The 57,671-nt window shown below is 73.8% G+C and carries 46 protein-coding genes, 2 tRNA genes and 1 pseudogene (1 of these 49 running past the window's edge); 28 read left to right on the forward strand and 21 right to left on the reverse strand.

Annotation, left to right across the window (positions count from 1 at the left end):
* A pseudogene (locus U5M74_RS13910) lies at window positions 1–488 on the reverse strand (glycosyltransferase); the annotation flags it as partial.
* A gap of 159 nt (window positions 489–647) precedes the next feature.
* Between U5M74_RS13910 and U5M74_RS13915 the strand changes: the two are divergent.
* Complete coding sequence (locus U5M74_RS13915) at window positions 648–2,261, forward strand: carbohydrate-binding protein (RefSeq protein WP_410909529.1); 1,614 nt, start codon at window positions 648–650, stop codon at window positions 2,259–2,261.
* A gap of 97 nt (window positions 2,262–2,358) precedes the next feature.
* Here the strand turns inward: U5M74_RS13915 and rplI are convergent, their stop codons facing one another.
* The 5 genes from rplI to U5M74_RS13940 all read right to left on the reverse strand — a co-directional run bounded on the left by rplI (window position 2,359) and on the right by U5M74_RS13940 (window position 6,753).
* Window positions 2,359–2,808 carry a 50S ribosomal protein L9 gene (rplI, locus tag U5M74_RS13920; RefSeq protein WP_069983048.1) on the reverse strand — a complete coding sequence of 150 codons (450 nt, stop codon included), beginning with the start codon at window positions 2,806–2,808 and terminating at the stop codon, window positions 2,359–2,361.
* Window positions 2,809–2,828: 20 nt separating this feature from the next.
* On the reverse strand, window positions 2,829–3,065 hold the full coding sequence (gene rpsR, locus U5M74_RS13925; RefSeq protein ID WP_100422261.1) for a 30S ribosomal protein S18: 237 nt from the start codon (window positions 3,063–3,065) through the stop codon (window positions 2,829–2,831).
* Between the two features lie 101 nt (window positions 3,066–3,166).
* A complete protein-coding gene (locus tag U5M74_RS13930) occupies window positions 3,167–3,745 on the reverse strand; it encodes a single-stranded DNA-binding protein (protein ID WP_410909530.1) in 579 nt (192 codons plus the stop codon).
* A 97-nt stretch (window positions 3,746–3,842) separates the two neighbouring features.
* Complete coding sequence (gene rpsF, locus U5M74_RS13935) at window positions 3,843–4,133, reverse strand: 30S ribosomal protein S6 (protein ID WP_069983046.1); 291 nt, start codon at window positions 4,131–4,133, stop codon at window positions 3,843–3,845.
* Between the two features lie 202 nt (window positions 4,134–4,335).
* Window positions 4,336–6,753 (reverse strand): transglycosylase domain-containing protein, encoded by a 2,418-nt coding sequence (locus tag U5M74_RS13940; protein ID WP_410909531.1) that lies wholly within the window; start codon window positions 6,751–6,753, stop codon window positions 4,336–4,338.
* 365 nt (window positions 6,754–7,118) lie between these two features.
* Between U5M74_RS13940 and U5M74_RS13945 the strand changes: the two genes are divergently transcribed.
* The 4 genes from U5M74_RS13945 (at window position 7,119) to U5M74_RS13960 (ending at window position 12,039) form a co-directional block, all read left to right on the forward strand.
* Window positions 7,119–7,778, forward strand: a complete 660-nt coding sequence (locus U5M74_RS13945; protein WP_410909532.1) for a PadR family transcriptional regulator — start codon at window positions 7,119–7,121, stop codon at window positions 7,776–7,778.
* Window positions 7,775–8,866, forward strand: a complete 1,092-nt coding sequence (locus tag U5M74_RS13950) for an inositol-3-phosphate synthase (RefSeq protein ID WP_410909533.1) — start codon at window positions 7,775–7,777, stop codon at window positions 8,864–8,866. The genes U5M74_RS13945 and U5M74_RS13950 overlap by 4 nt, the downstream gene beginning before the upstream one ends.
* Before the next feature lie 99 nt (window positions 8,867–8,965).
* Complete coding sequence (locus U5M74_RS13955) at window positions 8,966–10,279, forward strand: MFS transporter (protein WP_410909534.1); 1,314 nt, start codon at window positions 8,966–8,968, stop codon at window positions 10,277–10,279.
* 215 nt (window positions 10,280–10,494) lie between these two features.
* On the forward strand, window positions 10,495–12,039 hold the full coding sequence (locus U5M74_RS13960) for an MDR family MFS transporter (RefSeq protein WP_410909535.1): 1,545 nt from the start codon (window positions 10,495–10,497) through the stop codon (window positions 12,037–12,039).
* Between the two features lie 125 nt (window positions 12,040–12,164).
* On the opposite strand, the gene U5M74_RS13965 is transcribed toward U5M74_RS13960, so the two are convergent.
* The gene (locus tag U5M74_RS13965) at window positions 12,165–13,202 is read right to left on the reverse strand and encodes a type IV toxin-antitoxin system AbiEi family antitoxin domain-containing protein (RefSeq protein ID WP_410909536.1); all 1,038 of its coding nucleotides are present in this window, start codon (window positions 13,200–13,202) and stop codon (window positions 12,165–12,167) included.
* Window positions 13,203–13,414: 212 nt separating this feature from the next.
* Window positions 13,415–14,833 (reverse strand): CCA tRNA nucleotidyltransferase, encoded by a 1,419-nt coding sequence (locus U5M74_RS13970; RefSeq protein ID WP_410909572.1) that lies wholly within the window; start codon window positions 14,831–14,833, stop codon window positions 13,415–13,417.
* A gap of 485 nt (window positions 14,834–15,318) precedes the next feature.
* On the opposite strand from U5M74_RS13970, the gene U5M74_RS13975 reads away from it, so the two are divergent.
* From U5M74_RS13975 to U5M74_RS14010, 8 genes are all read left to right on the forward strand, one after another.
* The gene (locus tag U5M74_RS13975) at window positions 15,319–16,005 is read left to right on the forward strand and encodes an NUDIX hydrolase (RefSeq protein WP_410909537.1); all 687 of its coding nucleotides are present in this window, start codon (window positions 15,319–15,321) and stop codon (window positions 16,003–16,005) included.
* Between the two features lie 4 nt (window positions 16,006–16,009).
* The gene (locus U5M74_RS13980) at window positions 16,010–18,304 is read left to right on the forward strand and encodes a DUF6049 family protein (protein ID WP_410909538.1); all 2,295 of its coding nucleotides are present in this window, start codon (window positions 16,010–16,012) and stop codon (window positions 18,302–18,304) included.
* A 22-nt stretch (window positions 18,305–18,326) separates the two neighbouring features.
* Complete coding sequence (gene murJ / locus U5M74_RS13985; RefSeq protein ID WP_410909539.1) at window positions 18,327–20,204, forward strand: murein biosynthesis integral membrane protein MurJ; 1,878 nt, start codon at window positions 18,327–18,329, stop codon at window positions 20,202–20,204.
* A 154-nt stretch (window positions 20,205–20,358) separates the two neighbouring features.
* Complete coding sequence (locus U5M74_RS13990; protein WP_410909540.1) at window positions 20,359–22,335, forward strand: hypothetical protein; 1,977 nt, start codon at window positions 20,359–20,361, stop codon at window positions 22,333–22,335.
* Window positions 22,336–22,483: 148 nt separating this feature from the next.
* Complete coding sequence (trxB, locus tag U5M74_RS13995; protein WP_410909541.1) at window positions 22,484–23,518, forward strand: thioredoxin-disulfide reductase; 1,035 nt, start codon at window positions 22,484–22,486, stop codon at window positions 23,516–23,518.
* 31 nt (window positions 23,519–23,549) lie between these two features.
* Window positions 23,550–23,897, forward strand: coding sequence for a thioredoxin (gene trxA, locus U5M74_RS14000; RefSeq protein ID WP_410909542.1), 348 nt, complete (start codon window positions 23,550–23,552; stop codon window positions 23,895–23,897).
* A gap of 739 nt (window positions 23,898–24,636) precedes the next feature.
* On the forward strand, window positions 24,637–25,959 hold the full coding sequence (locus U5M74_RS14005; protein WP_410909573.1) for a PLP-dependent aminotransferase family protein: 1,323 nt from the start codon (window positions 24,637–24,639) through the stop codon (window positions 25,957–25,959).
* Between the two features lie 241 nt (window positions 25,960–26,200).
* Window positions 26,201–27,211 carry a D-alanine--D-alanine ligase gene (locus tag U5M74_RS14010; protein WP_410909543.1) on the forward strand — a complete coding sequence of 337 codons (1,011 nt, stop codon included), beginning with the start codon at window positions 26,201–26,203 and terminating at the stop codon, window positions 27,209–27,211.
* Between the two features lie 125 nt (window positions 27,212–27,336).
* Here the strand turns inward: U5M74_RS14010 and U5M74_RS14015 are convergent, their stop codons facing one another.
* The 8 genes from U5M74_RS14015 to rpmH all read right to left on the reverse strand — a co-directional run bounded on the left by U5M74_RS14015 (window position 27,337) and on the right by rpmH (window position 34,766).
* The gene (locus tag U5M74_RS14015) at window positions 27,337–28,725 is read right to left on the reverse strand and encodes a ParB/RepB/Spo0J family partition protein (RefSeq protein ID WP_410909544.1); all 1,389 of its coding nucleotides are present in this window, start codon (window positions 28,723–28,725) and stop codon (window positions 27,337–27,339) included.
* Window positions 28,726–28,843: 118 nt separating this feature from the next.
* The gene (locus U5M74_RS14020) at window positions 28,844–29,896 is read right to left on the reverse strand and encodes a ParA family protein (protein ID WP_410909574.1); all 1,053 of its coding nucleotides are present in this window, start codon (window positions 29,894–29,896) and stop codon (window positions 28,844–28,846) included.
* Between the two features lie 1,407 nt (window positions 29,897–31,303).
* A complete protein-coding gene (rsmG, locus tag U5M74_RS14025) occupies window positions 31,304–31,921 on the reverse strand; it encodes a 16S rRNA (guanine(527)-N(7))-methyltransferase RsmG (RefSeq protein WP_410909575.1) in 618 nt (205 codons plus the stop codon).
* A gap of 366 nt (window positions 31,922–32,287) precedes the next feature.
* A complete protein-coding gene (locus tag U5M74_RS14030; RefSeq protein WP_410909545.1) occupies window positions 32,288–32,860 on the reverse strand; it encodes a protein jag in 573 nt (190 codons plus the stop codon).
* Window positions 32,861–32,864: 4 nt separating this feature from the next.
* Complete coding sequence (yidC, locus tag U5M74_RS14035) at window positions 32,865–33,815, reverse strand: membrane protein insertase YidC (protein WP_410909546.1); 951 nt, start codon at window positions 33,813–33,815, stop codon at window positions 32,865–32,867.
* A gap of 55 nt (window positions 33,816–33,870) precedes the next feature.
* Entirely contained in the window at window positions 33,871–34,248 is a 378-nt protein-coding gene (yidD, locus tag U5M74_RS14040; RefSeq protein WP_410909547.1) for a membrane protein insertion efficiency factor YidD, read from the reverse strand.
* On the reverse strand, window positions 34,245–34,625 hold the full coding sequence (gene rnpA, locus U5M74_RS14045; protein WP_410909548.1) for a ribonuclease P protein component: 381 nt from the start codon (window positions 34,623–34,625) through the stop codon (window positions 34,245–34,247). The genes yidD and rnpA overlap by 4 nt, the downstream gene beginning before the upstream one ends.
* Window positions 34,626–34,628: 3 nt before the next feature.
* The gene (gene rpmH, locus U5M74_RS14050; RefSeq protein ID WP_010849920.1) at window positions 34,629–34,766 is read right to left on the reverse strand and encodes a 50S ribosomal protein L34; all 138 of its coding nucleotides are present in this window, start codon (window positions 34,764–34,766) and stop codon (window positions 34,629–34,631) included.
* A 487-nt stretch (window positions 34,767–35,253) separates the two neighbouring features.
* Here rpmH and dnaA point away from each other — a divergent pair, with 487 nt between their 5' ends.
* The 11 genes from dnaA (at window position 35,254) to U5M74_RS14105 (ending at window position 48,635) form a co-directional block, all read left to right on the forward strand.
* Window positions 35,254–36,651, forward strand: a complete 1,398-nt coding sequence (gene dnaA / locus U5M74_RS14055) for a chromosomal replication initiator protein DnaA (RefSeq protein WP_069983019.1) — start codon at window positions 35,254–35,256, stop codon at window positions 36,649–36,651.
* Between the two features lie 1,022 nt (window positions 36,652–37,673).
* Window positions 37,674–38,807 carry a DNA polymerase III subunit beta gene (dnaN, locus tag U5M74_RS14060; protein WP_410909549.1) on the forward strand — a complete coding sequence of 378 codons (1,134 nt, stop codon included), beginning with the start codon at window positions 37,674–37,676 and terminating at the stop codon, window positions 38,805–38,807.
* Between the two features lie 108 nt (window positions 38,808–38,915).
* Window positions 38,916–39,812: a phosphogluconate dehydrogenase (NAD(+)-dependent, decarboxylating) gene (gnd, locus tag U5M74_RS14065; RefSeq protein ID WP_410909550.1), complete on the forward strand. Its 897-nt coding sequence runs from the start codon at window positions 38,916–38,918 to the stop codon at window positions 39,810–39,812.
* Between the two features lie 134 nt (window positions 39,813–39,946).
* Window positions 39,947–41,203 carry a DNA replication/repair protein RecF gene (gene recF / locus U5M74_RS14070; RefSeq protein WP_410909551.1) on the forward strand — a complete coding sequence of 419 codons (1,257 nt, stop codon included), beginning with the start codon at window positions 39,947–39,949 and terminating at the stop codon, window positions 41,201–41,203.
* A 151-nt stretch (window positions 41,204–41,354) separates the two neighbouring features.
* A complete protein-coding gene (locus tag U5M74_RS14075; RefSeq protein ID WP_410909576.1) occupies window positions 41,355–41,876 on the forward strand; it encodes a DUF721 domain-containing protein in 522 nt (173 codons plus the stop codon).
* A gap of 439 nt (window positions 41,877–42,315) precedes the next feature.
* Entirely contained in the window at window positions 42,316–44,379 is a 2,064-nt protein-coding gene (gyrB, locus tag U5M74_RS14080; protein WP_410909552.1) for a DNA topoisomerase (ATP-hydrolyzing) subunit B, read from the forward strand.
* 101 nt (window positions 44,380–44,480) lie between these two features.
* Window positions 44,481–47,153 carry a DNA gyrase subunit A gene (gene gyrA, locus U5M74_RS14085; protein WP_410909553.1) on the forward strand — a complete coding sequence of 891 codons (2,673 nt, stop codon included), beginning with the start codon at window positions 44,481–44,483 and terminating at the stop codon, window positions 47,151–47,153.
* A gap of 20 nt (window positions 47,154–47,173) precedes the next feature.
* Window positions 47,174–48,163: a DUF3566 domain-containing protein gene (locus U5M74_RS14090; protein WP_410909554.1), complete on the forward strand. Its 990-nt coding sequence runs from the start codon at window positions 47,174–47,176 to the stop codon at window positions 48,161–48,163.
* A 102-nt stretch (window positions 48,164–48,265) separates the two neighbouring features.
* Window positions 48,266–48,339: transfer RNA gene (locus U5M74_RS14095), tRNA-Ile, on the forward strand.
* A 67-nt stretch (window positions 48,340–48,406) separates the two neighbouring features.
* Window positions 48,407–48,526, forward strand: coding sequence for a DLW-39 family protein (locus U5M74_RS14100; RefSeq protein ID WP_410909555.1), 120 nt, complete (start codon window positions 48,407–48,409; stop codon window positions 48,524–48,526).
* Window positions 48,527–48,559: 33 nt separating this feature from the next.
* Window positions 48,560–48,635, forward strand: a tRNA-Ala gene (locus U5M74_RS14105).
* Between the two features lie 71 nt (window positions 48,636–48,706).
* On the opposite strand, the gene U5M74_RS14110 is transcribed toward U5M74_RS14105, so the two are convergent.
* A complete protein-coding gene (locus U5M74_RS14110; RefSeq protein WP_410909556.1) occupies window positions 48,707–49,732 on the reverse strand; it encodes a hypothetical protein in 1,026 nt (341 codons plus the stop codon).
* Window positions 49,733–49,818: 86 nt separating this feature from the next.
* On the opposite strand from U5M74_RS14110, the gene U5M74_RS14115 reads away from it, so the two are divergent.
* Both U5M74_RS14115 and U5M74_RS14120 read left to right on the forward strand, forming a co-directional pair.
* Window positions 49,819–50,361 carry a peptidylprolyl isomerase gene (locus U5M74_RS14115; protein ID WP_069984076.1) on the forward strand — a complete coding sequence of 181 codons (543 nt, stop codon included), beginning with the start codon at window positions 49,819–49,821 and terminating at the stop codon, window positions 50,359–50,361.
* Window positions 50,362–50,506: 145 nt separating this feature from the next.
* The gene (locus tag U5M74_RS14120) at window positions 50,507–51,400 is read left to right on the forward strand and encodes a rhomboid family intramembrane serine protease (RefSeq protein ID WP_410909557.1); all 894 of its coding nucleotides are present in this window, start codon (window positions 50,507–50,509) and stop codon (window positions 51,398–51,400) included.
* Between the two features lie 207 nt (window positions 51,401–51,607).
* Here U5M74_RS14120 and U5M74_RS14125 read toward each other — a convergent pair whose 3' ends face one another.
* On the reverse strand, window positions 51,608–52,588 hold the full coding sequence (locus U5M74_RS14125) for an endo alpha-1,4 polygalactosaminidase (protein WP_410909558.1): 981 nt from the start codon (window positions 52,586–52,588) through the stop codon (window positions 51,608–51,610).
* Window positions 52,585–52,857 carry a cell division protein CrgA gene (locus tag U5M74_RS14130; protein WP_410909559.1) on the reverse strand — a complete coding sequence of 91 codons (273 nt, stop codon included), beginning with the start codon at window positions 52,855–52,857 and terminating at the stop codon, window positions 52,585–52,587. Before U5M74_RS14130 ends, U5M74_RS14125 begins: the two co-directional genes overlap by 4 nt.
* A 105-nt stretch (window positions 52,858–52,962) precedes the next feature.
* On the opposite strand from U5M74_RS14130, the gene U5M74_RS14135 reads away from it, so the two are divergent.
* Together U5M74_RS14135 and U5M74_RS14140 are read left to right on the forward strand one after the other, a co-directional pair.
* A complete protein-coding gene (locus U5M74_RS14135; protein ID WP_410909560.1) occupies window positions 52,963–53,757 on the forward strand; it encodes a DUF881 domain-containing protein in 795 nt (264 codons plus the stop codon).
* Between the two features lie 89 nt (window positions 53,758–53,846).
* Window positions 53,847–54,533, forward strand: a complete 687-nt coding sequence (locus tag U5M74_RS14140) for an aminodeoxychorismate/anthranilate synthase component II (protein WP_410909561.1) — start codon at window positions 53,847–53,849, stop codon at window positions 54,531–54,533.
* 83 nt (window positions 54,534–54,616) lie between these two features.
* Here U5M74_RS14140 and pknB read toward each other — a convergent pair whose 3' ends face one another.
* Window positions 54,617–56,752 (reverse strand): Stk1 family PASTA domain-containing Ser/Thr kinase, encoded by a 2,136-nt coding sequence (gene pknB / locus U5M74_RS14145; RefSeq protein ID WP_410909562.1) that lies wholly within the window; start codon window positions 56,750–56,752, stop codon window positions 54,617–54,619.
* Window positions 56,753–57,671, reverse strand: partial view of a protein kinase domain-containing protein gene (locus U5M74_RS14150; RefSeq protein ID WP_410909563.1) — the 3' end only. 1,205 nt of this gene lie beyond the right edge of the window; 919 of the gene's 2,124 nt are visible here — the last part of the coding sequence; its start codon lies beyond the right edge, outside the window; the stop codon is at window positions 56,753–56,755.

Here is a 57,671-nt window from a genome sequence, read left to right on the forward strand (position 1 = left end):
ATCCGCAGGTCCGGGAACTCCTGCAGCGCCGCCGACCACAGCGTCTGGCGCACGACGGCCGGCTCCTCGATGTACGACGGCACCAGCACCGTGATCCGTCGGTCGTAGCCGCCGTCGAAGTGCCGGTCCAGCTCCGCGCGCGGCACGCGGCGGTGGTCCCGGAACCGGTACAGCGCGCCCTGCCGGGCGATCAGGTACATCAGCGCCGAGAAGGTCAGGAAGGTGACGACGACGAGGTAGGAGACGAGCTCGAGCGTGAGCCGCAGGTCGAAGTCGTCGTTCTCCACGAGCTCGCGCAGCACCGTCGTGACGACGTAGACCGCCCAGCAGGCGACGGTCGCCAGCATCGCGAGCCGGCCCAGCGCGATGGCGTGGGGCGCGGGCTGCGGGTGCATGATCGACAGCGGCGCCGACGCCCGCTCGGCGCCCCACTGCCGCCGCCGTCCCTGCTCGGGCGTCGCCTCCTGCTCGGCCTGCACGTCCCGCACGTCCTGCTCGGCCGCGTCCGTGCGCGCGCGACCGAGTCCCCCTGCTTTATTCGATTTCACGCCGGTTTGTCCATTTCCGGTTCTCTAGGCATTGAGCTGGTGCGAATATCCTTGACCCGCACCTCTCCCGTCAATTCTCCGACGAACAAGGGACTATCCGTGCCCCAAGCTTTTGCCGGCCGCCGTTTCTCGTGGGTGCGGTTCGGGGTCCTCGTCCTCGTGTGCGCCGTCGTCGCCGGCCTCGGCTGGCGCGAGTACGCCTCCGCCCGCGACGTCGCCCAGGCCGAGGCCTCGAGCGACCCGTGGTTCGCCGCGTACGTCGACGTCACCGCGACCCCGACGTACGCCTTCGAGGCGCCGACCGACGACGCCGCCGGGGACGTGGTCCTGTCGTTCGTCGTCGCAGCGGCACCCGACCGCTGCGAGCCGACCTGGGGCACGGCCTACACGCTCGACGAGGCGGCCACGTCCCTCGACCTGGACCGGCGCATCCAGCGGGTGCGCGACCAGGGCCACGACGTGGTCGTCTCGTTCGGAGGCCTGCTCAACAGCGAGCTGGGCGACGCGTGCGGCACCGTGGACGAGCTCGAGGACGCCTACACGGAGGTGATCGACCGGTACGCCCTCACGACGATCGACCTCGACCTCGAGGGCGACGCGCTCAAGGACGAGGCGGCCATGGCGCGGCGTGCGGAGGCGGTCGCGTCGCTGCAGACGGCTCGGCGCGCGGCGGACCAGGATCTCGCCGTCTGGCTCACCCTCCCCGTCGGGACCGGCGGGCTCATCGAGGAGGGCACCGACGCGGTCGCGGCGTTCCTCGCGGCGGGCGTCGACCTGGCCGGCGTGAACGCGATGACGATGAACTTCGACGCCGAGGGCTCGATGTCCGACGCCGCGCAGGACTCGCTCGAGGCGCTGCACCGCCAGCTCGACGCGCTGTACGCCCGGGCGGACCTCCCGCTCGGGCCCGCCTCGCTGTGGCGCAAGATCGGCGCGACGCCGATGATCGGCCAGAACGACGTCGCCGGTGACGTCCTCGGCCTCGACGACGCCCGCGCCCTCAATGCCTTCGCGGTCGAGCGCGGCGTCGGCCGCATGTCGATGTGGTCGCTCAACCGTGACCGCACCTGCAGCGTGAACTATGCCGAGACGACGGTCGTCTCCGACGCGTGCAGCGGCGTCGAGCAGGGCGACGACCGCTTCGCTCCCCTCCTCGCGGCGGGCTTCACCGGTAGCCCCGCCGACTCGGCGGCCGCCGAGACGGTGGCGGAGGCGCCGGCCACGCCGGCGCCGGACGACCCCGAGACCAGCCCCTACCCGATCTGGTCCGAGGGCGCCGCGTACGGCGCGGGCAGCAAGGTGGTCTGGCACGGCAGCGTGTACGAGGCCAAGTGGTGGACCAGCGGCGACGTGCCCGACAACCCGGTGCTCCAGGAGTGGGAGACGCCGTGGACCCTGCTGGGCCCCGTGCTCCCGGGCGAGGACCCCGCACCGACCGTGAAGATCCCCGACGGGCTCTTCCCGGAGTGGGACCCGGAGCGCACCTACGAGGCCGGGGACCGCGTGCTGCGGGACGACGCCGTGTACGAGGCCCGCTGGTGGACGCTCGGGGACGCCCCCGAGCGGTCCTTCAACGACCCGGGTGCCTCCCCCTGGCTGGCGCTCGACCAGAGCGCGGTGCGCGAGCTCGTCGACGACGCGGCGGACGACGCGGCGGACGACGCGGCGGACGACGCGGCGGACGATGCTGCGAAGGACGCGGACCGCGGCTGAGTCCCGGGATGCGCGAAGGCCCCGGCTCCCGCGAGGGAGCCGGGGCCTTCGGTGTCGGTCGGCTGTCGTCGACCGGCGTCGGGCGGACCGACGTCGGTCAGGCAGCGACGACCTTCACGGCGATCTTCGCCGACACCTCGGGGTGCAGGCGGACCGACACGGTGTAGTCACCGGTCGACTTGATCGGCTGACCGATCTCGATCTTGCGCTTGTCGACCGACGGGCCGCCGGCCTCGGTGACGGCGCCGGCGATGTCGCCGGTGGTCACCGCGCCGAACAGGCGGCCGGAGTCGCCCGACTTCGCCTTGACGACGACGTTGGTCTGCGACAGCCGCTCGGCGGCCGCCTTCGCCTCGTCCAGCGTCGCGATCTCGCGGGCCTTGCGGGCCTTGCGGATGGCGGCGACCTGCGACTCGTAGCCCTTGGTCCACGGGGTCGCGAGGTTGCGGGGCAGGAGGTAGTTACGGGCGTACCCGTCCTTCACCTCGACGACGTCGCCGGGCTCGCCGAGACCGGTCACCTCGTGGGTCAGGATCAGCTTGGCCATGATTCTGCGATCCTTTCCGGTCAGCGGGCCGAGGACGAGTACGGCAGCAGCGCCATCTCGCGGGCGTTCTTCACGGCACGGGCGATCTGGCGCTGCTCCTGGACGGAGACGCCGGTCACGCGACGCGCGCGGATCTTGCCGCGGTCGGAGATGAACTTGCGCAGCAGCGCGGTGTCCTTGTAGTCGACGGACTCGATCTTGGCCGTCTTGAGCGGGTTGGCCTTCTTCTTGGGCTTGCGCACCACAGGCTTCGCCATGGTGTTGCTCCTTCTTCAGGTGCTGTCCCGGCCGGACGCCGGGCCGCGGGAGCGGCCGGCGTCGTGCGGGACGTGATGGTCCGGGATGAGGTGCCGGTCGGTCAGAACGGGGGCTCGTCGTTGAACGCGCCACCCGACGACGCGGGGCCAGCCGTGGCCCACGGGTCGTTCTGCTGACCGCCACCGGAGGAACCGAACCCTCCGCCCTGGCCGCCGCCGTAGCCACCGCCGCCGCCCTGGGAGCCGAAGCCCCCCTGGCCGCCGCCGCCGTAGCCACCGCCGCCGCCACCGAAGCCGCCACCGCCGCCGCCAGATCGCTGCGTGCGGGTCACCTTCGCCGTGGCGTTCCTCAGCGACGGGCCCACCTCGTCGACCTGCAGCTCGACGACGGTGCGCTTCTCCCCCTCACGGGTCTCGTACGAGCGCTGCGTCAGACGGCCCTGCACGATCACGCGCATGCCCTTCGTCAGCGACTCGGCGACGTTCTCCGCAGCCTCGCGCCAGACCGAGCAGGACAGGAACAGCGACTCGCCGTCCTTCCACTCGTTGGCCTGGCGGTCGAAGGTGCGCGGCGTGGACGCGATGCGGAAGTTGGCGACCGCGGCGCCCGAGGGCGTGAACCGCAGCTCCGGGTCCGCAACCAGGTTTCCGACCACCGTGATGACGGTCTCACCAGCCATGCCTAGCTCCTTCGTTCGTCCGGGACGGGCTTGAGGGGGATCCCATCACGAGCCTCCCACAGGAGGCGTGACGGGAAGGGGAGAGTCCGGTTCGGTCTCAGCGAGCGTCCGCGCGCAGGATCTTGGTCCGCAGCACGGCCTCGTTGAGGCCCAGCTGGCGGTCGAGCTCCTTGGCGGTCTCCACGGAGGACGTGAAGTCGACGACGGCGTAGATGCCCTCGGACTTCTTGTTGATGTCGTACGCCATGCGGCGACGGCCCCAGATGTCCACCTTGTCGACGCTGCCGCCCTCGTTCGAGATCACCGACAGGTACTTCTCGAGCGACGGGGCCACGGTGCGCTCCTCGACCTCCGGGTCCAGGATCACCATCAGCTCGTACTGACGCATGAGTCACCCACCTCCTCTGGTCTGTGCGGTCACGGTCCGTCCGTGACAGGAGGGTTCAACGCGTCGTCGTGCCCTCCCCCAGGGCGGGGCGTGGGCACAGACAGTCCACAAGGATACGCGCCGGGAGCCGGGAGACGAAACCGCACCCCCGCCGGTCGTGGGGACCGACGGGGGTGCGGGGGTGCAGAGCGTGCGGGGCGGGTCAGCCGTCGCGGTTGCCGTTGCCCGTGCCGTTGTTGCCGCCGCCGAGGAGGCCGTTCGGCCCCTGGCCCCGCGTGGGGCTGGCGCTCGGCTGCGGCTCCTCGGTCTCCGTGGGCTCCGGCTCGGGCTCCGGCTCCTCCTCCTGCTCCTGCTCCGGGCCGGACGACACGATCAGCGCGACCGTGGAGCCCTTCGGCACCTGCTGGCCCGCCGAGCCGACCTGGATGACCGTGCCCTTCGGCTGGTCGGACGGCTGCTCCTGCATCGCGGCCTGCAGGCCGAGGTTCGCCAGGGTGTTCTGCGCCGGGCCCACCTGCCAGCCCACCATGTCGCCCGGGACGGTGACGAGCTCCTCCTCCGGGGTCTCGGACGGCGTCGGGGTCGGCGACGGCGTGTCCGAGGGCGTGGGCGACGGCTGCGCCGTGGACCGCGTGACGGGCGGCGTGTAGGCCGGGAAGTCCTCGACCGGCACGCCCTCGAGCGCCACCTTCATGTAGTCGGTCCACGCCCGCACCGGCCACGTCGAACCGGTGATCTCGTCGTAGCCGCCGAAGTCCTCGATCGGCACGGTGGTGGCCTTGCCGTCGACGTTCTCCACCTGGTGCAGGCCGACGACGGTGGCCAGCTGCGGCGTGAACCCGGCGAACCAGGCCGACATGTTGTCGTTCGAGGTCCCCGTCTTGCCGGCGATCGGGCGGTGCTCGCCGTTCGGGCCGCGCACCTCCTGGGCGACCTTGCCGGACCCGTCCTCGACCACCTTGGTCATCGCGTACGTGGCCGCGGCCATGACGTCGGGGTCGACGACCTCGGTCTGCTTCGTCGGGCCCGAGTAGACCGGCTCGTCGTCGAGGGTGGTCACCGACGCCACGAGGTGCGGCGTCGTGCGCTGGCCCTGCGCGGCGATGGTCGAGTACGCCGCGGCCAGGTCGACGGGCCGCACCGACGCCGTGCCGAGCACGTTCGACGCCACCGCGTCCAGGTCCTGCGTGTCCTCGGGGATGCCGAGGTCCACGGCCGTCTCGACCGTCTTCTCCGGGCCGATCTCCAGGTTCAGCGCGGCGTACACCGTGTTCACCGAGTGCGCCGTGGCGGTGATGAGGTTGATCCGCCCCCACGGCTGGTCACCGAAGTTGCGCAGGCCGAACTCGGTGTCCTCCCAGCCGGGCAGGCGCAGGCCGCTGTTGCCGTTGAACCGCTCGGTGAGCTTGTGCCCGTCGCGCAGCGCGGCGATGAGCGTGAACGGCTTGAACGTCGAGCCGGCCTGGAAGTGGTCCTGGGTGGCCGTGTTGAACGGCTGCTCCACGTAGTCCTGGCCGCCGTACAGCGCGCGGATCTCCCCGGTGTTCGGGTCGATGGAGACGATCGCCGCGCGCAGGTCCGGGCTGGCGGGGTCGTCGCCCTGCCACAGCCCCGCCGCCGTGTCGGCCGCGGTCTGCTGCAGCTTCGGGTCGATCGTCGTGGTGATCTTGTAGCCGCCGGTGTCGAGCTGCTCCTCGGTGAACTGCCCGGAGCGCACGAGCTCCTTGCGCACCTCCTCGAGGATGTAGCCGGTCTGACCGCCCTTGCTGTTGGAGGCCGCCGGCTTGGGCTTCACCTCGGGGAACTGCGCCTGCTGCCGCTCGGCGTCGGTGATGTACCCCGCCTCGGCCATGCGGTCGATCGAGCGCTCCCAGCGGGCCTGCGCCTGCTCGGGGTTGACCTCCGGGTCCCAGTTGCTGGGCGAGGGAATCACGCCCGCCAGCAGGGCCGACTCCGAGTAGGTGAGGTCCTTGGCCGACTTGCCGAAGTACGCCTGCGACGCCGCCTCGACGCCGTACGCGCCGCGGCCCCAGTAGATGGTGTTGAGGTAGTTCTCGAGCACCTGCTCCTTGGGCTGGGCCTGGGCGACCTTCAGCGCGATGATCGCCTCCTTCGCCTTGCCGACGTAGGAGGTGGTGGTGTCGGTGTAGTAGCGCTCGACGTACTGCTGCGTGAGCGTCGAGGCGCCCTGCAGCGATCCGCCCCGCACGTTGTTCCACGCCGAGCGGACGATGCCCTTCGGGTCGATGCCGATGTTCGTCCAGAAGGACTGGTCCTCCGACGCGACGACGGCGTCGCCGATGTGCTTCGGCAGGTCCTCGTAGTTGACGATGACGCGCTTCTGCAGCGCGAACGTGCCCATCTCGGAGCCGTCCGCCCAGTACACCGAGGTGGCCTGGTCGTTGACCGAGTCGAGGTTGTCCGGGATCCGCACCGACGCCCACGCCATCGCGAACGCGCCCACGCCGAGCGCGACGAGGGCGAGGATCGCGCCGAGGATGATGCGCCACGACGGCAGCCAGCGCCCGACCGGGCCCTTGTTCGGGCGCGGGTAGTTCCAGAACCGGCGTCGGCGGGCCGACTGCCGGGCCGGTCGCGCTGCGTTCCGCGTGCTCGCCACGTCCTGCCTTCCTGCTGGGGGATCGTCCGCTCCGCGCCGCCGCGGCTCGCGACCGGCGGGAGCACCGGCGGGTCACGGCAGCCCGGGCGCACGGGGCCAATCAAGAACCCTAGGCGATGCCCCTTCCCCCGGCCCGGCCAGGCGCCCCGTCCCGTCGTGATCCGCCCGGCCTCTCCCCCCGGGAGCCCCCGTGGCTCCGCTGAACCTTCACAAACCGGGCGGCGGTGATTGCGCGGCCGGGTGCGCGGGCCTATGGTCTGGTGACCACGATGTATCGACTCGATACGTCGAGATGACATCGAGACGACATCGAGACGACAAGCCGGCGCCCCGGGCGCCCCGGGGACGACGGAGGGGGGCCCGCCGTGCGCAGCCGCTCCGACCTGCTGGAGACCGCCGTCCTCGGCGTCCTCAGCTCCTCCCCGCTGCACGGGTACGAGCTGCGCAAGCAGCTGTCCCTGCTGCTGGGCCGGTTCCGTGCGTTCTCCTACGGCACGCTCTACCCGGCGCTGAAGTCGCTGCAGGCCCGCGGCCTCATCGCCGCGGCCGAGCCGGCGCCGGCCGCCCCGCCCGCTCGGGGCGGCAAGGCGCGCGCGGCGCGCCGCGCCGCCGGCGGGCCCGACGCCGCGGCCGCCCCCTCCCGGGTGGCCGGACGGCGGGCGCGCATCGTCTACGAGCTGACGGCCGAGGGCAAGGAGCACCTCCAGGCCGTGCTCGCGTCCTCGGGCCCCGCGGCCTGGGAGGACGAGAGCTTCGACGTCCGGTTCGCGCTGTTCGCGCAGACCGACGCCGACACCCGCCTGCGCATCCTGGAGGGCCGGCGCACCCGGCTCACCGAGCGGCTGGAGGCGGTCCGTGAGTCCGCGGCGCGCACGTTCGAGCGGCTCGACGAGTACACGCTCGAGCTGCAGCGCCACGGGCTCGAACAGGTCGAGCGCGAGGTGCGCTGGCTCGACGGCCTCATCACCACCGAGAGGGACCGCGCCGCCCGGCGCGGACCCCACAACGAGAAGGAGCGAGGATGACCTCCATCCGCGTCGCCATCGTCGGCGTTGGCAACTGTGCATCGTCCCTGGTCCAGGGCGTGCACTACTACCGTGACGCCGACCCGGCCAGCACGGTTCCGGGTCTCATGCACGTGCAGTTCGGCGACTACCACGTGCGGGACCTCGAGTTCGTGGCGGCGTTCGACGTCGACGCGAAGAAGGTCGGTTTCGACCTCGCCGAGGCGATCCACGCCTCCGAGAACAACACCATCAAGATCGCCGACGTCCCCCCGACGGGCGTGACGGTCCTGCGCGGCCCGACCATGGACGGTCTGGGCACGTACTACCAGGACACCATCGAGGAGTCGCCGGCCGAGGCCGTCGACGTCGTCCAGGCGCTCAAGGACGCCCGCGTCGACGTGCTCGTGTCCTACCTGCCGGTGGGCTCCGAGCAGGCCGACAAGTTCTACGCGCAGTGCGCCATCGACGCGGGCGTGGCCTTCGTCAACGCGCTGCCCGTCTTCATCGCCTCCGACCCGGAGTGGGCGAAGAAGTTCGAGGACGCCGGCGTGCCGATCGTCGGCGACGACATCAAGTCGCAGGTGGGCGCCACGATCACGCACCGCGTGCTCGCCAAGCTGTTCGAGGACCGCGGCGTCATCCTGGACCGCACCTACCAGCTCAACGTCGGCGGCAACATGGACTTCAAGAACATGCTGCAGCGCGACCGCCTGGAGTCGAAGAAGGTCTCCAAGACCCAGGCCGTGACGTCCAACCTCACCGGCCCGCTGGCCGGCAAGAAGGACGACCGCAACGTCCACATCGGCCCGTCGGACTATGTCGCCTGGCTCGACGACCGCAAGTGGGCGTACGTGCGCCTCGAGGGCCGCGCGTTCGGCGAGGTGCCGCTGAACCTGGAGTACAAGCTCGAGGTGTGGGACTCCCCCAACTCGGCCGGCATCATCATCGACGCCGTCCGCGCCGCCAAGATCGCCAAGGACCGGGGCATCGGCGGCCCGATCCTGTCGGCGTCGACGTACTTCATGAAGTCCCCGCCGGAGCAGATGGAGGACCAGCAGGGCCGCGCCCAGCTGGAGGCCTTCATCCGCGGCGAGGTCGAGCGCTGACCTGCGCGGTCAGTCCCGCACCGCCACGACGGGCGGCCCGGTCCCCACGCGGGGACGGGGCCGCCCGTCGGCGCTCCCGGCGACCCGTAGGGTGAGCGCGTGGGTGTCATCTCCGAGCTGCGCGCCCTGCTGCGCCTGCCGGGCTTCCGGAAGCTCTTCGCGGTCCGCCTGGTCTCGCAGGCGGGCGACGGCATGTTCCAGGTCGGCCTCGCCTCGCTGCTGTTCTTCTCCCCCGAGTCGCAGGGCTCCGCACCCGCCATCGCCGGGGCGTTCGCCGTCATGCTGGCACCCTTCACGATCGTCGGGCCGTTCGCCGGGGTGTTCCTGGACCGGTGGCGCCGCCGGCAGGTGCTGGTGTGGGGCAACGCCGTGCGCGTCGTGGTCACGCTCGCGATGTCCGGCGTCATGCTCGCGCTCGGCGGCGGCAACCCGTGGGTGCCGGTGCTCGGCCTCGCGGCCCTGAGCGTCAACCGGTTCCTGCTCGCCGGGCTGTCGGCCGGCATGCCGCGCGTCGTCGACGGCCCGCTGCTGCTCACCGCCAACTCCCTGGCGCCGACCCTCGGCGCGGGCGCGGCGTTCGTGGGCGGCGGCATCGGGTTCGTGCTCGGGCTGGCGATCGCGCCGGGCCGGCTGCACGACGCCGCCGCGCTGGTGTGCGCCGCCGTCGTCTTCGCCGCCGCGTCGGCGCTGGCGCTGCGGCTCGCGCCCGACCAGCTGGGCCCGGAGCGCCCCGCCCGCGGCGACCTGCGGGCCGAGCTCGCCGCCGTCGTGCGCAACCTCGCCTCCGGCGCCCGCTACCTCGCCGCCCGCCGCACCCCCGGCCAGGCGCTGCTGGTCATGGCGGCGCACCGGTTCCTGTACGGCGTCGTCTTCATCGCCTCGATCCTCATCTCGCGCAACCTGCTGTCCCCGCCCGGCGACACGTCGGCCGGCCTCGCGACGTTCGGCATCGTCATCGGGCTCACCGGCGTGGGCGGCGCGGGCGCGGTGCTGATCACGCCGACGCTGTCGCGGTACACCGGCCCGCAGGTGTGGATCGCGCTCATGCTGCTGGTCGCCGCCGCGTCCCAGCTGCTGCTGTGCACGACGCCGTCGCGCCCGGTCGTCTTCGTGGGCGCGGCGCTGCTCGGCCTGGCAGCGCAGAGCACCAAGATCGCCGTCGACACGATCGTCCAGCGCGACACCCACGACGACTTCCGCGGCCGTGCCTTCGCCTTCTACGACGTGCTGTACAACGCCGCGTTCGTCGGCGCCGCGGCGCTGGCCGCGTTCGTGGTGCCCGACGACGGCTGGTCCCGCGGGCTGTTCGCCGTCCTCGCCGTGCTGTACGTGGTGGTGGCCGCGCTGATGTGGCTACGCGGCGCCCGCGAGCCGCGCGGGGTGGAGCTGCCGCGGCAGGTCGCCGGCCGCTGAGGGCCCGGCTCGCCGCCGCGGGCCGCGAGCGCCGCGCTCCGTCGTCTCCCGGCGTCGGCGCCCGTGCACCCGAGTGAACGGCGGCCGATGAGCCGAGCCCCGAAAACAGGTCGATATGCGCCGGGGAATATCGCAGGCTCGTGAGACGTCGTAGACATCGGTCGTGCGCAGCGTCGCCGCGGTCACCCCACCACCTTCCAGCCACCGGAGGCCCCATGGACGCCGCTGCCGCCCCGCCCACCGCCGCCCGCGCCGAACCGACGGCCGAGGCGAGCACCGGCGCGCCCGCCGCCGTCCCCGCCGACCTGCGCCCGGGCGTCCCGGCCGGCGCGCCGGCGTCGGACCGGCTGCCGCGCGAGCACGTCACCGTCATCGCCCTGCTGCTCGTCGCGGCGTTCGTGGTCATCCTCAACGAGACGACCATGGGCGTGGCGCTGCCGCCGATCATGGAGGACCTCGGCGTCACGGCGGCCACCGGTCAGTGGCTCACCACCGTGTTCATGCTGACCATGGCCGTGGTCATCCCGGCCACCGGGTTCCTGCTGCAGCGCATCGGCACGCGCGGGTCCTACCTGGTGGCGATGTCGCTGTTCACCACGGGCACGCTGCTGGCCGCGCTGGCGCCGGGCTTCGGCGTGCTGGTCACCGCGCGCGTCGTCCAGGCGAGCGGCACCGCGATCATGATGCCGCTGCTCATGACCACGGTGATGAACATCGTGCCGCCGCACCACCGCGGCCGCGTCATGGGCAACGTCTCGCTCGTCATCGCCGCGGCCCCGGCCATGGGCCCGACCCTGTCGGGCGCCGTCCTCGAGCCGCTGGGCTGGCGCGGCGTCTTCGGCGTCGTGCTGCCCATCTCCGTCGCGGCGCTCGTCCTCGGCGCCGTCAAGGTGCGCGACGTCTCGGAGCGCGCCCGCAAGCGCCTCGACCTGCCGTCGCTGCTGCTGTCCGCCGTCGGCTTCGGCAGCCTGATCTTCGGGCTGTCCGCGCTGGGCGAGGGCGGCGCGTCGCCGGTGCCGCCGGCCGTGCCGCTCGTCGTCGGCGCCGGCGTGCTGGCGCTGTTCGCGTGGCGGCAGACGGCGCTGCAGCGGGCCGACGACGCGCTGCTCGACCTGCGCGTCTTCGCCTCGCGCGGGTTCTCCACGGGCCTGGCGGCGCTGGCCGTGAGCATGCTCGCGATGTTCGGCGCGCTCATCCTGCTGCCGCTGATCCTGCAGGACGCGCTGGGCCTCGAGCCGCTGGCCACCGGCCTGCTCGTGCTGCCCGGCGGCCTGGCGATGGGCCTGCTCGGGCCCGTGGTCGGCAACCTCTACGACCGCGTCGGCCCGCGGCCGCTGGTGATCCCCGGCGCCGTGCTGGTCATCGTCGCGATGGCCGGGATGGCCACCGTGCACGCGGACACGTCGTGGGGCTTCGTGCTCGCGGCGCACGTGGTGCTCAGCCTGGGCCTGAGCCTGCTGTTCACGCCGCTGTTCACCACCGCGCTGGGGTCGCTGACGCCGCGGTTCTACTCGCACGGCTCCGCCGCCATCGGCACGGTGCAGCAGCTCGCGGGCGCGGCCGGCACGGCCATGTTCGTGGCGCTGTTCAGCATCCGGTCCGAGGCGCTGCTGGCCGACGGCGCGGGGACCGCGGAGGCGCTCACCGGCGGCGCGCGCCTGGCGTTCGTCGTCGGGGCGGCCGTGATGGTCCTGGCCGTCGCGGTCGGCTCCACGCTCCGCAAGCCGGCGGAGGCCCCGGTGGGCCACGGCGCCCACTGACGCCCGCGGCCGCCCGTTTCCCGCCGACGGCTAGAGAACCAGGACGGAACTTCCTCGGTTTCGTCCTGGTTCTCTAGCCGTCGCTCTTCGTGGGCTGCCGGCGTCGACGCCTCGGGACAGCCTCGTCACGGAGCGCGACCCGCTGCGCTGCCCTGGAGCGACACAGGACCGCGAGGGGCCGGCCGGGCCGGCGCCCAGGCCCGCGCGCGGAGCACCGGACGCACGTCCCGTGACACCGCCCCTGACCACGCGTCCGCGCCGGTGAACCGCAGCACCACGTGCCCGGCGGCGACGAGCGGGTTCTGCCGCGCCCGGTCCCGGTAGAGCGCACCGCCGGCCGAGTGCACGGCGGCCCCGTCGATCTCCACGAGCAGCCAGCGGCCACCCCCGAGGTACCAGGCGAGGTCGCAGCGCGCCACGACCTTCCCCACCTCGTCCACGAGCTCGAGCTGCAGGACGTCCGGCGGGATGCCCGCGTCGATGCAGTCGGCACGAGCCCACGACTCCGCCGGCGACTCCGCGCGGCCGTCCGCCTGGTCCCACCAGTCGTGCGTGCGCGCGACGCCCCGGCGTCCTCGAGCGAGGTCGTGGGCGCGGTCCAGCCCACGGCGCGTGACGAGCCGTCGACGGAGCGCGCTGTCCAGCACCGCGAGCGCCGTCCGGCGCTCCAGCGCGGGCACGGCCTGCGCCAACGCCGTCTCGACCGGCACGACGAGCCGCCCGTGGCGCAGGTGGAACCCCCGCGGGCCGGCGTACCGGCGCAGGACGACGCCGTCCCGCGCCCGCCGCTCCCGGCGATCACGCCGCGCCACCTCCACCGCCACGTGGGGCGGCAAGCCCTCGATGCCGTGCAGCACCAGAGCGGTCTGCCCGACGGCGACGACGTCGGGCCCGTGCGCGAGCAGCCCCAGCCACGCCGCACGGCGACGTCGGTGGACGTGCACGTCATCACGGGCCCGGTCCGGGTCGTCGCGTCCGGTGGGCGAGGTGGCGACCGTGTCGTAGACCCCGTGCGCCACCCTGTGGAGACGACCGCCGGCCAGCGCCCGCGAGATCCTGCGCTCGTTGACGCCCGCAGCCGTCAGCTGGTCGCGCCTGACGAGCCCCTCCTGCTGGCGCAGCAGCATGACCACGTCGTCGGGCCACGGCTTCACAGGTCGCACCCGACCAGCGCACCAGAGAACGCTCGCGACGGCTTTCAGCCCTGTGGACAAGCTCCGCCTCCACCCGCCGACGGCTGGAGAACCAGGACGAAACTCCGTGGGTTTCGTCCTGGTTGTCTAGCCGTCGGCCGCATCAGGGTGGTCGGACAGACGCGTCGCGCAGCCCGCGCACGCGTCGCGCAGCCCGAGCACGCGTCGGGCGGCCCGCCGGGTCAGCCCTGCTGCGCCTCCTCGCGCTCCGCCCACCAGGCGCGCAGCTCCTGCTCGGCCCGCTCCACGCCGAGCGGCCCGTGCTCCATGCGCAGCGCCAGCAGGTGCTTGTACGCCTGCCCCACCACCGGGCCGGGCCTGATGCCGAGCAGCGCCATGATCTGCGAGCCGTCCAGGTCGGGCCGGATGGCGTCGATCTCCTCCTGCGCGCGCAGCGCCGCGATGCGCTGCTCCAGCTCCGAGTACGCGTCCGACAGCCGCTTGGCCTTGCGCCGGTTGCGCGTCGTGGAGTCGGCGCGGGTCAGGCGGTGCAGCCGCTCGAGCAGCGGGCCGGCGTCGGTGACGTAGCGGCGCACCGCCGAGTCGGTCCACACGCCCTCGCCGTAGCCGTGGAACCGCAGGTGCAGCTCCACCAGCCGGGCGACGTCCTTGACCACCTGCTTCTCGTACTTCAGCGCCTTGAGCCGCTTGGCCACGAGCTTGGCGCCGACCACCTCGTGGTGGTGGAAGCTCACGCCGCCGCCCGGCTCGAACCGCCGCGTCGCCGGCTTGCCGACGTCGTGCAGCAGCGAGGCCAGCCGCAGCACCAGGTCGGGCGCGGGCACGGGCCCGTCCGGCCCGGTCTCCTGCGCGATCGCCTGCTCCAGCACCGTCAGGGAGTGCTGGTAGACGTCCTTGTGCCGGTGGTGCTCGTCGATCTCCAGCTGCAGCGCCGGCAGCTCGGGCAGCACGTGCTCGGCCAGGCCGGTGTCCACGAGCACCTCGAGGCCCGCCCGCGGCCGGTCGCTGAGCAGCAGCTTGGTCAGCTCGGCCTGCACGCGCTCGGCCGAGACGATCTCGATCCGCTGCGCCATCGCGACGACGGCCGCGAGCGTGCCGGCCTCGACGGCGAACCCGAGCTGGCCGGCGAACCGCGCGGCGCGCATCATCCGCAGCGGGTCGTCGTCGAACGAGCGCTCCGGCGCGATCGGGGTGCGCAGCACACCGCGGGCCAGGTCCGCCAGCCCGTCGAACGGGTCGACGAACGTGAGGTCCGGCACGCGCACGGCCATCGCGTTGACGGTGAAGTCGCGCCGCGACAGGTCGCCCTCGAGGGTGTCGCCGAAGGCGACCACCGGTTTGCGGGAGGCCGGGTCGTACTCGTCGCTGCGGTAGGTGGTCACCTCGACGACGACGTCGCCCGCGCCGTCGCGCGCGAACCGGCGCGCGCCGATGGTGCCGAACGCCTTGCCGATGTCCCAGTGGGCGTCGCCCCAGCGGGCGAGCAGCGCCTGGGTCTCGTCCGGCGTGGCCGACGTCGCGAAGTCGAGGTCGTTGCTCGCGCGGCCGAGGAACGCGTCGCGCACCGGTCCGCCGACGAGCGCCAGCTCGTGCCCGGCGGCGCGGAACAGCTCGCCCAGCTCCAGAGCGGCCGGCGCCATCGTGGTGAGCACGCCGAGGGCGCGGCGCAGCAGGTCCTGCTCAGGGGTCGACACGACCTCCGAGTCTCCCAGATCCGGGGGCGGGTCGCGTACTCGGTAGGGTTGTCCACATGTCTTCCCCGGCGCAGGCGAACGGAGGTCCTGGACGCACCGGACGTCCCGCCCCCAGGCCTGCGCCGCGCCCGGGGCCCCCGCGCACCGGCGTCGCACGCCCCGGACCAGGGCCGTCGCCCGAGGCCGACGGCGTCGCCCGCCCGGCCGCGGAGGGCGCCCCTCGGCCGTCCGAGGGCGGCCAGCGTCCCGCGACCGGCCGGAACGGCACGGGCGAGAACGGCACCGGACCGCACGACGCCGGTCCCCACGGCACGGGCGAGAACGGCACGCCGCGCCCCGCGGCGCTCCCGTCGAACGGCCGGCCGAAGCCCGGGCCGCACCGCCCGGCCGCACCGCTGCCCGGCCCGCCGTCGCCGACGGCCCCCGGCGCCATGACCCCTGCCACCGCGGCCCCGACCACCGCGACCCCTGCCACCGCGACACCGGCCACCGTGCGCCCGGCGCGGCGGCCGGCGCACGGCGGGCGGCCCGTGCCCCCGGGGGGCAGCCCGCTGCGCGTCGACCCGTCGACCCTGCGGACGGCCCCCGGCGCTCCCCCGGGGTCGGGCGGGCTCGGCCCCCTGCCGCCCACCACCCCGCCCCAGCAGCACCTGCCGGTCGTCGAGGAGACCTCCGCCGGCGGCGTCGTCGTGCGCGCCACCGCCGAGGGGCCGCACGCCGCCGTCATCGTGCGCCGCAACCGCGCCGGTCGCCTCGAGTGGTGCCTGCCCAAGGGCCACCTGGAGGGCGTCGAGACGCCGCCGGAGGCCGCGGTGCGCGAGGTGTTCGAGGAGACCGGCATCGTGGGCCGCGTCCGCACCACGCTCGGCATCATCGACTACTGGTTCAGCGGCGAGACGCGCCGCGTCCACAAGGTGGTGCACCACTACCTGCTCACCATGACCGGCGGCCACCTCACCGTGGAGGGGGACCCCGACGGCGAGGCCGAGGACGCCTTCTGGGTGGCCGTGGCCGAGCTGCCCCAGCGCCTGAGCTACCCCAACGAGCAAAAGCTCGCCGTCGTCGCGCAGCAGCTCCTCGCCCGCGACCCGGGCCTGGCGCACGGCGCCGGGGAGTGACGCCGTGCCCCTGACCTCCCCCGAGGGCCGCTCGGTCGGCGCCGCCCCGCGCCCGCGGCGCGGCGTCCGGCGGCTGCTCGCCGCCGCCTCGCTCGCCCTCGCCGCCGTCGCCCTGCCGGCGGTCGCGCCCGCGCTCGCCGGCTCCCCCGCCGCTGCGCCGCACCGCACGGCCGGCGTCGTCGAGAGCGTCCGCACCGCCGACGCCGCGACCGCCGCGACGACCACCGCTGCCGCGAGCACGTCGACGGCCGCCACCGGCGGCGCCACCGCGCCCGTCGCCGTGGCCGACGACGACGTCACGGTGACGCTGCGGTCCGTCACGCCGCAGGTGGCGGGCCCGGGCGACACCGTCCGCGTCACCGTGACGGTCACCAACCCCACCGCCGCCCCGCTCGAGGGCGCGACGGCGGAGCTCGGCGTCGGCTGGCGGCCCCTCGTCACGCGCAGCGCGCTGGCCACCTGGACCGACGAGGGCACCAGCCGCCTCGCCACGGCGCAGGAGCGCCTCGACGTGCCCACGGTCCCGGCCGGCGGCCAGGTCGACGTCGTCCTCGAGCTCGCCGTCGACAACCTGGGCCTCACCGGCGCCGCGCGCGGCCCGCGGGAGATGTCCGTGGCGGTGCGCGGCGACGGTGCTGTGGTCGCGGCGGCGCGCACGTTCCTCCTGTGGGACCCCGACCGCGACGCCGACCGCGACGCCGACAATGACGCCGACGGTGACGCGCCGGGCACCGCGGGCGCCGCCGACGCGGGCGCCGTCCGGCTCAGCCTGCTCGCCCCCGTCACGGGCCCGGCGGTCGACCCCGCCGACGGGTCGACGGTCGAGGACCTCGCGCCCCTGGCGGCCGAGGACGGCCGCCTCAGCCGCGAGCTCGACGCCGTCGACGCGGCCGCGTCGGCGTCGGGCACGCGCGGCGTGCTGTCGCTCGCGGTCGACCCGGCTCTGGTGGCCGCCGCGAGCGCGTCGTCCGACGCCGCCGTGGCCGGCTGGGCCGACCGTGCCGCCGGGATGGCCGAGGCCACCGACGTGCACCCGCTGCCGCCCTACGACCCCGACCTGTCCGCGCTCGCCCACGCCGACCTGAGCGCCGGCTCGCTCGGGTCCTTCGTCAGCACCCCGCTGCCGGGCGGCGGGGACGTCCCGGAGGGCTGGGCCCAGCCGCTCGCGTGGCCCGGCGGCGACACCGCGCCCGACCTCGAGACCCTCGGCGCCGCCCGCTCCGCCGGGCTCGAGCTCGCCGTCGTCCCCGACGGCTACGAGGCCGTGCGCGGCACGGCCTCCGGCCTCGCCGCGATGGAGACGCCGAGCGGCCGGCTGCGCACGATCGTCGCCGACGGCCCGCTGTCCGACGCCCTGGCCACGGGCACCGACACGGCCGACGGCGTCCTCGCCGCGTCGCCGGCGGCGACGGCGCAGCGGCTCCTCGCCGAGACCGCCGTCGTGGCCAACCAGGGCGACGACGAGGAGACCCCGCACGTGGTGGCGGTGCTGCCGCGCGGGTGGGACCCCGACCTCCAGGCGCTGCGCACGGCGCTCACGGCGCTGCGCACCTCCGGCTGGACCACGGTGACGCCGCTCGGGGCCCTGCTCGACGGCCCGGCGCCGGCCGTCGACCGGGTCACGCTCGAGGACGAGGAGCGGCAGGACGGCGAGCTCGGCGTCGCCTCCGTGCACCGCCTGGACGCCGCCCGGCAGGGCCTGTCCGACTTCGCGTCGGCGGCCGCCGACCCGGCCACGCTCGCCGACGCCCAGGGCGCCGTGGCCGCGCCGCTCGCCGTGGCGTACCGGTCCGCGGCCGACGACCGGTCCGTGGCGGTCGACGCCGCGGTCGAGCGCGCCGACGCCCAGCGCGCGGGGCTGTCCGTGGTGCACCGCTCCGACGTGACCCTCATCAGCGCGGCCGGCGACATCCCCGTGCTCGTGCGCAACGACCTGGGCACCGACGTCACCGTCGCCGTGGTGCTGCAGCCCGAGGACGGGCGCCTCACCGTCGACTCCCGGCCCACGACGACGATCCCCGCCGGCGCGTCGGGCGAGGTCCGCGTGCCGGTGCGCGCCATCGGGTCGGGCGACGTCGACGTCGAGGTGCGCCTGCTGACCCCCGACGGCACCGTCGCCGCGGAGCCCTGGTCCTTCCAGATCCGCGTCCGGGCCGGCTGGGAGACCGTCGGCACGGCCGTGGTCGCCGCCGTCGTCGGCGTGCTCTTCCTCGCGGGCATCTGGCGCACGGTGCGGCGCGGCCGCAGCGAGCGGCGCACCACCGGCGAGCACGTCCCCACCCCGAACGCGGCCGCCTGACCGCGCGTCCCGAGAGGCAGGCATGACCGACAGCACCAGCCCGCGCACCCCCGGCGAGCGTCCGCGCGACGCCCGGGCGGCGCGTGCCGCGCTGCGCACGCCGCCGCGGCACGCCGCGCCGAAGGGCCGTCGTGCCCGCAGGGCGCGGGCGCAACGGGCGGCTGCGGCTGCGGGTGCCGGTCCGACGGCGGTCGACGCCGCGGCGACGACGTTCGAGGAGACCACGGCGACCCAGGAGGCGGGCACCGGGGACGCCCCGGGCACGGCGGCGGCGTGGACCGCCGACCTGCGGCGCGGGTCGCTGCTCATGACGATCGGCACGGCGGCCTCCCGGGCCTCCGGCCAGGTCCGCACGATGCTGCTGGTCGGCGCGATCGGCACGCTGGGCGCGGTCGCGAACGCCTTCGACATCGCCAACACGCTGCCGAACATGCTGTTCGCGCTGCTGGCGGCCGGCGTGCTGCAGGCCGTGCTCATGCCGCAGATCATGCGTGCCATGCAGGCTCCGGACGGCCGCGAGCGCCTCGACAAGCTGCTGACGCTCTCGCTCCTGGGCATCCTGCTCATCAGCGTGGTGCTCGTGGTGCTGGCGCCGTGGCTCGTGGGCCTGTTCACGCTGGGCGACACCTGGACGTCCGAGCAGCGCGAGCTCGCCACCGTCTTCGCCTACTGGTGCGTGCCGCAGGTCTTCTTCTACGGCGTGTTCACGCTGCTGGGCCAGGTGCTCAACGCCCGCGGCCGGTTCGGCGCGTACGGCTGGGCACCCGTGGCCAACAACGTGGTCTCCGTGGTGGGCTTCGGGGCGTTCATCCTGCTGTACGGCTCGGCGCCCGACGGCGGCATCAACGACGTGGGCGGGTGGTCGACGGGCCAGACGGTCCTGCTGGCCGGCACCGCGACCCTCGGCATCGCCGCTCAGGCGGCGATCCTCGTCGGCGCGCTGCGCCGCGCGGGCTTCCGCTGGCGCTTCCGGCTCGGCCTGCGGGGCATCGGCCTGCGGACCGCCGGCAAGGTGGTCGGCTGGACCATCGGCGCCGTCGTCCTGGAGCAGGTCGGGGTCACGTTCCTCAAGAACGTCACGAGCGCCGCCAGCGGGGCCGCCGAGGCGGCCGACGTCGCCGGCAACGCCGCCTACACCAACGCGATGACGATCTACCTGCTGCCGCACTCGCTCGTCGTCGTCTCCATCGTCACCGCCCTGTTCCCCCGCATGAGCGCCGCAGCAGCGGCCGGCGACGTCGACGGCGTGCGCCGCGACATGTCGACGGGCCTGCGCACGGCCGGGGTGTTCTCCGTGTTCTCGGCCGTGGTGATGCTGGTGCTGGCCCGGCCGCTGACCAAGTCGCTGCTGCCCACGCTGGGCCCGGCGGGCGTCGACGCCGGCGGGCCGGTGCTGCAGGCGATGGCGCTCGGCCTCGTGGCGCTCGGCATCACGGTGATGGTCAAGCGCATGTACTACGCCTTCGAGGACGGCCGCTCGATCTTCGTCATCCAGATCTTCGCGACGGCGAGCATGGTGGCCGCCCTGTGGGCGGCCACGCGGCTGCTGCCCGCCGAGCTGTGGGCCGTGGCGGCCGGCGCCGCCTACGCCCTGTCGACGTGGATCTCTGTGCTGCTGCGCGTGCGCGGCATGAGCCGCAAGCTGCACGGGATGGACGGCGCCCGCATCCTGCGCCTGTACGTGCGCGCGGGGGTCGCCGCCGCCGTCGCCGGCGTGACCGGTTGGTACCTGGCGCGGCTGTTCGGCGTCGACGGGGACCTGTCCTGGCCGCACGCGCTGGGCATCACCGCGGCGTGCGGCCTCGTCATGCTCGGCGCATACCTGGCCCTGCTCAAGCTCATGCGGGTGCGCGAGCTCGACGACGCCCTGCGGCCGATCCTGCGCCGGCTGGGGCGGTGACCGTGCGCCGGGGGCGTCCAGGTCGGCGCGGCGCGCCACCCGTACCATGTCCGGACCGATGCGGTCCGGTTCAATGGACCGTAGGACCGCGACGGAACGTAGAACGGAACGAGGAGCACCACGCTCCGCACCCGACGCCGAACGAGGAGGCCAGGTGAGCACCGTCCAGCCCGGCGGAACGACGCCGAGCCACGCGCCCATCGAGCCCGGGACCGTGATGGTCGGCCGGTACCGGCTCGAGCAGCCCACCAGCAGCGACCTCGCCGACGCCGAGGCCTGGCAGGCGCAGGACCAGATCCTCGCGCGACCGGTGCGCGTCACGTTCGTGAGCGGCCCGTACGCGCAGGCGGCCCTCGACGCCGCCCGCCGCGCCGCGCTGGTGTCCGACGGGCGCCTGGCCCGCGTGCTCGACGTCGGCAGCGCCGTCGTCGGCGGCACGGAGCGGCCCTACGTCATCTCCGAGCCGTACACCGGCTCCACGCTCACCGAGATCGTCTCGGGCGGGCTCGTGGACCCGCAGCAGGCGCGCTCGATCGTGGGCGAGGCGGCGGCCGCGCTCGACGCCGCCGCCCAGCGCGGCGTGCACCACCTGGCGCTGCGGCCGGAGGCCGTGCGGGTGGACGGCCACCGCGTCGTCGTCACCGGGCTGGGCATCGACGCCGGCCTCGCCGGCGTGGAGGGCGTGGCCACCGGTGGTGCGGCCGCCGACGCCCGCGACCTCGCCGCGCTGGCCTACTACGCGCTCACCGCGCGCTGGGCGGGCGACAGCCTCGACGAGCCGTGGATCACGCCGGACACCGTGCGTCCGCTGCCCGCGCAGCAGGACGAGCACGGCAACGTCGTGGCGCTGTCCGCCCTGGTGCCGCACGTCGACGCCGCGCTCGACGACCTCGTGCGCCGCACGCTCGGAGCCGGCTCCGGCACCGCCGAGGGCGAGGCAGTCCCGTCGACCCCGGGCGAGGTGGCAGCCGCGCTGCACCCGTGGAACGAGGTCTCCGGCGTGCTCGACATCCCCGACTTCGTGCAGCCGACCGCGACGACGCCGGCCGTGCCCGTGCGGCAGTCGGTCCGGGCGAACGGTGCCCCCTCGCGCCGTCCGACGACGGGGCGCATCGCGCGCGCCGGGGCGTACGGCGCCGGGGCGGCCGGTCTCGGTGCCGCCGCCGGGGCGGCGGGTGCCGCCGCCGCGCAGGGCGGTGCCGGCGGTGCGGGCGGTGGTACCGCGCCGGTACCGCCGCCCCCGCCGCCCGCCGGGTACGGCGCCGCACCGGGCTACGGGCCCGCCGGCCAGCCGACTCAGGCGTTCGACCCGGCCGCCACGCAGCAGTACGGGGCCCCGGCCGCCGGCGCGCCGTACGGGCAGGGCGCGCCGGGCGCGTTCGGGCAGGGCGCGCCGGGCGCGTTCGGGCAGCCGCCGCAGGGGTTCGCCGCGGAGCCCGCGCCAGACGCGGGCCCCGCGCAGGGACCCGGGTCCCCGGGTTTCTCGACGCAGCCCGCGCCGCGGCGCCGGGGCGTGAACCCGACGCCGATCGTGCTGGGGCTCGTGGTGGTCGCCGTGCTCGTGGGCGCCGGGTGGGCGGTGTCCCGCACGATCGCGCCGTTCGAGCCGCCGCTGGCCGACGAGCCGTCGGCGAGCGCGCCGGCCGCGGCGCCGTCGGGCGACGCCTCGGAGGGCGAGGAGGAGCCGGCCGAGGAGCCGGCACCGGAGGTGCGGCCGATCATCGCGGAGGGCGCCCAGGTGGACCCGGAGGGCGACGGCGAGAAGCCGGAGGCCGTGGACCTGGCCATCGACGGCGACCCGTCGACCTTCTGGTACACGTACACCTACAACTCGCCGCAGTTCGGCGGGCTGAAGAGCGGTGTCGGGTACGAGATCACGCTGCGCGAGACGGCGCCGGTCACCAAGATCACCCTCACGACCAACAGCGAGGGCGGTCACGTCGAGGTGCGGCAGGCCGACGCGGACAACCCGACCGAGGGGCCGGTGCTCGCCTCCGGGCCCTTCGCCCCCACGACGGAGCTGACCTTCGACGAGCCGGTGGAGGGCGACTCGTTCGTCCTGTGGATCACCGAGGTGCCGGACAGCGCAGGCAAGACCCGGCTCGAGCTGGACGAGATCCTCGTCCAGTGACGCCCCCGCCGTCGCCGCGCCGTCCCCCGGCGCGGCGACGCGCCGTGAGCCGACCCACGGAACATCAGCGGGCACGCCCGTGTTGACGCAGGCGGTGCCGGACCGCGACCCTCGCGACCACGTCCGGCGCCGAGACGAAGGAGAAGACGTGACTGACCAGGCCACCGAGACCACCGTGCACGACGTCGTGATCGTCGGCTCCGGCCCCGCCGGCTACACCGCCGCGGTGTACGCCGCGCGCGCGGGCCTCGCCCCCGTCGTGCTCGCAGGCTCGGTCACGGCGGGCGGCGCCCTGATGAACACCACCGAGGTGGAGAACTTCCCGGGCTTCCCCGAGGCCGTCATGGGCCCCGACCTCATGGACAAGATGCGCGAGCAGGCCGAGAAGTTCGGTGCGCAGGTGGTGTGGGACGACGCCGAGCAGGTCGAGCTGACCGGTGAGATCAAGACCGTCGTCACGGGCGGCGGCGACACCTACCGCGCGCGCGCCGTCATCCTCGCGACCGGCTCCGCGTACCGCGAGCTGGGTCTGCCGGACGAGAAGCGCCTGTCGGGCCGCGGCGTGTCGTGGTGCGCCACCTGCGACGGGTTCTTCTTCCGCGAGCAGAACATCGCCGTCGTCGGCGGTGGCGACTCCGCGATGGAGGAGGCGACCTTCCTCACGCGCTTCGCGTCGAAGGTCACCGTGCTCCACCGCCGCGACTCGCTGCGCGCGTCGAAGATCATGGCCGAGCGCGCCCTGGCGAACCCCAAGATCGAGTTCGCCTGGAACAGCGAGGTCGTCGGCATCACCGGCGAGAACAAGGTCGAGTCGCTGACCGTGCGCGACACCGTCACCGGTGCCACGCGCGAGATGCCGGTCACCGGCCTGTTCGTGGCCATCGGCCACGAGCCGCGCACCGACCTCGTCAAGGGTCAGGTCGACCTGGACGACGAGGGCTACATCGTCGTCCAGGGCCGCTCGACCCGCACCAACCTGCCCGGCGTGTTCGCCTGCGGCGACGCCGTCGACCACACCTACCGCCAGGCCATCACCGCCGCGGGCTCCGGCTGCTCCGCGGCCCTGGACGCCCAGGCGTACCTCACCGCGCTGGCCGACGCCGCCGGCGAGGCCGACCTGGCCGGCACCCCCGCCGTCCCGAACCCCGACGGTCTGCCTGCCGCGCTCGAGCAGGTCGGCTGACCGCCCTCCCCGCTGCCGAAGGAGCACCTCCATGACCGACGAGACCACCACCACCGGCACGGTCGCCGTCACCGACGACACCTTCAAGGCCGAGGTCCTCGAGTCCGACCTCCCCGTGATCGTGGACTTCTGGGCCACCTGGTGCGGCCCGTGCCGCATGGTCGCCCCGATCCTCGAGGAGATCGCCGAGGAGTACGCGGGCCGCCTGAAGGTCACCAAGCTCGACACCGACGCCAACCAGGCCACGACGATGGCCTACGGCATCGTGTCGATCCCGACGCTCAACGTCTACAAGGGCGGCGAGCTCGTGAAGTCGATCGTCGGCGCCCGCCCGAAGAAGGCGCTGCTCGCGGAGATCGAGCCCGTGCTGGAGGGCTGACCGCCCGCACGGCCGAGCACGGCTCGACCGTTCACGAGGCCGGCATCCCCGGTCCGCACCGCCCGGTGCGGCCGTCGGGTGCCGGCCTCGTCGCGTCCGGGGCACCCTCTCTCCCGCTACGACGAGTTCACAGCACACTCACGCGCGTGTCTCGTTCTGCGCGCGTCGCTGCTGTGACTGGACTGTGTCGTGTACGGTGCGACGCATGCCTCGCAAACTGCCCGCCGAGCTCGTCACCCGGCTCCTGAGGGAAGGGCTCGGTCCGCGCGCGATCGTCGAGCACCTGCGCGAGCACGAGGGCGTCGTCGTCTCCCCGCAGGCGATCTCCACCTTCCGCCAGCGGCACACCGACGTGCCGCCGCAGCACTCCACCCGCCGCATCGTGCCGTGGGAGGTGCGGCCCGAGCACCGCACCAGCGGCTACCGGCGCGCCATCCTCGCCTACCACCGCCGGGCCGAGGGTCGGGCCCTCTCCGGCGAGGAGCGCCGCAACCTCGACCACGTCGAGGCGAAGCTGCGCGCGACAGACCAGGTCATCAGCTATGACCCGGACGAGGGCTGGATCCTCGTCCCCGCCAGGCCCGGTGTCGACACCGGGATCATCCGAGAGCCGGAGGCGTCCATGACGCAGAGCACCCCTCGCCCGCACCAGCACAGCACGACGGCCGCCGGCGCGGCAGCGGCCGCTGCGGCGGGGGCTGCCACGGCTCCGGCCGCCTCGCCCGCGGCGCCCGCAGGCCTGACGGGCTCCGCGGCGCCGCGCGACGGCGTCGCCGGCACGCGCCTCGACCCCTGGTTCGGCGCCTACGCCGAGCGGGCCCACGGCATGCGCGCCTCCGAGATCCGCGCCCTGTTCTCCGTGGCGAACCGCCCGGAGGTCGTCTCCCTCGCCGGTGGCATGCCGAACATCGAGGGCCTGCCGCTCGAGGTGATCGGCGAGGCCATGCAGCGCCTCATCACGACGCGCGGCACCACGGCGCTGCAGTACGGGTCCGGGCAGGGCGACGAGACGCTCCGCGAGCGCATCCTCGAGGTCGTCGCGATGGAGGGCATCACCGCGCACCCGGACGACGTCGTCGTGACCACCGGCTCCCAGCAGGGCCTCGACCTGGTGACGCGCATCTTCGTCGACCCGGGCGATGTCGTCCTCGCCGAGGCGCCGTCCTACGTCGGCGCGCTCGGCGTCTTCCGCTCGTACCAGGCGGAGGTGCGGCACGTGGAGATGGATGCCGACGGCCTCGTCCCCGAGGCGCTCGAGCGGGCCATCGTCGCGGCCCACGACGCCGGACGGCGCGTCAAGTTCCTCTACACGATCCCGAACTTCCACAACCCCGCCGGCGTCACGCTCTCTCTGGCGCGCCGCCACCGGGTGCTCGAGATCTGTCGTCGCCACGGCGTGCTGGTCATCGAGGACAACCCCTACGGCCTCCTCGGCTTCGACAGCGACCCGCTGCCGGCCATGCGCTCGTCCGACGCCGAGGGCGTCGTCTACCTCGGGTCGTTCTCCAAGACTTTCGCCCCCGGCTACCGCGTCGGCTGGGTCATCGCGCCGCACGCCGTGCGCGAGAAGCTCGTGCTGGCCAGCGAGTCCGCCATCCTCTCGCCGTCGAACGCCTCGCAGATGGCGATCACCACCTACCTGGAGACGTGCGACTGGAAGGGCCAGATCAAGGCGTACCGGGAGATGTACCGCGAGCGGCGCGACGCCATGATCGGCGCGCTCGGCGAGCACCTCCCGTCGGCGTCGTGGAACGTGCCCGACGGCGGCTTCTACGTCTGGGTGCGGCTGCCCGAGGGCCTGGACGCCAAGTCGATGCTGCCGCGCGCGGTCACCGAGCGGGTCGCCTACGTCCCCGGCACGGCGTTCTTCTACGACGGCCAGGGCGCCGACCACATGCGCCTGTCGTTCTGCTACCCGACCCCGGAGCGGATCCGCGAGGGCGTGCGCCGGCTGGCCACGGTCGTCAACGCCGAGTCGGAGCTCGTGCAGCTGTTCGGCACGAGCGCGCGGCCCGACGCCGACCCGCGCGACGCCGAGTACCCCTCCCCCGACCTGGCGTGACCGCGGCCGGCGGCGCGGCGTCGGTGCTCCGGCGGCGTCGCCCGGCAGCGGCACGACGGCGCCGACGGCGCCTCGGTGCGTCCGTCGTGGCCCGGCCGGTCCCGTCGTCTCCGCCCCGACTCCTCCGCCCTGTCTCCTCTGCCCTGTCTCCTCTGCCCTGTCTCCTCTGCCCGTCCCGCCCCGCACCACGCCGCGGCCTCGCGGCACCCCGCCGTCCGTCCCGAGCCTCGTAGGTGATGACATGACCGCCCCGCAGCCCGCCAGCACCGCCCCGTCCGCACCCCCGGTCGCCGCCGCCCGCGGCGACCGCCCCCTCTCGGTGCTCGTGCTCGCCGGCGGCCTCTCGCACGAGCGCGACGTCTCCCTCCGGTCTGGCCGGCGGGTGGCCGACGCGCTCCGCAGCGCGGGCGTCGAGGTGCAGGTCCACGACGTGAACTCCGAGCTCCTGCCGTTCCTGCGCGAGTCGCGCCCCACCATCGTCTGGCCGCTGCTGCACGGCGCCGGCGGCGAGGACGGCTCGCTGCGCGACGTGCTCGAGCTCGCCGGCGTGCCGTACATCGGCACGGGCCCCCGCGAGAGCCGCATCGCCTGGGACAAGCCGATCGCCAAGGAGCGCCTGCTCGCCGCCGGCCTGTCCACGCCCGAGTGGCTCACGCTCCCCCAGTCGCTGTTCCGCGACCTCGGCGCCCAGGCCGTGCTCGACGCCGTGGTGGAGCGCTTCGGGATGCCGCTCGTCGTCAAGCCGACCCGAGGCGGGTCTGCGCTCGGTGTCACGCGGGTGGAGCGCCGGGAGGACTTCCCCCGCGCCATGGTCGAGTGCTTCGCGTACGGGGGCAGCGCACTCGTCGAGCGGGCCGTCGACGGCGTGGAGCTCGGGGTGTCGGTCGTGGACGGGCCGGACGGGCCGACCGCCCTGCCGGCCGTCGAGATCGAGGTCGACGGCGCCTACGACTACGACGCCCGGTACAACCCCGGGCGGGTGGAGTACTTCGTCCCCGCGCGCCTGGACGCCGCGCAGGCGGCAGCGGTCGCCGAGGCCGCCGTGACCGCGCACCGCGCCCTGGGGCTGCGGCACCTCTCGCGCACCGACATGATCCTCGCCCCTGACGGCTCCATCCAGGTGCTCGAGGTCAACGTCGCGCCGGGCATGACGGAGACGTCGCTGCTCCCCCAGGCAGCCGTCGCCGCCGGCCACGACCTCCCGGAGATGTACCGGCTCATCGTCGAGACGGCGGTCGCCGCGACGCGGTGACCGCCGCGCGGTGACTGCGGCGATGACCGCGGCCGGGGGTGCCGGCCCGGCCGGTCACCTCGCGCTGATCATGCGGAAGGGGCGCCCGGTCCACGTGGAACGGGCGCCCCTTCGGCGTCAGCGGCTCAGCCCTTGAGGAGGCCCGGGTCCTCCGGCGCCATCACCGCGAGGATGCGGTTGAGGTCCTCGACCGAGGCGAACTCGACGGTCAGCCGGCCCTTGGCCTTGCCGACCTGCACCTTGACGCGCGTCTCGAAGCGGTCCGACAGGCGGCTCGCCAGCTCGTCGATCGCCTCGCTGCGCTGGCCGGCTCGCGGCGCCCGGCGCTTCTTCTCGGCGCCGCCGGACGCCATCAGCGCGACGATCTCCTCGGTGGCGCGCACCGACAGCCCCTCCGACACGATGCGCTGCGCCAGACGCTCGATCTCCGCCCCGTCCGTGAGGCCCAGGAGCGCGCGGGCGTGGCCGGCCGAGAGCACGCCGGCGGCGACGCGGCGCTGGACGAGCGGGGGCAGCTTGAGCAGGCGCAGCGTGTTCGAGATCTGCGGCCGGCTCCGCGCGATCCGCGTCGCGAGCTCCTCGTGCGTGCACTCGAAGTCGTCCAGCAGCTGGCGGTAGGCCGCCGCCTCCTCGAGCGGGTTGAGCTGAGCGCGGTGCAGGTTCTCGAGCAGCGCGTCGCGCAGCATGTCGGAGTCGTCGGTGTCCCGGACGATCGCGGGGATCGTGTCGAGGCCGGCCTCCTGGGTGGCCCGCCAGCGGCGCTCGCCCATGATGAGCTCGTACCCGCCGGTGGTCTCCGGGTCAGGACGGACGACGATCGGCTGGAGGACGCCGATCTCCTTGATCGACGCGACCAGCTCGTCCAGGTCCGACTCGTCGAAGACCGTGCGCGGCTGGCGGGTGTTCGGCCGGATCGCCCCGACGGGGATCTCCGCGTAGGTGGCCCCCGGCACCGGGACGAGGTCGTCGCCGTCCGCCTGCGCGGCGCCGTCGGTGTCCTCCGCAGCGTCGCTCACCGTGCCGCCGTCGAGCGCCACCGCACCGTCGGAGGGCGACGCCGTGTCGTGCGGGGCGGGCGTCGTCGCCTGGTTGGCGTCCCGTGGTGCCGCCGGAGCCGCGGGCTCGGCCACCGGGGCCACCGCCGCCGTGTCTCCGTCGAGCGTGGTGGACCCGCGGCCAGGCTCCTCGGCGGTCGCCGACGCGTCGTCGAAGAGGGTCGACGGCTTCCCGGCCGGCGGGTCGGCGGGCGTCACCTCGCTGCGCTGCCGGCGGCCGCCGCGGGTGCGGATCGCGAGCCGACCGCTGGCCATCGCGGCGTCCCACTGCGTGGAGCGGCTGCCGCCTCCTCCGGCGCTCGACGGCGTGTCGGACGATGCGGCGTCCTCGACCTCCGGCGCGGGCGCGGACCGGTCGGCCAGCGGGAAGAAGACGTCGACCGGCCGGTCGCCCTCGGGGGCGGACGGGATGAGCGCGCCGAGCCCGCGTCCCAGCCCGCGTCGCTTCTGCGCGTTCATGCCCGTCGCTCCGAGGTGTTCCTGAAGGTGTGCATCGTCGCCCTCCCCATGTCCCGCGCGTCCCCCGTGATCAGGGTCGAGTCGTCCCCGCACGGCCCTGCACCTGCGTCTCGCCGCCTCATGCGCGGCGACCGTTCCCGACGTGCCGGACCGCCCGCTCCGCCAGCTCGCGCGCGGCCTCGAGGTAGGCCAGCGCACCCGTCGACGACGGGTCGTACGTCAGCACCGACTGCCCGTGGCTCGGCGCCTCCGAGATGCGCACCGACCGGGGCACCGTCGTGCGCAGGGTCTGCTCCGGGAAGTGCTGCCGCACCTCCGAGGCCACCTGCTGGGCGAGGTTCGTGCGGCCGTCGTACATGGTCAGCAGGATGGTCGAGACCGACAGTCCCGGGTTGAGGTGAGCCTTGATGAGGTCGATGGTCTTGAGGAGCTGGCTCAGGCCCTCGAGCGCGTAGTACTCGCACTGGATGGGGATGAGCACCTCGCGGGCGACGACGAACGCGTTGAGCGTCAGCAGGCCGAGGCTCGGCGGGCAGTCGACGAACACGTAGTCGATGGGCTCCTCGCCCTTCGCCGCGCGCTCCTCCAGGTAGGTGTCCAGCGCTCGCCGCAGACGCGTTTCACGTGAAACGAGGGAGACCAGCTCGACCTCGGCACCGGAGAGGTCGATCGTCGCGGGGACGCCGACGAGGCGAGGGATGTCGGGGCACACCTGGATCGCGCTGGAGATGGGCGCGTCCTCGATGAGCACCTCGTAGATCGACTGCGTGCCGGCCCGGTGCTCGAACCCCAGGGCCGTGGACGCGTTCCCCTGCGGGTCGTTGTCCAGGACGAGGACGTTCAGGCCGGCCTGCGCGAGGCCCGCGGCGAGGTTCACCGTGGTCGTCGTCTTGCCGACGCCGCCCTTCTGGTTCGCCACGGTGATGACCCGGGTCGTGGGCGGCTTCGGGAACTGCCGACCGTGCAGGTCGATCCGGCGCCGGGCGTCGATCGCGAGCTGTGCGGCGAGCGGGGTGTCATCGTCCACCTGCGGCAGGCTCTCGATGAGGGCGACCCGCTCGTCCTCACCGGTCTCAGGCGCGGTGAGCGTGGCCTCGCCCAGGATGGGCGTCGACTCCGCGGGCGGCGCGGTCACACGGTCCCACGGCCACCTGCGCTCGTCTGTTCCCATGCTCACGGCCTCTCCTCGCACTGCGTCCATCGTGGCGGGCGTCGCGTCGGCCCACGTCAGCGGGCCTGCCCCACGGTGCGCCGCGACCGCCCCGCACAGCCTACGGTGTGCGCCGCTCGCCGCGTGACGGCCACACCGTCCGTCCGCAGGTTCACCGGCGTCACATCGGGACTGCCCGGAGTCGCGCTCTCGGTCCCCGGGTCATCCGAGATGTTGCCTGGTGCCGGTGCTCGAGCCGCCCGGTCGTCGGCGATCGCCTCGGCCAGCCGGTGACTGCAGTCGAACATCGGCGACGGCGGACTCGCTCGTGCGGCGCCCGACAGCACCGCGACGGGCGATCCAGCCCATGTGCGTTCGGGGCGAGCACTCTCTCGCCCCGAGCCGTCCGCAGGCCTCCTGTCCGAGCCCCCTGTGGTTCGCTCTGTGACGCGCGTCGTGGAAGGCGGGTGGGGCGGCATTCCCGTAACCGTGCCGCCCTGGAGCCCGCGGTGTTCCGCCGCTCCCCCGCCTCCCGGCGCCGTCTCGCCGGCGAGCTGCCAGCCTGCGGTATGCGCGCGCGAGCCCCGTCGGGAGTTCCACGTGAAACGGGGCGGTAGCGACCCGCTGGTGCGACAGCACGCTCGCGTCGCCGCGCCGCGGCGGGCGCACCCGCGTCATCCTGGTCGACCGCTCCGAGGCCTCGGTTCCTCAGTGAGGGGAACCCCTGCGGACCTCGCTACAGCTCACGGCGTCAGGAAACATGCCCTCTTCGCCAGGCGCAGGCCGCGCGTCGCAGGGGTGCTGGGCCAGCATCGGTGACCAGTGACGGATGGAGTGTCCAAGCGAGCACATGAGGGCACGGCGCCCATGTGAACTCACGGCAGGCACCGCACCCGGGATGTTTCACGTGGAACGCCACCCGAGGAAGCCCAGGGCCGACTGCTCTTGCCTCGACCTGACGCACACTCCAGCTGCGATGCCGCTCCAGCAACGTGCACCGTGTTCCACGTGAAACGGAGAGGCAGTCCCCGCGCGTGAGCACCGCTACGCGGCATCACCGAACGCGACGCTCCGTTGATGCGGCGGGCCATTCGACTGGCGGGCGCCGAACGGACGATCACCTGGACGCCTGACCGCCGCCCCACGTTCCACGTGAAACCACCGCGAGCATGGCGCGGGGCGACAGCGCTCGCCGCTCCGCGCCCTGCTCGCGCTGCGAGTCGGGCGAGCGATCACCGGCCCCTGCAGCTCGCGCGCCGCAACCCTCCGCGAGAGCGCATACCCGCGCCCCCGCGAGGACTGCGAGCATCGCAGCCTTGCTCGCACCCCCGGGGCGCAGTGCAAGATCGGCCCGCTCGACGCTGGCCGTGAAGCAGCGGCTCAGCGCCGCAGGCTCGCCGGGGACCGCCGCCGGCTCCCCCGCCGGGATCAGCCCCGACGCACCCGCAGGATCGTCGTCGCCTCGACGCCCGGCACCGTGGTCCCCGCCAGGATCTCCGGCTCGCTCGCCTTGAACGACCGCAGCACCTTGCGCGCGCCCGGCACCTCCTGCGCCACGTTGCGCCCCTTGAGCACCACCATCTCGCCCCCGTGCCGGAGCAGCGGCATGCTCATCCGCGCGAGCTTGGTCAGGTTGGCGACCGCCCGGGAGGTCACCGCGTCCGCCTCGAACGCGTCGTGGTACTCCTCCGCGCGCCCGCGCTTCACCTGGACGTTCGCCAGCTCGAACCGGTCCACCACCTCCTGCAGCCAGGTGGTGCGGCGCTCCATCGGCTCGATGAGGTACACCTCCACGGCGGGCCGCATCATCGCGACGACCACGCCAGGCAGTCCCGCTCCCGAGCCGACATCGGCGACCACGCCGCCCTGCGGCAGGTACGGCACCACGGCGGCAGAGTTGAGGATGTGCCGCTCCCAGAGCCGGTCGACCTCGCGCGGACCGATGAGGCCACGAAGCTCGCCCTGCTCGCGCAGGAGAGCCGTGAAGCCCGCGACCTTGTCGTACGCCTCGCCGAAGTACGCACGCACCTCCGGGCTCGACCCCAGGTCCTCGTCGGCAGGGCCCGCCTCGTCGGCAGGGCCCGCCTCGTCGGCAGGGCCCGCCTCGTCGTCGGGACGTGCGGGCTCCGGCACCACACCCAGCGCGTCCGTGCGCGCCTCGTCCGTCGTCTCGGGCTCCTCGCGCCCCGGCTCCTGCGTCACCTTCACTCCTCCGTCGTCTCTCGTGCTGCGTTCCCGGCGGCCTTCGTGGCACCCATTGCACCCGCGGCACCCATAGCACCCGGCCGGACCGTCGCCGGCCCCGGACGCCGGCCGGCCACCACCGCTCGCGCAGCGCGGCCCGCGACCTCACCGAGGTCGCGGGCCGCGTCCTTGCCCTGTGTCACCGGCGTCGCGCGCCCGGCACCGTCGTCACGGTGCGGGCTGCACCACGACGTAGCGCTGCGGCTCCTCGCCGCGCGAGTCGCTCACCAGGCCCGCGGCGGCGACGACGTCGTGCACCACCTTGCGCTCGAAGGCGTTGAGCGGCTCGAGCTCCACCTCGGTCCCGGTCGACCGGACGGTGGCGATCGCCTCCTCGGCGAGGGTGGTCAGCTCGGCCCGGCGGCGCGCACGGTAGCCCGCGACGTCGAGCATGAGCCGGCTGCGCTCCCCCGTGCGCGCCTGCACGGCGAGGCGCGTGAGGTCCTGCAGCGCATCCAGCACCTCGCCGTCGGCGCCCACCAGGTGCTCGAGCGAGCCCTGCTCGTCGGCGACGATCTCCACGGCCGCGCGGCCGTGCTGGACGTCGATGTCGATGTCGCCGTCGAGGTCGGCGATGTCGAGCAGCTCCTCCAGGTAGTCGGCCGCGATCTCGCCCTCCTCCTCGAGCTGGGAGGTGCGGTCCACCTGGTCCACCTGGTCCGCCTCGTTCGCCTGGTCGGCATGGTCGGCCTGGTCGGCCTGGTCGACCTGGCCGACGCCCTCAGGGGTGTGGGTGCTCATCGGCTCAACCCTTCTTCCTGCGGTTCTTGCGCTGCGGCTGGACGCGCTGGCCTCGAGGCAGCTCGGTGACCTCGGCGGTCTCCGGCGCGTCGATGACCAGACCCTTGGCGGCGGCCTTGCGAGCCCGCTTCTCGTTGAGCAGGCGCTCCGCCTCCGAGCCCGGCGCCGGCATGCGCTTGATCGTGTAGAACTGCTGCCCCATCGACCAGATGTTGGTCACGGTCCAGTAGATGAGCACACCCACCGGGAAGTTCACGCCCGAGATCGCGAAGACCAGCGGCAGCAGGTAGAGCATCATCTTCTGCGTGCTGGCCATGGGGCCCTCGAGGGCCGCCTTGGGCATGTTCTTCATGGTCAGCTGGCGCTGCGTGAAGAACGTGGTGGCGCTCATCGCCACGATGAGGGCGATGACGACGATCCGGGACGTCAGCGAGTCGGTCGACATGAAGACGTCGGAGAGCTGGGCACCGAACAGCGTCGAGCTCTCGATGTCGGCGGCGACCTGCTGGTTGATCGGGCCGATCGCGTCGTGGTTGCCCTCGGAGATCGACTTGAGGTTGTTGAGCACCCGGAACAGCGCGAAGAAGATCGGCGACTGCAGCAGGATCGGCAGGCAGGACGCGAACGGGTTCGTGCCGTGCTTCTTGTAGAGCTCCATCGTCTCGCGGGTCATCGCCTCGCGGGACGCCGGGTCCGTCTTGCCCTTGTACTTCTTCTGGATCGCCTGCATCTCCGGCTGCATCATCTGCATGCCGCGCGAGGCCCGGATCTGCTTGAAGAAGAGCGGGATCAGCACGATGCGGATCACGATCACGAGGGCCACGATCGACAGGACCCAGGCGACGCCCGGCCCCTCGGGGAGCCCCAGGGCGGTGAAGAGCGTGTGGGACCCGGTCATGATCCAGGCCACCACCCACTCGATGGGGTAGAGCAGTGCGAAGATCCCGCCGTCCATGCGGATGTTCTCCTAGCTGTGAAAGTCTGCGGGGCGCCCGAGGACCGGGCTGAGGTCAGTGCTGGTGCGCGTGCGCGTCCGGCGTCGCGTGGTCGGCCGCGGCCCGCTGCTCGGAGCGGTTCGTGCGCGGCCGGGCCGGCGGCACGTCGTCGACGCCGCCGAGGCTCCACGGGTTGCACCGGAGGATGCGCCACAGCGCCAGCCCTGTCCCCCGCAGCGCACCATGGGTGCGGATCGCCGTCACGGCGTAGTGGGAGCAGGACGGGTAGTACTTGCAGGTCGGGCCCGTCATCGGCGAGACGACGACCTGGTAGACGCGGATCATGCCCACCAGCACGGTGGCGGGCAGGTCGTGCAGCGTCTGCCGCACGGGGCGGGCGGCGGAGCGGGGCGCGCCCCGGCGGGCGCGGGACTCCGCGGACGCGGCGCTCATGCCGGCCTCGGGACGGGCGCGGCGGCGCGGCGGGTCGCCTTCGCGAGGGCGCCGCTCACGTCCTGGGAGAGCTCGGCGTACGTCGCCGTCGACGACGCCGGCAGCGCCCGCACCACGGCGCGGGCGCGCGAGGGCAGACCGTCCGGGGAGTCGGTCAGGAGCGAGCGGACGACCGCTCGCAGCCGGCGCTTGACCAGGTTGCGCTGCACGGCATTCCCCACGGCCTTGGAGACGACGAAACCGACCTGCGGCGTCTCGGCCCCCTCGTCGTCGACGAGGAGGTGGACGACCACGGTCGATCGCCCGGCACGCGCGCCGCGGCGCACCGTCCGTCCGAAGTCGGCAGGACGACGGAGACGGTGCGCCGCGGGCAGCACGCGTCAGGCAGAGAGCTCGGCGCGACCCTTGCGGCGGCGGGCGGCCAGGATGGCGCGGCCGGCGCGGGTGCGCATGCGCAGCCGGAAGCCGTGGGTCTTCGCGCGACGGCGGTTGTTCGGCTGGAAGGTCCGCTTGCTCACGAGGTGCTCCAAGAAACGTCGGGGGCGTTGCCGCGCCGACGAACGTCGACGGTGCAGGTCCTGTTGCAGGACGGGTCGCGGGCGGGTGCCCGCGGTGTCCGGCCTGCCGTGGCCAGGTGGCGTCCCGGACGATCCTCGACCGAGGAGTCTCGTCTGAGGGCGCGCGAAAGTACCTGGAACGGCTGTCCGACGTTACGCGATCCGACGGGCTTGGGTCAAACCCGGCACAGTCGGCCTACGATGGCACGCACCCCAGCCGCCGTGCCGGTCCGAGGACCGGCGTGTCGCCCGTGCTCACCCACCCCGGCCGGCCGTGGACGACGCGTTCTCCCGACGCTCCCCACCGGCTCCACAGGGTGTGGAGAACTATGTGGACGACGCCTCGGCGTGACAGACTCCCTGTGCTCTGAACACGCCCTCCGGTGCGCGCGAGGGCCACCCGAACGCCGATCAGGATCAAGGAGCGCCAGCCGTGCCGGACGAGGACATGAGCAGAGTCTGGGCGCAGGTCGTCGAGACCCTGGAGCAGCGCTCCGACATCACGCCCCGGCAGCTCGCGTTCGTCCGCCTGGCCAAGCCGATGGCCATCGTCGACGGCACTGCGTTCATCGCCGTGCCGCACGAGCAGACGCGCACGTACCTCGAGACGAGCGTGCGCGACCAGCTCATCTCCGCGATGTCGTCGGTGCTCGGGCGGGAGATGCGCTTCGGGATCACCGTCGACCCCGAGCTGAGCAGCGACACCCTCACCGGGCCGGCGCAGGACTACGTCGAGCCGGAGGAGGACCCGGAGCCCGACGTCCTGCCCACGATCCCCGTCCCGGCCCCCCGGCCGTCCGCCGAGCCGACCCGCCTCAACCCGAAGTACATCTTCGAGACGTTCGTCATCGGCTCGTCCAACCGGTTCGCGCACGCCGCGGCGGTCGCGGTCGCCGAGGCGCCCGCCAAGGCCTACAACCCGCTGTTCATCTACGGCGACTCCGGCCTCGGCAAGACGCACCTGCTGCACGCGATCGGGCACTACGCCCACAACCTCTATCCCCACGTGCGGGTGCGCTACGTGAACTCGGAAGAGTTCACCAACGACTTCATCAACAGCATCGGCGAGGGCAAGGCCGGCGCGTTCCAGCGCCGCTACCGCGACGTCGACGTGCTCCTCATCGACGACATCCAGTTCCTGCAGGGCAAGGAACAGACGATGGAGGAGTTCTTCCACACCTTCAACGCCCTGCACAACGCCAACAAGCAGGTCGTCATCACCTCCGACGTGCCGCCGAAGCAGCTCAACGGCTTCGAGGACCGGCTGCGGTCCCGCTTCGAATGGGGCCTCATCACCGACGTGCAGCCGCCGGACCTCGAGACCCGGATCGCGATCCTGCGCAAGAAGGCCGCCAGCGAGCGGCTCGACGTGCCGAACGAGGTGCTCAGCTACATCGGCTCGCGCATCTCCACGAACATCCGCGAGCTCGAGGGTGCGCTCATCCGCGTCACGGCGTTCGCGAACCTCAACCGCCAGCAGGTCGACCTGCCGCTCGCCGAAATCGTGCTGCGCGACCTCATCACGGACGAGGACACGCAGGAGGTCACGCCGGCGATGGTCATCGCGCAGACGGCGGCCTACTTCGGCCTGACGATCGACGACCTGTGCGGCACCTCCCGCTCCCGCGTCCTGGTGACCGCCCGGCAGATCGCCATGTACCTGTGCCGCGAGCTCACCGACCTGTCGCTGCCGAAGATCGGTCAGCAGTTCGGCGGCCGCGACCACACCACGGTGATGCACGCCAACAAGAAGATCGCCGGCCAGATGGCCGAGCGCCGCTCCACCTACAACCAGGTCCAGGAGCTCACCAGCCGCATCCGTCAGCAGACGCGCGGCAGCCGCTGAGCCGTCCACGCCCGGCCGAACCAGCCGGCCGAACCAGCTGGCCCAGTCGAACCGCACCGTCCGACGGCGGTCGCGCCCCCAGGCGCGGCCGCCGTCGCCGTGTCCGTCCACGACTCCGCAGCAGCCGAGCCGCACCGTGCCGGCCGGCGCTGCACCGGGGCCCGCCCCTGGGGTCCGCGTCGGCGGTCCGAGTGCGCCCGGGCGGCGCCGGTCCACACGCCCGTCCACAGGTGTGTCCTCAGGATCCACAGTGACCGAGCGCCACGGATCCGCAGGATCCCGCGCATCGACCACCGAACACTTGCCCCGACCGAAGTTGTCCCCAGGCATCGTGCACAGGTGGGGGATTCTCGTGGACAGCTGTTGTCCACCGATCTGTACACACGACGGCACCGCTCTGACCTGCGCAGACACCGGCGCCGGACTGGGCGTCCCCACAGGTGTGGACGTAGTCTGTGGAGAAGTGGGCCAACACGGCCGGAAGCGTCCGTACACACGTGTGGACATCCCTGTGGACAGGTGTGGACAGCACCGCGAGAACCTGTGGACCGCGACCCCCTCGTCGGTGGACGCCTGTGGGTACGGCGAGCGTCGTCCACATGCCGCACCAGCTCGTACACAGGCGCGACCCCAGTGCATCCACACGCAGAAATAGCGTATGACCTGCGGAAACATGTGATTCCCACATGTTCCACAACACCGAAGACAACGACGACAGATCTCTGAGAAGGGAAATGGTCGAGCCTTCATCGGGCCGAGGCCCCCTTCCGTGCACCCCCTCGTCCGGCCGGCAGCACGAGTGTCGGCGCGGTCCTGCGCACCGGCACCTGGACGGCCGGAGGACGGCGGAGGATCGCCGGGCCTCTCCGCGCGCCCCGTACCGTCTGCTCCGTGTCCGCGCTCCGGGCCACGGGGTCCACAGCCCCTGACCGCACGTGCCCCGGCGGGTCCCGGTCGCGTAGGGTTTGCGTCTGACCAGAGTTCGCGGCGCCGTGCGGCGTCGCGGGGACACGAGGAGTGGGATGAAGTTCCGGGTTGAGCGTGACGTCCTGGCCGATGCCGTCACCTGGACCGCGCGCACGCTCCCCACGCGTCCGCCGGCGCCGGTGCTCGCGGGCGTGCGCATCGAGGCGGACGCCTCCGGCGTGATCGGCCTGTCGAGCTTCGACTACGAGGTCTCCGCGCGCTCGGAGATCCCCGCCGAGGTCGCCGAGCCGGGCACCGTGCTGGTCTCCGGACGCCTCCTCGCCGAGATCTCGCGCGCGCTGCCGCACAAGCCCGTCGACGTGACGCTCGAGGGCACCAAGGTCGTGCTCACCTGCGGCGCGTCGCGCTTCACGCTCCTGACGATGCCCGTCGAGGACTACCCGACCCTGCCGCAGATGCCGGAGCTCACCGGCACCGTGTCCGGCGACGCGCTGACGCACGCCGTCGCCCAGGTGAGCGTCGCCGCCAGCCGCGACGAGACGCTGCCGCTGCTCACGGGCGTGCGGATGGAGATCGAGGGCGAGCGCATCACGCTGCTGGCCACGGATCGCTACCGCCTCGCGCTGCGCGAGCTGACGTGGACCCCGACGACGCCCGGCTTCTCCGCCGTCGCGCTCGTCAAGGCCCGCACGCTCACCGACGTCGCCAAGTCGCTCGGCGGCGGTGGCGGCCTGGTGAACGTCGGCCTGTCCACCGGCAACGGCCTGGACCTCATCGGCTTCGAGGCCGGCGGGCGCCACACGACCTCGCAGCTCGTGGACGGCGACTACCCGCCGGTGCGCCGCCTGTTCCCGGACACCAAGCCGATCCATGCCGTCGTGCCCACCCAGGCCCTGATCGACGCGGCCCGCCGCGTCGCCCTCGTGGCCGAGCGGAACACCCCGATCCGCCTGTCCTTCACCGACGGCCAGGTCGTGCTCGACGCCGGCCAGGGCGACGACGCGCAGGCGTCTGAGGCCCTCGAGGCCGTGCTGGTGGGCGAGGACATCACCGTGGCGTTCAACCCGCAGTTCCTGCTGGACGGCCTCACGGCGCTCGGCACGGACTTCGTGCGGCTGTCCTTCACGCACCCCAACAAGCCTGTCGAGTTCACCGGCCAGGAGTCCCTGGACGGCGACGACTCCGACACCTACCGGTACCTGCTGGTCCCCATCCGCTTCGCCGGCTGAGGTCCCGCCGGTCCAGCGCCGCACCGACGAGAAGCCAGCGTCATCACCACCGCGCAGCGACCGCTGCGCGCCACGCCCGGGCTCCGGCCCGAAGGAGGTTACGCAACCATGGTCAGCCACATCGGCCTCGTCGGTCTCGGCAAGATGGGCAACAACATGCGCGCCCGTCTGCGCCAGGGAGGCATCGAGGTCACGGGCTACGACCCGCGCCCGGAGGTGACCGACGTCGCGACGCTCGCCGACCTGGTCGCCGCGCTCCCCGCCGACCGCCGCGTCGTGTGGGTGATGGTCCCCGCCGGCGAGCCGACGCGCGCCGTCGTCTCCGAGCTGGGCGGCCTGCTGAGCGAGGGCGACATCGTCATCGAGGGCGGCAACTCGCACTACGTGGAGGACCAGACCCGCGCCGAGGAGCTCGCCGCGAACGGCGTCGGCTACGTCGACGTGGGCGTCTCCGGCGGCGTCTGGGGCCTGGAGAACGGCTACGGCCTCATGGTCGGCGGCGCGGACTCCGACATCGAGGCGCTCATGCCGGTCTTCGACGCGCTGCGCCCCGAGGGCCCGCGCGAGGAGGGCTTCGTGCACGCCGGCCCCGTCGGCGCCGGCCACTTCGCCAAGATGGTCCACAACGGCATCGAGTACGGCCTCATGCACGCCTACGCCGAGGGCTACGAGCTCCTCGCCGCCAAGGAGGGCCTGATCGCCGACCCGCACGCCACCATGAAGGCCTGGACCCGCGGCACCGTGGTGCGCTCCTGGCTGCTCGACCTCATGGTCCGCGCGCTCGAGGAGGACCCGAAGCTGGCGCAGCTCGACGACTGGGTCGCCGACTCGGGCGAGGGCCGCTGGACCGTCGAGGAGGCCATCAGCCTGGCCGTGCCGCTGCCGGTCATCTCGTCCTCGCTGTTCGCGCGCTTCGCCTCGCGCCAGGAGCAGTCGCCGGCCATGAAGGCCGTCGCCGCCCTGCGTCAGCAGTTCGGCGGGCACGCGGTCAAGTCCGCGGGCTGACCCGACGCCGGCCGCGGCCGGCGACGTCGTGACCAGCGCCCTCCGGCCGCCCACCCGGGCCGGCCGGAGGGCGCACCGCACTCCCTGCCCCCGACGAACCGGCCGATCACGCCGAAGGAGCGCCTGCAGCAGCCATGTACGTCTCGCACCTGTCCCTGCTCGACTTCAGGTCCTACGCGGCCGTCGACGTCGAGCTGGAGCCCGGACCCAACGCGTTCGTGGGCCGCAACGGGCAGGGCAAGACCAACCTGGTCGAGGCGATCGGGTACGTCGCGACGCTGGGCTCCCACCGCGTCGCCACCGACGCGCCGCTGATCCGCGCCGGCGCGCCGCGCGCCGTCGTGCGCACCCGCATCGTGCGGGGCGACCGCGCCTCCACCGTCGAGCTGGAGATCACCCCGGGCAAGGCGAACCGCGCGCGCATCAACCGCGGCCAGCCGGTGCGCACCCGCGACGTGCTCGGCATCCTGCGCACGGTGCTGTTCGCGCCGGAGGACCTGGCCCTGGTCAAGGGCGACCCGGACGGGCGCCGGCGGTTCCTCGACCAGCTCGTGGTGCAGCTCCTCCCCCGCACGGCCGGCCTGCTCGCGGACTACGAGCGGGTGGTGCGGCAGCGCTCCGCCCTGCTCAAGTCCCTGCGCGGCCTGCGCGCGGCCGGGCGCTCGGCCGACCTCACGACGCTCGAGATCTGGGACGCGAAGGCCGCGCAGCTCGGCGCGCAGGTCCTCGCGATGCGGCTGCAGCTGCTGCAGGCGCTGCGCCCGCTCGTCGGCGCTGCGTACGAGCAGGTCAGCGACGCCGACGGCGCCGCCGAGCTCGGCTACCGCTCGAGCGCGGGCGAGGACCCCGACGACGGCGACGCCGTGCTGCCCGCCGACCCGGCGGCCGCGCCGCCCTCGGCCGCCGACCTGGAGCAGGCGCTGCTGGCCGCCATGGCCGCGGCGCGGACCCAGGAGGTGGAGCGCGGCGTGACGCTCGTCGGGCCGCACCGGGACGACCTCGTGCTCACCCTCGGCGGCCTGCCCGCCAAGGGGTACGCCAGCCACGGCGAGTCGTGGTCGTTCGCGCTCGCCCTGCGGCTGGCCTCGTACCGCCTGCTCGGCGGCGGGTCCGACGCCGGCGACCGGCCCACGGACGGGCCCGGGGCGGCGGCGGTCCTGCCGGCGGGCGGCGCGTTCTGGGACCCGGACCTCGGGACCGACGCCGACCCGGTGCTCGTCCTCGACGACGTGTTCGCCGAGCTCGACGTGCGCCGCCGCGAGCGGCTCGCCGAGCTCGTGGCGCCCGCCCGGCAGGTGCTGGTCACCGCGGCGGTGCCCGCCGACGTGCCGCCGGGGCTCCTGGCCGCCCGCTTCGACGTCACGACCGGGCAGGTGCAGCGTGCGGGCTGAGCCGGGCGCGGACGTCCCGGGCCCGGACGTCCCGGACGGCGGCACGCCTCCCGCGGACGGTGCCGCGTCCGCCGGCTCACCCGCCGAGCCCGCCGGCTCCCCGGGGTCGGCGGGGCCGGTCGGGTCGGCCGACTCCCCTGGCGTCGCGCCCCTGGAGGACCCGGACGCGGCGCCGCCCACGCCGCCCGCCGAGGTCGCCCGCGCGGCGCTGAACCGTGCCAAGGCCGCCGCGCGCGCCCGCGGGCTGCGCCCGGGGTCTCCGCCGCGGCGGTCGCCGCTCGCGGAGCCCCGCACCGGGTCCGGCTCGGGCCCGGGAGCCCGCGACCCCCAGCTGCTGTCCGACGTCCTGGGCCGGCTGCTGCGCGAGAAGGGCTGGACGGCGGACGTCTCCGTCGGCGGCGTCATCGGGCGGTGGCGCGAGGTGGTGGGCGACCAGGTGGCCGACCACTGCGCGCCGGAGACGTTCGAGGACAAGGTGCTCGTCGTGCGCGCCGACTCGACCGCGTGGGCCACCCAGGTGCGCCTGCTCGTGCCGACGCTGCTGCGCCGGCTGGCCGAGGAGGTCGGCGAGGGCGTCGTCGACGAGGTCAAGGTGCTCGGCCCGGCCGGCCCGAGCTTCCGTCGCGGCCCGCGGTCGGTGCGCGGGCAGGGTCCGCGGGACACCTGGGGCTGACCCGGCCCGCCGAGCGCACCCTGCTGAGCGCACCCTGCTGAGTGCACCGCCGAGCGCCCTCCGGGACGGCACAGGACGGCTCCGGACGGCCGTCCCCGGCCGCCGTCGTGCACAGGGCTGTGCACGACTGCCCACCGGTGTGGACATCCCTGTGGACAACTCGCGACGATCCGCGGCGGGACACCGCTGAAGTCCGGGGAAAACGCCCTCGAGAAGGTAGACTGGAGGGGTCTTCCCGGGCCCGTGCTGAGGCCCTGTCGGTGGCACGTCACGCAGCCTCGCTGGCTCGGGCTGTGCCCGCGACGGGTCCCGACGCGTGACCCGGGCGACAACGACCGACCCGCGGTCTCGACGGCACCCGCCGGCGAGCTCCCGCGGCCCGGGCACGGGGCCCGGGAACCCGTCGGGCGTGCACGGACGACGAGGAGCGAACCGGCCTGTGGCGAATCGGAACGACGGCGGATACGACGCCGGGAACATCACCGTCCTGGAAGGTCTCGAGGCCGTCCGCAAGCGCCCGGGCATGTACATCGGCTCCACGGGCGAGCGCGGCCTGCACCACCTCGTCTACGAGGTCGTGGACAACTCGGTGGACGAGGCGCTCGCCGGCTACGCCGACACCATCCACGTGGCGCTGCTCGAGGACGGCGGCGTCCGGGTCCAGGACAACGGCCGCGGCATCCCGGTCGCGATGCACCCCACCGAGGGCAAGCCGACGCTCGAGGTCGTCATGACGATCCTCCACGCCGGCGGCAAGTTCGGCGGCGGTGGCTACGCCGTCTCGGGCGGCCTGCACGGCGTCGGCATCTCCGTGGTCAACGCCCTGTCGACGCGCGTCGTCTCCGAGGTGGCGCGCGACGGGTACCGCTGGCGCCAGGAGTTCGCGAACGGCGGCACGCCGGCCTCGGGCCTCGAGCGGCTCGAGGCGACCGAGGAGACCGGCACCACCCAGACGTTCTGGGCGGACCCGGAGATCTTCGAGACCACCACCTTCGACTTCGAGACCCTGCGCGCACGCTTCCAGCAGATGGCGTTCCTCAACAAGGGCCTGACCATCACGCTGACCGACGAGCGCTCGGGCCACGCCGACACCGACGACGAGGTCGTGGGTGCGGACGGCGTGCCGGACGCGGACGGGGTCGCGTCGGGGGCCGCGGTGGCGGACGGCGTGGCCGGCGACGGCGCGGCGAAGAAGGCCGCGCGCACGGTCACCTACCGGTACGACGGCGGCCTGACGGACTACGTCAAGCACCTCAACGCGGGCAAGAAGGTCGAGCTCGTCCACGCCGACGTCATCGACTTCGAGGCCGAGGACACCGAGAAGAAGATCTCGGTCGAGGTCGCGATGCAGTGGACCAGCGCCTACAGCGAGTCCGTGCACACCTACGCCAACACGATCTCGACCACCGAGGGCGGCACCCACGAGGAGGGCTTCCGCGCGGCGCTGACGAGCATCGTCAACACCTACGCCCGCGACAAGGCGATCCTCAAGGAGAAGGAGGACAACCTCACGGGCGACGACGTCCGCGAGGGCCTGACCGCCGTCATCTCCGTCAAGCTCGGCGAGCCGCAGTTCGAGGGCCAGACCAAGACGAAGCTGGGCAACACCGAGGCCAAGACCTTCGTGCAGCGCGTGGTGCGCGAGCAGCTCACCGACTGGTTCGACGCCCACCCCAACGAGGCCAAGGACATCATCCGCAAGGCCATCTCGGCGTCGCAGGCGCGCATCGCGGCCCGCAAGGCCCGCGAGGCCACGCGCCGCAAGGGCCTGCTGAGCAGCGGCGGCATGCCGGGCAAGCTCAAGGACTGCCAGTCCAACCGCCCGGAGGAGTGCGAGATCTACATCGTCGAGGGCGACTCGGCGGGTGGCTCGGCGGTCCGCGGCCGCAACCCGTACAACCAGGCGATCCTGCCGATCCGCGGCAAGATCCTCAATGTCGAGCGGGCCCGCCTCGACAAGGCGCTGTCCAACGCCGAGGTGCAGGCGCTCATCACGGCGTTCGGCACCGGCATCGGCGAGGACTTCGACGCCTCGAAGCTGCGGTACCACAAGATCATCCTCATGGCCGACGCCGACGTGGACGGCCAGCACATCGCGACGCTGCTGCTCACGCTGCTGTTCCGGTACATGCGACCGCTCATCGAGCACGGCCACGTGTACCTCGCGATGCCGCCGCTGTACCGCCTCAAGTGGTCCAACGCGCCGCACGACTATGTGTACTCCGACAAGGAGCGCGACGCGTTCCTGGCCGAGGGCCAGAAGGCCGGCAAGCGGATCCCCAAGGACAACGGGATCCAGCGCTACAAGGGTCTGGGCGAGATGGACTACTCGGAGCTGTGGGACACCACCATGGACCCGGACAACCGCACCCTGCGGCAGGTCACCATGGACGACGCCGCGGCCGCCGACGAGATCTTCTCGATGCTCATGGGCGAGGACGTCGAGTCCCGCCGCAGCTTCATCCAGCGCAACGCCAAGGACGTCCGCTTCCTCGACATCTGACGGGGCCGGCGGCGGCGCACCCCACGGTGCCCGCGCCGCCCCGCACAGTGGCAGGCAAGCGGTAGGGACGCGCCCGTGGCGGCGTGGGAAGGATCAGATCGATGACGGACGAGACACCCGGGACCAACCTCCCGGACGACGGCGACCAGGCCCCCGAGACGGACGCCGGCCTCGCGGTGCACCACGGGCGCATCGAGCAGGTCGACCTCAACCTCGAGATGCAGCGCAGCTACCTCGACTACGCGATGAGCGTGATCGTGGGCCGCGCGCTGCCCGACGTGCGCGACGGCCTCAAGCCGGTGCACCGCCGCGTGCTGTACGCGATGTACGACGGCGGCTACCGCCCGGACCGCTCGTACTCCAAGTGCTCGCGCGTCGTCGGCGACGTCATGGGCAAGTACCACCCGCACGGCGACACGGCGATCTACGACACCCTCGTGCGCCTGGTGCAGGACTGGTCGCTGCGCTACCCGCTCGTGGCCGGCCAGGGCAACTTCGGCTCGCCCGGCAACGACCCCGCCGCCGCCCCGCGGTACACCGAGTGCCGCATGGCGCCCATCTCGATGGAGATGGTGCGCGACATCGACAAGAACACCGTCGACTTCCAGGACAACTACGACGGGCGCGAGCAGGAGCCCGTGGTCCTGCCGTCGCGGTTCCCGAACCTGCTGGTCAACGGCTCGGCCGGCATCGCCGTCGGCATGGCCACCAACATCCCGCCGCACAACCTGCGCGAGGTGGCCGAGGGCGTCCGGTGGCACCTGGACCACCCCGACGCGTCCCGCGAGGAGCTGCTCGCGGCGCTCATGCAGCGCATCAAGGGCCCCGACTTCCCGACCGGCGCGCAGATCCTCGGCACCAAGGGCATCGAGGACGCGTACCGGACCGGCCGCGGGTCGATCACGATGCGCGCGGTGGTCAACGTCGAGGAGATCCAGAACCGGATCTGCCTCGTGGTCACGGAGCTGCCGTACCAGGTCAACCCGGACAACCTCGCCGCGAAGATCGCCGACCTCGTCAACGACGGCCGCATCCAGGGCATCGCCGACATCCGCGACGAGACCTCGGGCCGCACCGGCCAGCGCCTGGTCATCGTGCTCAAGCGCGACGCCGTCGCCAAGGTCGTGCTGAACAACCTGTACAAGCACACCCAGCTGCAGGACACGTTCGGCGCGAACATGCTCGCGCTGGTCGACGACGTGCCGCGCACGCTGAGCCTCGACGCGTTCGTGCGCCACTGGGTGACCCACCAGATCGACGTCGTGCGCCGGCGCACCGAGTACGAGCTGGCCGACGCCGAGCGCCGCATCCACATCCTGCGCGGCTACCTCGCCGCGCTCGACGCGCTCGACGAGGTCATCGCGCTCATCCGCCGCTCCCCCGACGTGGAGCAGGCGCGCACCGGCCTCATGGAGCTGCTCCGCGTCGACGAGGAGCAGGCCAACGCCATCCTCGCGCTGCAGCTGCGCCGCCTGGCCGCCCTCGAGCGGCAGAAGATCATCGACGAGCACGCCGAGATCGAGGCGCAGATCCGCGACCTGCGCGACATCCTCGCCCGGCCCGAGCGCCAGCGGACGATCGTGGGCGAGGAGCTCGACGGCATCGTCGAGAAGTACGGCGACGAGCGCCGCACGCACGTCCTGCCGTTCGACGGCGACATGTCGGTCGAGGACCTCATCCCCGAGGAGGAGGTCGTCGTCACCATCACGCGCGGCGGCTACGCCAAGCGGACCCGCACCGACGCCTACCGCCAGCAGAAGCGCGGCGGCAAGGGCGTGCGCGGCACGCAGCTGCGCGAGGACGACATCGTCGAGCACTTCTTCACCACGACGACGCACCACTGGCTGCTGTTCTTCACCAACTTCGGGCGGGTCTACCGCGCCAAGGGCTACGAGCTGCCCGAGGGCTCGCGGGACGCCAAGGGCCAGCACGTGGCCAACATGCTGGCGTTCCAGCCGGGCGAGCGCATCGCCCAGGTGCTCGACCTGCGCGACTACGACCAGGCCGAGTACCTCGTGCTGGCCACGCGTCGCGGCCTGGTGAAGAAGACGCGCCTGGCGGAGTACAACTCCCCGCGCTCGGCCGGACTCATCGCCATCAACCTGCGCGAGGACGAGGACGGCAAGCCGGACGAGCTCATCGGCGCCATGCTCGTGGACACCGACAACGACATCATGCTCGTGTCCCGCAAGGGCCAGTCGATCCGCTTCCGCGCCGACGACGACACGCTGCGCCCCATGGGCCGGGCGACGTCCGGCGTGACGGGCATGAAGTTCCGCGAGGACGACGAGGTGCTGGCCGCCGACGTCGTCCGCGAGGAGGCGTACCTGTTCACGGTGACGGAGGGCGGCACCGCCAAGCGCACCGCGCTGACGGTGGACAACTACCGCCAGCAGGGCCGCGGTGGCCTCGGCATCCGCGTCGCCAACCTGCCCGAGGACCGCGGCGACCTGGTCGGCGCGCTCGTCGTGGACGACGGCGACGAGGTCCTGGTCATCATGGAGCGCGGCAAGATCGTGCGCTCGGCGGTGGAGGGGGTCCGCGCGACGGGCCGCACCACGCAGGGCGTCACGTTCGCCAAGCCGGACAAGGGCGACCGCATCATCGCGGTGGCCCGGAACGTCGAGCGACGGGCCGAGGACGAGTCCGATAGCGTGGACGGGACAGGCGCCGACGGCGAGCACGCCGGCGGGGCCGACCCTGCTGACGCCGAGGCCGGCGTCGTCGTGACCGACACCGGTGACGGCGCCGCGGCCGACGTGGACGAGAACTGACCAGCGGACGCGAGGACACGATGAGCAGCGAGAAGAGCGCACCCCGGGCGGCAGGGGGCAAGGCGGCCGCCGGGAAGGCGGCCACGCCGTCCCAGCAGGGGAAGCCCACGTCGCAGGTGCCGACTCCCCCGTCCGGCGTGCCGGCCGCGACCACCACCGCGACCACCACCGCGACCACCACCGCGACCACCACGGACGAGCGCCCGGCCGAGCGCACCGTGACGCTGCCGGGCGTCAAGGCGCCCGCCGCTGACAAGGGAGCCGGGCAGGGAGCCGGGCAGGGAGCCGGGCAGGGAGCCGGCCGCCCGGACGCCGACACCGCGGGCGCGGACGGTGACGGCACGAACGGCGACGGCGCGAAGGCGGGCGCGGTGAAGGCGGCGCAGGCGGCCCTCGCCGCCGCGCGCAACGCCGCGAAGAAGGTGCAGTCCGCGGCGACGGCCACCCCGCCCACCACCGTGGGCAAGGGCGCCGACGCCGACGCCGCGACGGCAGCCCCGGCCGGCACGAAGGGCGCCCGGCCGGCGGGCGCCAGCCCGCGCGAGATGCACTACGAGAGCGCCGTGCGCTTCTCGGGCCGCCCGGCCGAGGCGGACCTCGACTCCGGGGCGCAGCCGCTGGTGACCGGTCCGCGGCCCGCGGGCGGCGGACCGCGCCGGGTGCGCCTGGTCGTCTCGCGCATCGACCCGTGGTCGGTGATGAAGCTGGCCTTCCTGCTCTCGGTGGCCATCGGCATCATCACCGTCGTCGCCACGGCCGTGTTCTGGTTCGTCATCGACGGGATGGGCGTCTTCACGACGATCGAGGACTTCATCCGCGACGCCGTCGGCTCCGACACGGACGTCAACGTCATGCAGTTCGTCGAGTTCGACCGGCTCGTGTCCCTCTCGACGCTCATCGCGGTGATCAACATCGTCATCCTCACCGCCCTCGCCACCATCATGGCGATCATCTACAACATCGTGGCGGCGCTGGTCGGGGGCCTGCACGTGACCCTCACCGACGACTGAGCGCCCGCGGCGCACGTCACACCCGGCAGGCCCGTCACCGGTTTGGTGGCGGGCCTGCGGCTACGGTAAGTTCTCGTGCTGCACGCGCTGCGGCGCGAGCCCGGGGCTATAGCTCAGACGGTTAGAGCGCTTCCCTGATAAGGAAGAGGTCGGAGGTTCAAGTCCTCCTAGCCCCACTCTCAGCACCACCCGGCGGGATCCCCCGGGAACGTGCCCGCCGCCGGCGAAGAGACGAGGAGCCTCGTGAAGAAGCTGTTCCTGTTCCTGGCCGCGCTGGGCGCCGGCTACGTCGTCTGGCGCAAGGTCTCCGAGGGCAACGCCGAGCGCGACCTCTGGTCCGAGGTCACCGACACCCTCGACTGATCTCCCGCTCCGTCCCCGCGGAGCCTCCCGCACGGGGCCATGGCGCAATTGGTAGCGCACCTGCTTTGCAAGCAGGGGGTTAGGGGTTCGAGTCCCCTTGGCTCCACCAGCACGAAGGCCGCCACCCTCCCGGGTGGCGGCCTTCGTCGTGCGGGTGCGTGCGGCCGTCGGCCGCGGGGGTCACTCCGGCTTGGGCTCCTGCGTGGTCTCGGGCGTGGTGCCCTCCACCTTCTCGGTCGCGGTCACGGCGGCGTCCTCGGCGGACTCCTGCGCGCCGGCCTCCGTCGCGCCCGTCGTCGTCGCCTCCGCGGACGGCGCCTGCTCGGCCGGCTCGCCGCGCTTCGTCGACGTGCGGGCGCGCTGCGTGGCCTTCTTCGCGGCCTCGGTGGCCTTGTCGGCGAGCTTCTCCCCCGCCTCGCGGCCGCGGGCCACGGCCGCGCCGGCCGCCTCGCCCACCGCCTCGGCGGCGTCGCCGGCTCGGTGCTTGGCGTCGCGCGCCACGCCGTCGTAGTCCGGCTTGGTGGTCTGCTCCCAGGGCTCGGCCCACGGGTCGTTCTGCGGCTGCGCGCGCTTCCAGAACACGTAGCCGACCGCGGCCGCGGCGCCGGCCAGCAGCAGCCAGACGAGGCCCTTCCTCCCGCCGCCGGAGCGCGACTCCGCGGCGGCCTTCTTCGCCGCCTTCTTCGCGGCCTTCTTCGCAGCCTTCTTGGTCCCCTTCTGGGCGACGGCGGCCACCGTGCCCGCCGCCGCGGCACCCGTGCCGGCGGCCTTGGACGCGGCCTCGTTGAACGCGGCGACGATGCGCGGGAGGTACTCGTCCACCAGCTTGTCGTGGGCGGTGTCGACGGCCTCGGTCGCCTTGACGTGCGCGGTGTCGACGAGGGGGCCGAGGCGGTCGTGCGCCGTGTCGATCAGGGGGGCGGCCTTGCCCGCGACCCGCTCGACGCGCGGCGCCGCCGCCACCACGCTCTCGTTCCAGGCCTTCTCGGCGCGCGGCCGCAGCCACACGAGGAAGTCCTGCACGTGCGGCTCGGCCCAGTCCCGGGCCTGACCGGCGGCGACCTTGGCCTGAGCGCTCAGGACGGCGGCCTCCTTGGCCGCCCGGGCGCTCGCCTCGGACAGTGCGGCCGCGACCTGCGCGGCCTGGAGCTTGAACTTCTCGGACTCGACGGGGGGCACCGTTGCAGCATCGCTCTTTCGCACCATGGGCCCATGCTGCCACCGGCGTCAACAGCGCGCTCGACGTCCTCCCGTGCCGCCCGGGCGCCAGGCGCCCGTGCGAGGATGGGCGCATGTTCGCAACCCTGCACACCACGCTCGGCGACATCCGCGTCGAGCTGCTGCCGAACCACGCGCCGAAGACCGTGCGGAACTTCGTCGGGCTGGCCGACGGCACCCAGACCTGGACCGACCCCCGCACCGGCGAGGAGAAGACCGGCACGCCGCTGTACGACGGCGTCGTCTTCCACCGCGTGATCGCCGACTTCATGATCCAGGGCGGCGACCCGCTCGGCACCGGCACCGGCGGCCCGGGCTACAACTTCGACGACGAGATCCACCCGGAGCTGCGCTTCTCGGAGCCGTACCTGCTGGCCATGGCGAACGCGGGCAAGCGCCGCAACCCGGTGACGGGCGAGGTCTCGGGCACCAACGGGTCGCAGTTCTTCATCACGACCGTCGCCACGCCGTGGCTCGACGGCAAGCACACGATCTTCGGCAAGGTCGCGGACGACGAGTCGCGCGCCGTCGTCGACACGATCAACACGACGAAGACCCGCCCGGGCGACCGCCCGGTCGAGGACATCGTCATCCGCAGCATCTCGATCGAGGACTGACCCCCGCGCGAGGCCCGTACCGCCGACGGCGGCCGCGGGCCTCGCGGGGTGCGGTGCCCGGCCGCCGGCGCGACGACCGCGCCGGCGGCCGCGCCGCCCCGCGCCCGCCGTCGTCCGCTCGTCCCGCCGTCCCGCGGAGTTCTCCATGACCGAGCAGCCGCCGCCCCCGCCCGCGCCGGGCGCCCCCGACGCCGCCGCACCGCCGGTCTGCCCGCGGCACCCCGACCGGGTGTCGTACGTGCGCTGCCAGCGCTGCGGCCGGCCGGCGTGCCCCGAGTGCCAGCGCCCGGCGGCCGTGGGCGTGCAGTGCGTGGACTGCGTGCGGGAGGCGGCGCGCTCGGCGCCGCGCGTGACGACGTCGATGGGCGGCCGCGTCCGGCAGGGCCGGCCCGTCGTGACGTGGACGCTGATCGGCGTCTGCGTCGCCAGCTTCCTCCTCCAGCTCGCGACCGCCGGCGCCTGGACCGAGCAGTGGGCCTTCTCCGCGGCCATCGGCGCCGTCGAGCCGTGGCGGTTCCTCACGACGGCGTTCCTGCACGCCACGAACATCACCCACATCCTGTTCAACATGTGGGCCCTGTGGGTCACCGGGCAGTTCCTCGAGCCCGTGCTGGGCCGGGCGCGGTTCCTCGCCCTGTGCGGCCTCAGCGCCGTGGGCGGCTCGGTCGGCTACCTGCTGCTCGCGGGGACGCCCGCCGACGCCGGCTGGTACCAGGGCGTCGTGGGCGCCTCGGGCATGGTCTTCGGCCTGTTCGGCGCGATGGTGCCCGTGCTGCGCCGGCTCGGGGCGAACGCCGCCCAGGTGATCGGCCTCATCGCCGTCAACGCGGTGATCGGCTTCGTGCTCCCGGGCATCGCGTGGCAGGCGCACCTGGGCGGGCTCGTGGTCGGGTTCGTGCTGGGCTGGGGGTTCGCGCGGGCGCCGCGGGAGCGGCAGCGCCTCGTGGGCTGGGCACTGCCGCTCGCCGTGGCCGTGCTGCTCGTCGGCCTCGCCGTGGGCAGGTACGCGGCGACCGGCTGGCTGACGACCGTCGCCTGACCGTCTGTCCGGCCCGTCCACGGCGCCGTCCACAGGGTTGTCCACCGGTGTGAATGACACCGGTGAAATTTCCTCCACACCTGTGGACGGTGGTGTGGACGACCCTGTGGGCGAGCCTGTGGACGACCGCTCCCCGGATGACACCGGTGGGATCTGATCAACGGATTCGTGCGTCCCACCGCTGAGGACGAGCCTGGGGACAGCGGGTCAGCAGTGCTCGGAGCGGTGCCCCGGGGCGCCGCGCGGGACGACGTCCCGGTCGCGGTACAGCACCGAGACCCGCTCACCGCGCGCCGCGCAGGCCGCGGCGAACGTCGCGTCCGGGTCGGCGTCGTCCGGGCGCACGTCGTCGTACTCGATCTCGATCACGTGGTCGCCGTAGCCGGCGGTGTACGCGTCGCACTCGGCGTAGACCTGGCACTCCTCCGCGACGACGAAGTCGAAGCCGACCTCCGTGGCACCGCGGACGGCGAGCTCGGGGGCGTTCTTCTGCGCGACCGCCAGGCCGCGGGCGTGGGCCCGCTCCACGAGCGTGCGGGCCAGCGCGACGACGTCGTCCTCGGCGAGCAGGCCCGGGAAGCGGGCGGCGGTGTCGAGGTTGTCGAGCTCGACCGCCTGGTACCCCGCGCCGGCGCAGTCGTCGACCCACGCGCCGACGACCTCCGCGACGCCTGCGCGCTGCGCGGCGGTGGACACGTCGAGGACCAGCTCGCCCGGCCAGTCCGGGTCCTCGACCGGAGCGCCGTCGCGCCGCAGGAGCAGGTCGGGGTGCTCGCGCAGCCAGAGGTCCGCCTCCTCGGGCTGCGTCTGGAAGGCGTTGACGTAGCAGACCGAGTAGACGCCGTCGGCGGGCGGCTCGCGGTGGTCGCGCTCGACGACCTCGATGCCGGGAGCCGGCGGGTACGCGCCGCCGATCTGGTAGTCGAAGCGTGCGCCGACGGGCGGCGGCGCCCAGGACGCGGAGGCGGGAGCCGGTGCGGTGCCGGTCCCGGGGGACGACGTCGTGCCCGGTGCAGCACCGGGGCCGGCGCAGGCCCCGAGGCCCAGCGCCGCCACGGCGAGGACCGCGGGCAGGCCGGTCCGACGCAGGCCGGTCCGGCGCAGGCCGGCGCGGGACGCCGCGACGGTGGCATGCGGCGCGACGGCGCGGCGCGGCCGGTCGGCCCGGCCCACCGCGCGGCGCGTCACCGCCAGCGCGTGGTCAGGACGAAGCCGGCGATGATGAGGACGAAGCCGACGAGCAGGTTCCACGCGCCGAGCGGCGGCACCGGGAACCCGCCGCCGGCCCGGGCGGACGTCAGGTAGTAGACGACGATCCACACCAGGCCCAGCACCATGAGGCCGAGCATGACGGGCACGAGCCAGCGCGGGCTGCCCTCGGCCTGGCGCGCAGGCGTGGCGGACGCCTCCGGCGCGGGCGTCGGCACCTTCTTCTTGCGGGACTTCGACTCGGGCACGAGACGGCTCCTGACTGGCTGACCGGCTTGGCGTCGCGGCCTGCGGCGGGGCCGGACGCGGACGACGTTTCGTCGACTAGCGTAGTGGTCGAGCACGACCGACCCGTGCGACCGACCCGTGCGACCGACCCGGAGGTGACCATGGCGCGGCTGTCCCTGCGACCGGGTCACCCGGTCCGCCGCTGGCGCCCGTACGTCGCCGTGGGGGCCGTCGCCGCGGCCGCCGGGCTCATGTTCTCCGCCAGCGCCCAGCTCGCGCGCGGCGACGAGGGCCGCCACCCGGAGAACCTCGCCCAGCTGGTCGAGTCCGAGTCCGGCCGCGTCGAGCGGCTGGGCGCGCAGGTGGACGAGCTGCAGGCGCAGATCGACCGGCTCGGCGGGGACACGTCGTCGGGCGGGGGCACCGACCCCGACCTCGCCCGCCGGGAGTCCGTGGTGTCCGGCTCGGCGCCGGTCACCGGTCCCGGGCTCACCGTGACGCTCGACGACGCCCCGGCCTCCAGCCAGTCGATCCCCGGCGTGCACGCCGACGACCTCGTGGTGCACCAGCAGGACCTCCAGCACGTCATCAACGCCCTGTGGGCCGGCGGTGCGGAGGCGATGACGCTGCAGGGCGAGCGCGTGACGTCGACGTCGGCGTTCCGCTGCTCCGGCAACATCCTGCTGCTGCACGGCAAGGTGTTCTCCCCGCCGTACGTGGTCGAGGCCGTCGGTGACCCGGAGCGCCTCCAGGCGGCGCTCGACGCGTCCTCGGGCGTGCAGACCTACCTCGACTACGTCGACTGGGTGGCGCTCGGGTGGGCGCAGGAGCCCTCGACGAGCCTGGAGCTGCCGGCGTACGCGGGCAGCACCGAGCTGCAGCACGCGACGGTGCCCGAGGGCACGGACGTCTTCTCCTGAGCCGCCCGCGGCGCGCTATCGTGGGCCCTCAGCCGCGCGCGCGACCGCGCCGCGCGGATCTCCGACACCTGCGCCGCCGAGGTGACCGCATGAGCACCGAGACCCAGACCCCCGAGAGCGCCGGCCCGCGCATCCTCGTCGTCGACAACTACGACTCCTTCGTCTGGACGATCGTCGGGTACCTCGACCAGCTCGGCGCGCGCACCGTCGTCGTCCGCAACGACGCCGTGCCGGAGTCCGACGCCGACGGCGTGTTCGCCGACGCCGAGGGCCGGTTCGACGGCGTGCTCGTCTCCCCCGGCCCGGGCACCCCGAAGGAGGCCGGTGCCTCCGAGGACGTCATCCGTGCCTGCGCCCGGTCCCGCACGCCGATGCTCGGCGTCTGCCTGGGCCACCAGGCCCTCGCCGAGGTGTTCGGCGCCACCGTGGCGCACGCCCCCGAGCTCATGCACGGCAAGACGAGCCTCGTGGAGCACGGCAGCACCGGTGTGCTCGACGGCCTGCCCTCGCCGTTCACCGCGACGCGGTACCACTCGCTCGCCGTGGTCCCCGAGTCGGTCCCGGCCGAGCTCGAGGTGACCGGCGCGACGGCGTCCGGCATCGTCATGGGCGTGCAGCACCGCGAGCTCCCGCTGCACGGCGTGCAGTTCCACCCCGAGTCGGTGCTGACCGAGGGCGGCCACCGCATCCTCGCCAACTGGCTCGCGGTCTGCGGCGACGACGGCGCGGTGGAGCGCTCGGCGGGCATGGCCCCGCTGGTGCACCACGCCGCCTGACGGCGCCTCCCGCCGACGACGAAGGGGGCCTCCCGCACGGGAGGCCCCCTTCGTCGCGCCGTGGCCGTCGGGCGGCGGCCGGGTCAGCCGCCGAAGAGGCTGGCGACGCCGCCGTCGCCCTCGCCCTCGTCGCCCTCGTCGCCACCCTCGCCGTTGCCCTGGTTGCCGTTGCCCTGGTTGCCGTTGCCGTTCCCCTGACCGTTGGCGGGGCCGGTCGAGACCACGATCGTGACGGTGTCACCCTCGTTGAGCTCGGTCCCCGCGGGCGGGTCGGTGGAGATCACGGCCCCGGCCGGCACGGTGTCCGACGACGCCGTCTCGACGCGCGGGTTGAGGGAGTACGAGGCGAACTCCTCCTGGGTCTGGTCGTCCCACTGGCGGCCGACGATGTCCGGCACGGTCGTGGTCACGACCTCCGGCTCGGTGGCGACGGTGATCGTCACCGTGCTGCCCTGCTCCACGCTGCCCGCCGCGGGGTTCTGCTCGAGCACCGTGCCCGGGTCCTGGTCGCCGCTCTCGCGCTCCTGGACGGACGAGCTCAGGCCGAGCCGGTCGAGCTCCGCGAGGGCCTCGTCGCGGCTCATGCCGACGAGGTTCGGAAGCTCCACGGTGCCGTCGGAGACCACCACGTCGATCGTCGCGCCCTGCTCCACGAACTGGCCCACCGCGGGGTCGGTCCCGATGACGTGGTCCTTGGGCACGTCGACGCTCGAGTCCGTGGACTCGTCACCCCACACGAGCCCCGCGTCCTCGATCTTCTGCCGCGCCTCGTCCACGCTGTCGCCCGTGACGTCGGGCACCCCGAGCGAGTCCGGACCGTCGGAGAAGGAGACGGTGACGGTGCTGCCCAGCTCCGCCTCCGTGCCGCCCTCGGGGTCCTGGCCCGTGAACGTGCCCTCGGGCTCCCGTGACTCCTCGTCGGCGACCTGGCGGTACTCGAAGCCCGCGCCCTCGATCGCCTGCCGGGCCTGCGCCGGGGTCACGCCCGCCTCCAGGGCCGGCACCTCCCCCGTCGTCGGCTCGTCCGTGCCGCTGTTCAGCGCCAGGGCGGTCACGATCGCCGCCACCGCGAGCACCGCCACGGTCACGAGGGTCCACAGCAGCGCCCGCTTGCGCGGCCGGTCCTTGCCCGCGTCGTCGGCGGGCGGCGGTGCCGGCGTGCCGGCCGGCGGGGACACCGGGCCGGCGGCCGTCGCGCCCCACGGCGCCCCTGCCACCTGCGTGGGCGCGGCGCCCGCCGGGCTCATCAGCTGCGTCGCGCCCTCGGTGCCGTAGCCCGGGGCGCCGTACGCCATCGTCGCGGCCGCGGCACCGCCGGCGGCGGCGAGGCCCGCGGCCACCGTCGGCGCGCCGACGGCCCCGCCGTGCAGCGCGGCGTCGAGGTCGGCGCGGAAGTCCGCGGCCGTGCCGTACCGGGCGTCGCGGTCCTTGGCCAGCGCCTTGAGCGTGATCCGGTCGAGCACCTCGGGCACGTCCGAGGCGATCTCGCTCGGGCGCTGCGGGGCCTGGCCCACGTGCTGGTAGGCCACGGCCACCGGCGAGTCGCCGACGAACGGCGGACGCCCGGTGAGCAGCTCGAACAGCAGGCAACCCGTCGAGTAGAGGTCGGAGCGGTAGTCGACCTGCTCGCCGCGCGCCTGCTCCGGCGACAGGTACTGCGCCGTGCCGATGACCGCGTGCGTCTGCGTCATCGTGGCGGCCGAGTCGGCGACGGCGCGGGCGATGCCGAAGTCCATCACCTTGACGCCGCCGGTCGGCGTGATCATCACGTTCGCCGGCTTGATGTCGCGGTGCACGATGCCGGCGTGGTGGGAGTACTCGAGGGCCGAGAGCACGCCCACGGTGATCTCGATGGCCTCCTCGATCGGCACCGCGGCGCCGTCGTGCAGGATGTCGCGGACCGTGTGGCCCTCCACGTACTCCATGACGATGAAGGGGACGTGGACCTCGTTGCCGAGCTCGTCGGTGTGGACGTCCTCGCCGGTGTCGTAGACGGCGACGATCGAGGGGTGGTTCAGCGCCGCCGCGGCCTGCGCCTCGCGGCGGAAGCGGGCGAGGAAGGACGGGTCGCGGGCCAGGTCGGAGCGCAGCACCTTGATGGCCACGGTGCGGCCCAGGCGTGCGTCCTTCCCGATGTGCACCTCGGCCATGCCGCCGCGGCCGATGAGCTCACCGACCTCGTACCGGCCGGCGAGTGCCCGGGGAGTGTTGTCAGCCACTCAAACGTCCTTCGGAGTCGGGGTCGCACGCTCGGCGCGCGACTCGTGAGGGTCCATCATCCCAAAACCGGCGCGATCCCACGCCTGCGCGGCGTCCAGGAGCGCCACCGGCGGCCGGGTGAGGGTCGTCGGCGGGGTCGGTGCCGGCGGGGTCACCGTCGGCAGCCCCGGGCCGCGGAGGGCGAGCGTTCGGCGCGTCGCACCGGTCCTCGCCCGCGGACGGGCCAGGACGGCCGCCGCGGGCAGCGCCGCGGCGGACGCTCCGCCGCCACCGTCGTCGAGCAGGGAGCGCACGAACGAGGCGATCAGCAGCACGGCCAGCAGCGCGAGCAGGGCGACCAGCGGCCACGACAGCCGTCCGAGCGGGCCGAGGCGCACCCCGGTGGTCGTCGAGGTGCGCTTCGGGCCCTCGGCCTCCTGGGTGCGGGCGCGGCGGCCGCGGTCGGGCAGCGGGACGGACCGGGCACCGGCGCGGCTCCGGCCGTCGCTCTGGGCGCGCACCGCGGCGCGCGTCCGGTCGGGGGTGCCGCTCCCGGCGCCCGGCGTGCGCGTGCTGCGCGCCCCCGCCGCGTCGCCCCCGCGCCGCTGCGCGGCCCGGGAGCCGTTCGCGTGCGCCGCCTCGGCGCGCGAGCGGGTCTGCTCGGCGCGCGCGCGGGTCTGCTCGGCGCGCGCGCGGGTCTGCTCGGCGCGCGCGCGGGTCTGCTCGGCGCGGGCGCGGGTCTGCTCGGCGCGGGTGCGCGCGGGCCGCGTCGACTCCGCGTGGGCCCGGCCCGCCTCGGGGCGGTCCGCCCGGCGCGACGCCGGGGCGCGGCGGGAGTCCGTGCCCTGCGCGTGCAGCGCGCGGCGCGGCGGGTAGGGGCGCTCGTCGGTCTCGCGCGGCAGCCAGGGCGGCGTCGCGGCGCCCGACGGCGGACGGCCG

The sequence above is a fragment of the Puerhibacterium sp. TATVAM-FAB25 genome, from assembly GCF_046535855.1.
Taxonomy (GTDB): domain Bacteria; phylum Actinomycetota; class Actinomycetes; order Actinomycetales; family Cellulomonadaceae; genus Puerhibacterium; species Puerhibacterium variabilis_A.

What these genes read in the sequence shown, in the direction of transcription:
- dnaN (WP_410909549.1), top strand. Translation starts at nt 37,674, where the DNA reads ATGAAGTTCCGGGTTGAGCGTGACGTCCTGGCCGATGCCGTCACCTGG.
- U5M74_RS14030 (WP_410909545.1), bottom strand. Translation starts at nt 32,860, where the DNA reads ATGAGCACCCACACCCCTGAGGGCGTCGGCCAGGTCGACCAGGCCGAC.
- yidC (WP_410909546.1), bottom strand. Translation starts at nt 33,815, where the DNA reads ATGGACGGCGGGATCTTCGCACTGCTCTACCCCATCGAGTGGGTGGTG.
- U5M74_RS14110 (WP_410909556.1), bottom strand. Translation starts at nt 49,732, where the DNA reads ATGGTGCGAAAGAGCGATGCTGCAACGGTGCCCCCCGTCGAGTCCGAG.
- rpsF (WP_069983046.1), bottom strand. Translation starts at nt 4,133, where the DNA reads ATGCGTCAGTACGAGCTGATGGTGATCCTGGACCCGGAGGTCGAGGAG.
- gnd (WP_410909550.1), top strand. Translation starts at nt 38,916, where the DNA reads ATGGTCAGCCACATCGGCCTCGTCGGTCTCGGCAAGATGGGCAACAAC.
- gyrA (WP_410909553.1), top strand. Translation starts at nt 44,481, where the DNA reads ATGACGGACGAGACACCCGGGACCAACCTCCCGGACGACGGCGACCAG.
- U5M74_RS13950 (WP_410909533.1), top strand. Translation starts at nt 7,775, where the DNA reads ATGACCTCCATCCGCGTCGCCATCGTCGGCGTTGGCAACTGTGCATCG.
- trxA (WP_410909542.1), top strand. Translation starts at nt 23,550, where the DNA reads ATGACCGACGAGACCACCACCACCGGCACGGTCGCCGTCACCGACGAC.
- U5M74_RS13975 (WP_410909537.1), top strand. Translation starts at nt 15,319, where the DNA reads ATGACCCCTGCCACCGCGGCCCCGACCACCGCGACCCCTGCCACCGCG.
- U5M74_RS13960 (WP_410909535.1), top strand. Translation starts at nt 10,495, where the DNA reads ATGGACGCCGCTGCCGCCCCGCCCACCGCCGCCCGCGCCGAACCGACG.
- rplI (WP_069983048.1), bottom strand. Translation starts at nt 2,808, where the DNA reads ATGGCCAAGCTGATCCTGACCCACGAGGTGACCGGTCTCGGCGAGCCC.
- U5M74_RS14115 (WP_069984076.1), top strand. Translation starts at nt 49,819, where the DNA reads ATGTTCGCAACCCTGCACACCACGCTCGGCGACATCCGCGTCGAGCTG.
- recF (WP_410909551.1), top strand. Translation starts at nt 39,947, where the DNA reads ATGTACGTCTCGCACCTGTCCCTGCTCGACTTCAGGTCCTACGCGGCC.
- rpsR (WP_100422261.1), bottom strand. Translation starts at nt 3,065, where the DNA reads ATGGCGAAGCCTGTGGTGCGCAAGCCCAAGAAGAAGGCCAACCCGCTC.
- U5M74_RS13970 (WP_410909572.1), bottom strand. Translation starts at nt 14,833, where the DNA reads ATGGCGCCGGCCGCTCTGGAGCTGGGCGAGCTGTTCCGCGCCGCCGGG.
- U5M74_RS14015 (WP_410909544.1), bottom strand. Translation starts at nt 28,725, where the DNA reads ATGAACGCGCAGAAGCGACGCGGGCTGGGACGCGGGCTCGGCGCGCTC.
- murJ (WP_410909539.1), top strand. Translation starts at nt 18,327, where the DNA reads ATGACCGACAGCACCAGCCCGCGCACCCCCGGCGAGCGTCCGCGCGAC.
- U5M74_RS13930 (WP_410909530.1), bottom strand. Translation starts at nt 3,745, where the DNA reads ATGGCTGGTGAGACCGTCATCACGGTGGTCGGAAACCTGGTTGCGGAC.
- U5M74_RS14090 (WP_410909554.1), top strand. Translation starts at nt 47,174, where the DNA reads ATGAGCAGCGAGAAGAGCGCACCCCGGGCGGCAGGGGGCAAGGCGGCC.
- U5M74_RS14020 (WP_410909574.1), bottom strand. Translation starts at nt 29,896, where the DNA reads ATGGGAACAGACGAGCGCAGGTGGCCGTGGGACCGTGTGACCGCGCCG.
- dnaA (WP_069983019.1), top strand. Translation starts at nt 35,254, where the DNA reads ATGAGCAGAGTCTGGGCGCAGGTCGTCGAGACCCTGGAGCAGCGCTCC.
- yidD (WP_410909547.1), bottom strand. Translation starts at nt 34,248, where the DNA reads ATGAGCGCCGCGTCCGCGGAGTCCCGCGCCCGCCGGGGCGCGCCCCGC.
- U5M74_RS14120 (WP_410909557.1), top strand. Translation starts at nt 50,507, where the DNA reads ATGACCGAGCAGCCGCCGCCCCCGCCCGCGCCGGGCGCCCCCGACGCC.
- U5M74_RS14010 (WP_410909543.1), top strand. Translation starts at nt 26,201, where the DNA reads ATGACCGCCCCGCAGCCCGCCAGCACCGCCCCGTCCGCACCCCCGGTC.
- U5M74_RS14140 (WP_410909561.1), top strand. Translation starts at nt 53,847, where the DNA reads ATGAGCACCGAGACCCAGACCCCCGAGAGCGCCGGCCCGCGCATCCTC.